At 38.8% G+C, this 57,671-nt stretch carries 50 protein-coding genes (2 of these 50 cut by a window edge); 30 read left to right on the top strand and 20 right to left on the bottom strand.

All coding sequences use genetic code 11. The features are described 5' to 3' along the window. The 3 genes from D2V08_RS16575 to D2V08_RS16565 form a co-directional block, all read right to left on the bottom strand. Positions 1–76 carry the 5' end (the start) of a DinB family protein gene (locus tag D2V08_RS16575; RefSeq protein ID WP_119609546.1) on the bottom strand. It extends 443 nt beyond the left edge of the window, so the window shows 76 of its 519 coding nt (coding positions 1–76); the start codon lies at positions 74–76; its stop codon lies beyond the left edge, outside the window. 14 nt (positions 77–90) lie between these two features. Then, on the bottom strand, positions 91–570 hold the full coding sequence (locus D2V08_RS16570) for an Lrp/AsnC family transcriptional regulator (protein WP_119609545.1): 480 nt from the start codon (positions 568–570) through the stop codon (positions 91–93). A gap of 100 nt (positions 571–670) precedes the next feature. Further along, positions 671–1,774, bottom strand: a complete 1,104-nt coding sequence (locus D2V08_RS16565; protein ID WP_119609544.1) for a M14 family metallopeptidase — start codon at positions 1,772–1,774, stop codon at positions 671–673. 282 nt (positions 1,775–2,056) lie between these two features. On the opposite strand from D2V08_RS16565, the gene D2V08_RS16560 reads away from it, so the two are divergent. From D2V08_RS16560 to D2V08_RS16550, 3 genes are read left to right on the top strand one after another with little or no spacing between them, the layout of a single operon-like run. Next, a complete protein-coding gene (locus tag D2V08_RS16560; protein WP_119609543.1) occupies positions 2,057–2,467 on the top strand; it encodes a helix-turn-helix transcriptional regulator in 411 nt (136 codons plus the stop codon). A 32-nt stretch (positions 2,468–2,499) separates the two neighbouring features. After that, complete coding sequence (locus D2V08_RS16555; protein WP_119609542.1) at positions 2,500–2,877, top strand: DNA topoisomerase IV; 378 nt, start codon at positions 2,500–2,502, stop codon at positions 2,875–2,877. 2 nt (positions 2,878–2,879) lie between these two features. Beyond that, entirely contained in the window at positions 2,880–3,698 is an 819-nt protein-coding gene (locus D2V08_RS16550) for a TerC family protein (RefSeq protein ID WP_119609541.1), read from the top strand. On the opposite strand, the gene D2V08_RS16545 is transcribed toward D2V08_RS16550, so the two are convergent. The 6 genes from D2V08_RS16545 to D2V08_RS16520 form a co-directional block, all read right to left on the bottom strand. Then, positions 3,695–4,651: a sterol desaturase family protein gene (locus D2V08_RS16545; protein WP_119609540.1), complete on the bottom strand. Its 957-nt coding sequence runs from the start codon at positions 4,649–4,651 to the stop codon at positions 3,695–3,697. The genes D2V08_RS16550 and D2V08_RS16545 overlap by 4 nt on opposite strands. A gap of 62 nt (positions 4,652–4,713) precedes the next feature. After that, positions 4,714–7,341: a DNA gyrase/topoisomerase IV subunit A gene (locus tag D2V08_RS16540; RefSeq protein ID WP_119609539.1), complete on the bottom strand. Its 2,628-nt coding sequence runs from the start codon at positions 7,339–7,341 to the stop codon at positions 4,714–4,716. A gap of 15 nt (positions 7,342–7,356) precedes the next feature. Then, positions 7,357–9,225: a DNA topoisomerase IV subunit B gene (locus D2V08_RS16535; protein WP_119609538.1), complete on the bottom strand. Its 1,869-nt coding sequence runs from the start codon at positions 9,223–9,225 to the stop codon at positions 7,357–7,359. A 102-nt stretch (positions 9,226–9,327) separates the two neighbouring features. After that, entirely contained in the window at positions 9,328–10,230 is a 903-nt protein-coding gene (locus tag D2V08_RS16530; RefSeq protein WP_119609537.1) for a DMT family transporter, read from the bottom strand. Positions 10,231–10,297: 67 nt separating this feature from the next. Beyond that, complete coding sequence (ychF, locus tag D2V08_RS16525; RefSeq protein WP_119609536.1) at positions 10,298–11,392, bottom strand: redox-regulated ATPase YchF; 1,095 nt, start codon at positions 11,390–11,392, stop codon at positions 10,298–10,300. 348 nt (positions 11,393–11,740) lie between these two features. After that, positions 11,741–12,094, bottom strand: coding sequence for a 4Fe-4S dicluster domain-containing protein (locus D2V08_RS16520; protein ID WP_119609535.1), 354 nt, complete (start codon positions 12,092–12,094; stop codon positions 11,741–11,743). Between the two features lie 85 nt (positions 12,095–12,179). Here D2V08_RS16520 and D2V08_RS16515 point away from each other — a divergent pair, with 85 nt between their 5' ends. The 7 genes from D2V08_RS16515 (at position 12,180) to D2V08_RS16480 (ending at position 19,804) form a co-directional block, all read left to right on the top strand. Next, entirely contained in the window at positions 12,180–13,226 is a 1,047-nt protein-coding gene (locus D2V08_RS16515; protein ID WP_119609534.1) for an acyl-CoA reductase, read from the top strand. A 71-nt stretch (positions 13,227–13,297) separates the two neighbouring features. After that, complete coding sequence (gene serC / locus D2V08_RS16510) at positions 13,298–14,362, top strand: 3-phosphoserine/phosphohydroxythreonine transaminase (protein ID WP_119609533.1); 1,065 nt, start codon at positions 13,298–13,300, stop codon at positions 14,360–14,362. Positions 14,363–14,367: 5 nt separating this feature from the next. Then, on the top strand, positions 14,368–15,321 hold the full coding sequence (locus D2V08_RS16505; protein WP_119609532.1) for a D-2-hydroxyacid dehydrogenase: 954 nt from the start codon (positions 14,368–14,370) through the stop codon (positions 15,319–15,321). A 76-nt stretch (positions 15,322–15,397) separates the two neighbouring features. Further along, entirely contained in the window at positions 15,398–16,039 is a 642-nt protein-coding gene (locus tag D2V08_RS16500) for a DUF937 domain-containing protein (RefSeq protein ID WP_119609531.1), read from the top strand. 69 nt (positions 16,040–16,108) lie between these two features. Beyond that, a complete protein-coding gene (locus D2V08_RS16495) occupies positions 16,109–16,567 on the top strand; it encodes a DUF6146 family protein (RefSeq protein WP_119609530.1) in 459 nt (152 codons plus the stop codon). Between the two features lie 32 nt (positions 16,568–16,599). Continuing rightward, positions 16,600–17,115, top strand: coding sequence for a DUF6787 family protein (locus tag D2V08_RS16490; RefSeq protein WP_182835582.1), 516 nt, complete (start codon positions 16,600–16,602; stop codon positions 17,113–17,115). A gap of 439 nt (positions 17,116–17,554) precedes the next feature. After that, positions 17,555–19,804: a TonB-dependent receptor gene (locus D2V08_RS16480; RefSeq protein WP_182835581.1), complete on the top strand. Its 2,250-nt coding sequence runs from the start codon at positions 17,555–17,557 to the stop codon at positions 19,802–19,804. Positions 19,805–19,834: 30 nt separating this feature from the next. Here the strand turns inward: D2V08_RS16480 and D2V08_RS16475 are convergent, their stop codons facing one another. From D2V08_RS16475 to msrA, 3 genes are read right to left on the bottom strand one after another with little or no spacing between them, the layout of a single operon-like run. Continuing rightward, a complete protein-coding gene (locus D2V08_RS16475; protein ID WP_119609528.1) occupies positions 19,835–20,131 on the bottom strand; it encodes a hypothetical protein in 297 nt (98 codons plus the stop codon). Positions 20,132–20,171: 40 nt separating this feature from the next. Continuing rightward, complete coding sequence (gene folE / locus D2V08_RS16470) at positions 20,172–20,771, bottom strand: GTP cyclohydrolase I FolE (protein WP_119609526.1); 600 nt, start codon at positions 20,769–20,771, stop codon at positions 20,172–20,174. Continuing rightward, positions 20,758–21,321, bottom strand: a complete 564-nt coding sequence (gene msrA / locus D2V08_RS16465; RefSeq protein WP_119609524.1) for a peptide-methionine (S)-S-oxide reductase MsrA — start codon at positions 21,319–21,321, stop codon at positions 20,758–20,760. Before msrA ends, folE begins: the two co-directional genes overlap by 14 nt. Before the next feature lie 230 nt (positions 21,322–21,551). On the opposite strand from msrA, the gene D2V08_RS16460 reads away from it, so the two are divergent. From D2V08_RS16460 to D2V08_RS16450, 3 genes are all read left to right on the top strand, one after another. Continuing rightward, complete coding sequence (locus D2V08_RS16460) at positions 21,552–22,220, top strand: ABC transporter ATP-binding protein (RefSeq protein ID WP_119609523.1); 669 nt, start codon at positions 21,552–21,554, stop codon at positions 22,218–22,220. A 1-nt stretch (position 22,221) separates the two neighbouring features. Beyond that, entirely contained in the window at positions 22,222–22,986 is a 765-nt protein-coding gene (locus tag D2V08_RS16455; RefSeq protein ID WP_119609521.1) for a TIGR02757 family protein, read from the top strand. Between the two features lie 93 nt (positions 22,987–23,079). Then, on the top strand, positions 23,080–24,399 hold the full coding sequence (locus D2V08_RS16450) for an ADP-ribosylglycohydrolase family protein (protein ID WP_220473413.1): 1,320 nt from the start codon (positions 23,080–23,082) through the stop codon (positions 24,397–24,399). Positions 24,400–24,407: 8 nt separating this feature from the next. Here D2V08_RS16450 and D2V08_RS16445 read toward each other — a convergent pair whose 3' ends face one another. Next, positions 24,408–25,547 carry a Gfo/Idh/MocA family protein gene (locus D2V08_RS16445; protein WP_119609519.1) on the bottom strand — a complete coding sequence of 380 codons (1,140 nt, stop codon included), beginning with the start codon at positions 25,545–25,547 and terminating at the stop codon, positions 24,408–24,410. A gap of 143 nt (positions 25,548–25,690) precedes the next feature. Between D2V08_RS16445 and D2V08_RS16440 the strand changes: the two genes are divergently transcribed. The 10 genes from D2V08_RS16440 to D2V08_RS16395 all read left to right on the top strand — a co-directional run bounded on the left by D2V08_RS16440 (position 25,691) and on the right by D2V08_RS16395 (position 36,619). Then, complete coding sequence (locus D2V08_RS16440; protein WP_119609517.1) at positions 25,691–27,175, top strand: S10 family peptidase; 1,485 nt, start codon at positions 25,691–25,693, stop codon at positions 27,173–27,175. 112 nt (positions 27,176–27,287) lie between these two features. Next, the gene (locus D2V08_RS16435; protein WP_119609515.1) at positions 27,288–27,980 is read left to right on the top strand and encodes an SGNH/GDSL hydrolase family protein; all 693 of its coding nucleotides are present in this window, start codon (positions 27,288–27,290) and stop codon (positions 27,978–27,980) included. Between the two features lie 138 nt (positions 27,981–28,118). Next, the gene (locus D2V08_RS16430) at positions 28,119–29,900 is read left to right on the top strand and encodes a tetratricopeptide repeat protein (protein ID WP_147374172.1); all 1,782 of its coding nucleotides are present in this window, start codon (positions 28,119–28,121) and stop codon (positions 29,898–29,900) included. A gap of 77 nt (positions 29,901–29,977) precedes the next feature. Continuing rightward, the gene (locus tag D2V08_RS16425; RefSeq protein WP_220473412.1) at positions 29,978–30,751 is read left to right on the top strand and encodes a sterol desaturase family protein; all 774 of its coding nucleotides are present in this window, start codon (positions 29,978–29,980) and stop codon (positions 30,749–30,751) included. A 9-nt stretch (positions 30,752–30,760) separates the two neighbouring features. Continuing rightward, positions 30,761–31,210, top strand: a complete 450-nt coding sequence (locus tag D2V08_RS16420) for a hypothetical protein (protein WP_119609511.1) — start codon at positions 30,761–30,763, stop codon at positions 31,208–31,210. Between the two features lie 32 nt (positions 31,211–31,242). Beyond that, positions 31,243–32,250, top strand: coding sequence for a glycosyltransferase (locus D2V08_RS16415; RefSeq protein WP_119609509.1), 1,008 nt, complete (start codon positions 31,243–31,245; stop codon positions 32,248–32,250). A 204-nt stretch (positions 32,251–32,454) separates the two neighbouring features. After that, on the top strand, positions 32,455–34,377 hold the full coding sequence (locus tag D2V08_RS16410) for a BatA domain-containing protein (protein ID WP_245980610.1): 1,923 nt from the start codon (positions 32,455–32,457) through the stop codon (positions 34,375–34,377). Beyond that, on the top strand, positions 34,374–35,627 hold the full coding sequence (locus D2V08_RS16405) for a dihydroorotase (RefSeq protein ID WP_119609505.1): 1,254 nt from the start codon (positions 34,374–34,376) through the stop codon (positions 35,625–35,627). Before D2V08_RS16410 ends, D2V08_RS16405 begins: the two co-directional genes overlap by 4 nt. Next, a complete protein-coding gene (locus D2V08_RS16400) occupies positions 35,624–35,950 on the top strand; it encodes a hypothetical protein (RefSeq protein WP_439108284.1) in 327 nt (108 codons plus the stop codon). Before D2V08_RS16405 ends, D2V08_RS16400 begins: the two co-directional genes overlap by 4 nt. Positions 35,951–35,959: 9 nt before the next feature. Next, positions 35,960–36,619 carry an alpha/beta hydrolase gene (locus tag D2V08_RS16395; RefSeq protein WP_119609503.1) on the top strand — a complete coding sequence of 220 codons (660 nt, stop codon included), beginning with the start codon at positions 35,960–35,962 and terminating at the stop codon, positions 36,617–36,619. An 81-nt stretch (positions 36,620–36,700) separates the two neighbouring features. Here the strand turns inward: D2V08_RS16395 and D2V08_RS16390 are convergent, their stop codons facing one another. Both D2V08_RS16390 and D2V08_RS16385 read right to left on the bottom strand, forming a co-directional pair. Then, the gene (locus D2V08_RS16390) at positions 36,701–37,198 is read right to left on the bottom strand and encodes a hydrolase (protein ID WP_119609501.1); all 498 of its coding nucleotides are present in this window, start codon (positions 37,196–37,198) and stop codon (positions 36,701–36,703) included. A gap of 5 nt (positions 37,199–37,203) precedes the next feature. Next, positions 37,204–37,968 carry an MBL fold metallo-hydrolase gene (locus D2V08_RS16385; protein WP_119609691.1) on the bottom strand — a complete coding sequence of 255 codons (765 nt, stop codon included), beginning with the start codon at positions 37,966–37,968 and terminating at the stop codon, positions 37,204–37,206. A gap of 89 nt (positions 37,969–38,057) precedes the next feature. Here D2V08_RS16385 and D2V08_RS16380 point away from each other — a divergent pair, with 89 nt between their 5' ends. Beyond that, entirely contained in the window at positions 38,058–39,509 is a 1,452-nt protein-coding gene (locus D2V08_RS16380) for a nucleotidyl transferase family protein (protein WP_119609499.1), read from the top strand. A gap of 155 nt (positions 39,510–39,664) precedes the next feature. Here the strand turns inward: D2V08_RS16380 and bcp are convergent, their stop codons facing one another. Then, entirely contained in the window at positions 39,665–40,117 is a 453-nt protein-coding gene (gene bcp, locus D2V08_RS16375) for a thioredoxin-dependent thiol peroxidase (protein WP_119609497.1), read from the bottom strand. A 55-nt stretch (positions 40,118–40,172) separates the two neighbouring features. On the opposite strand from bcp, the gene D2V08_RS16370 reads away from it, so the two are divergent. After that, positions 40,173–40,835: an endonuclease III domain-containing protein gene (locus D2V08_RS16370; RefSeq protein WP_119609495.1), complete on the top strand. Its 663-nt coding sequence runs from the start codon at positions 40,173–40,175 to the stop codon at positions 40,833–40,835. A gap of 253 nt (positions 40,836–41,088) precedes the next feature. Here D2V08_RS16370 and D2V08_RS16365 read toward each other — a convergent pair whose 3' ends face one another. Beyond that, complete coding sequence (locus D2V08_RS16365) at positions 41,089–41,673, bottom strand: RNA polymerase sigma factor (RefSeq protein WP_119609493.1); 585 nt, start codon at positions 41,671–41,673, stop codon at positions 41,089–41,091. Between the two features lie 250 nt (positions 41,674–41,923). Here D2V08_RS16365 and uvrA point away from each other — a divergent pair, with 250 nt between their 5' ends. From uvrA to D2V08_RS16340, 5 genes are all read left to right on the top strand, one after another. Beyond that, positions 41,924–44,701 (top strand): excinuclease ABC subunit UvrA, encoded by a 2,778-nt coding sequence (gene uvrA / locus D2V08_RS16360; protein ID WP_119609491.1) that lies wholly within the window; start codon positions 41,924–41,926, stop codon positions 44,699–44,701. A gap of 388 nt (positions 44,702–45,089) precedes the next feature. Next, on the top strand, positions 45,090–49,199 hold the full coding sequence (locus tag D2V08_RS16355; RefSeq protein WP_119609489.1) for a T9SS type B sorting domain-containing protein: 4,110 nt from the start codon (positions 45,090–45,092) through the stop codon (positions 49,197–49,199). Positions 49,200–49,246: 47 nt separating this feature from the next. After that, on the top strand, positions 49,247–50,203 hold the full coding sequence (locus tag D2V08_RS16350; RefSeq protein WP_119609487.1) for a PorP/SprF family type IX secretion system membrane protein: 957 nt from the start codon (positions 49,247–49,249) through the stop codon (positions 50,201–50,203). Positions 50,204–50,215: 12 nt separating this feature from the next. Beyond that, the gene (locus D2V08_RS16345; RefSeq protein ID WP_119609485.1) at positions 50,216–52,144 is read left to right on the top strand and encodes an OmpA family protein; all 1,929 of its coding nucleotides are present in this window, start codon (positions 50,216–50,218) and stop codon (positions 52,142–52,144) included. A gap of 116 nt (positions 52,145–52,260) precedes the next feature. Then, the gene (locus D2V08_RS16340) at positions 52,261–53,475 is read left to right on the top strand and encodes a hypothetical protein (RefSeq protein ID WP_119609484.1); all 1,215 of its coding nucleotides are present in this window, start codon (positions 52,261–52,263) and stop codon (positions 53,473–53,475) included. Between the two features lie 51 nt (positions 53,476–53,526). Here D2V08_RS16340 and D2V08_RS16335 read toward each other — a convergent pair whose 3' ends face one another. The 3 genes in view from D2V08_RS16335 to D2V08_RS16325 are tightly spaced (each overlapping or abutting the next) and all read right to left on the bottom strand, a layout consistent with a single transcriptional unit that may run on beyond the window. Then, on the bottom strand, positions 53,527–54,987 hold the full coding sequence (locus D2V08_RS16335; RefSeq protein ID WP_119609482.1) for an oligosaccharide flippase family protein: 1,461 nt from the start codon (positions 54,985–54,987) through the stop codon (positions 53,527–53,529). Beyond that, complete coding sequence (locus tag D2V08_RS16330) at positions 54,987–56,255, bottom strand: glycosyltransferase family 4 protein (protein ID WP_119609480.1); 1,269 nt, start codon at positions 56,253–56,255, stop codon at positions 54,987–54,989. The genes D2V08_RS16335 and D2V08_RS16330 overlap by 1 nt, the downstream gene beginning before the upstream one ends. Continuing rightward, positions 56,255–57,671 carry the 3' portion of a YfhO family protein gene (locus D2V08_RS16325; protein ID WP_119609478.1) on the bottom strand. Its footprint extends 1,016 nt past the window's final position, so 1,417 of the gene's 2,433 nt are visible here — the last part of the coding sequence; its start codon lies off the right edge, out of view; its stop codon occupies positions 56,255–56,257. Before D2V08_RS16325 ends, D2V08_RS16330 begins: the two co-directional genes overlap by 1 nt.

The following is a 57,671-nucleotide window of genomic DNA, read 5'->3' as shown; positions in this document are numbered from 1 at the left end:
CAACATTACCTAGAGCCATAACATAGGTCTGGTAAAATGGATTATATTCAGAGGAAGGCAGTTCTGAAACTAACATATATGTAAAAGGGATTATAGCTCGTTGAAGATGGTATGCATCAAACGCCTTTTATCGTTGATGCTCTCCTCTAAGGAAATCATGGTTTCGGTCCTGCTGATACCTTCAATATCATCTATTTTAAAAATGATGTTTTTTGCATGCGTTGTATCCTTGGCCCTTATTTTACAGAAAATATTGAACTTTCCGGTCGTAATGTGAGCCACGGTTACATATGGTATCTGACTAAGTCTTTCGAGTACAAACTTGGTTTGGTGTGTTTTCTCCAAAAATATTCCAACATATGCAATAAAAGAGTACCCCAGTTTTACATAATCTAAAGTAAGGGAAGAACCTTTTATGATTCCGGACTCTTCCATTTTTTTGACTCTTACATGGACCGTACCTGCTGAAATCAGCAACTTCTTTGCAATATCCGTAAAAGGTGTACGGGTATTATCAATTAACATGTCCAATATCTGGTGATCTATCTCGTCTAGCTTAACTTTGTTCATTACATTGAATTTTGCAGCAAAAGTAGTTAAAAAAGAAAATTTACGTAATTAAAATGGTTCTTTTTTAAATAAAATGCAAGAACACACGATAATTTGACTTTTATTTCTTGGTTTTTAACAATAAATCGAGAATCTCCTTTTCAGAGGAAGCAAAGCCAAAATCCTTGGTATCAATACATTCTATTGTTTGGTGTCCGTAAAACCCCTCAAGCAATCCAATTTCTGCGATTTCGGGCTTAAAAATAATTTTATCCACGTCCAAAACTTCTTTATATCTGATTCCGACCTTTTGGCCTGGTTCAATTTCAGGGTTGACCAATTCTGGATTTCTGATTATTACATCAAAAAATAACTTCTGATTCCCTGGAATTGAAAAATAATCTCCTGTCTTATAGGTGTCAATCTCGTTGTTGGTAATGATTTTTAGTGCCTCAATTATTGAAAGAAAAATAAGTTCTCTGGTTTTTTCTCTTTCATAATCTTTTGGATAGTGCCCAGATTCAAACAAAATAGTTGGAACGTTAAGCATCTGAAATGTATCGCCAATGCAGTTGTCATTAAAACCATCATCGTATCTTCCTACCTGGCTGGGGATATGTTTTTGTAGCATTGCATTCATACCTACGATCAATTTCATAGCTACTTCCCTGGTCGGTGTTATATGCCGCTCTTGGTTACTTGCAGGCGACAAAAATGATACTGTCGCCGATTTGTTTGCTTTTCCGGCACTAAAAAGTGTTCGTTGATCATGAAGATTAAAACAAAAATCTGGATGGAACGATTCAAATAAGTTTCTTAATGCTATGCTTTCAGGTTGCGTTAAATCCTTTGCATCCCTGTTTAAATCCACTTTATTAAAATTCTCACGTGTATAGATACGGGCTCCATCTGGGTTTAGCATAGGGACAATCATTAAACTACATTCCCTTAAAATGTTTTGGGCCAAAGAGTCATCCGATTGTAAAAAATTGACCAGGTCCCAAACTGCTTTTGTTGTAGTGGATTCGTTCCCATGCATTTGGGACCACATAAGCACCTTTTTTCCACCCTTACCTAATCTAAAAGCATTTATACCAATACCTTCAACTGAATACCCAATGTGAGTAATCGGGCAAGAAACTTTAGAGAAACAAGGCTGTATAGCCTCCATATTAATATATCTACCTTGAATAGATTTCTCCTTATATAATGAATGGTCAACCATGAAGTGATTAATTAAAGTTTACAAAAGTAACCAAGCTTTAATTTACATTTGTAACCTGTTTCATTATCATAGAATATACATTTGTAACCAGTATTAGGTGCTGAACTATACATTTGTCAACAATATAAATTGTATCAAATTATAATACTTTATAATTCAGTATTTCAATTATATATATGTGTTTATTTCGTCTTTTACTAAAACTAAAATATAGTAGTATTACAAGTTTTTTATTATTTCTGCTCTTATTCTACTATCTTAGATAGATATAAATTTACATTTGTGAACAAAGAAATTGTAACTCGAATACAGACCGTCATTGATCATTTGGAATTATCTGTTTCCACTTTTGCTGATGAGATTGGCGTACAGCGCTCAAGCATATCCCATTTATTGAATGGGAGAAATAAGCCGAGTTTGGATTTTGTTATGAAATTGGTAAACACCTACCCCGAAGTAGATTTATATTGGTTGTTGAAGGGAGAAGGTGGCTTTCCAAGGGAGGCGCGCACAGAAATTAGAAAAGAGACCCCGGAAATCTCAAAGGCAATTGAAAAGCAAACAGAGGAGGGTCTTCAAATAAATAGTCTGCCAGAGATTGGAAAAAAAGGTAATGTATCTATGGAACCCTTTAAAATAGTATTGTTCTATGAGGACGGCACTTTTAAAACATTCAATCCTAAAAAGGATTGACCCTTTCGTGTACTTTCCGTTACTTTGTGGTTATGACAAAAAACCTTCTTTCTTTCGCGATTATTCTATTCTTTTTTGCTTGCGGCCAACCTCCACAACGGAATTGTGAAGACTTTAAAACTGGTGCATTTTCCTTTAAGGCCACAATTAACGGCGAGGAAAAAGAAACCATATTCCGCAGAACTTTGGATATAGAAGTTGATAAGTACGAAGGAAAAGTAGATTCTTCATCTATTCGGTGGATCAATGATTGCGAGTATGTGCTTAAAAATTTAAATCCCAAGAACAAGGCGGAGGAGAAACCTATTCACATAAAAATTTTGACCACAACAGATTCTTCCTATACTTTTGAATACAATGTTGTTGGGGAGAATAAGAAATTTAAAGGAACTGCCCATAAAATAGACTGACCATGTTTGATATTTTCGCAAGTCCAGATGCCTGGATGGCATTGCTTACCCTTACTTTTTTGGAAATCGTATTGGGTATAGACAATATTATCTTTATTTCCATTGCAGCAGGTAAATTAGAAAAAAAAGATAGAAGAAAGGCGACAAACATTGGACTTGTATTGGCAATGTTGCTTCGGATTGTTTTACTGTTCGGACTCACCTGGCTCACCAAAATGAAGAAACCGTTTTTAGTCTTCAATGAGTCATGGTTGACTGGCGGTATAAGTTGGCAGGCTCTAATATTATTTGCTGGAGGTCTTTTTTTGCTCTATAAAAGCACCAGAGAAATACACGAAAAAATAGAAGACCGTGGCCATGATGAACGAGAAGTGACAAAGTCGCGCTCATCATCTTTGATGAATGCTATTGTTCAAATAACCGTAATCAATATTGTTTTTTCCTTTGATTCTATCCTTACTGCTATAGGTATGACCAATGGAATCTCCCCTAACCCAACAGATGCCTTGGTTTTAATGGTAACCGCAGTTGTGATATCCGTATTGATAATGATGTTGTTTGCAAATCCCGTAGGCGAATTTGTCAATCGCCACCCTTCTATTCAGGTTTTGGGATTATCCTTTTTGATTTTGATCGGTTTTATGCTGATTGCAGAATCGGCACACTTATCTCATTTGGAAGTGTTTGGCAACGAAGTTGGGGCTATTCCAAAAGGATACCTTTATTTCGCAATTGCTTTCTCCTTAATGGTGGAATTCCTTAACCTTAGAATGCAAAAAAACACTCAAGAGGAAAAAGGTCATTCCCTAGATGAGCATTAATTGGGTCTTTGGTAGGCCAATTCTGGAGTGGACTCCTTTTGCTTTTTAAATAATCGCTGTTGTTGCTTCACCGTTAATGTGCTTCCGTCATGGCTCCAACCGGGAGGTCCAAATATGTACATTAGTTTATGGGAAAGCTTTTTAGACTTTTTTACATCGTTCCAAATATCCTTGAATTCGTGTGTAAGTATAACCACGGGGTTGTACGATTCAGGAGCATGGATAACGCCGTATTTTACATCGATGTTATCATCTAGTTCTTTCCAAGTTCCAAACATCTTATCGAAAATGTTTAAGAAACCACCATGGTTCTTGTCCAAATACTCCACATTTTGGGCGTGGTGTACTTGGTGCATGGTGTGGGTGTTCATAAACTTTTCTATAAAGCCAAGTTTAGGAACATAAACGGTGTGCAATTGAAACTGCCATAGTGCCTCTATGCCCAAGCATACCAACACCATTTCTGGCGGGAAACCAATGGCTGGCATCCATATATAAAAGAAAGGTTTGTATAAAATAGTGAACCATCCGTTTCTGATGGCGGTACCTAAATTAAAATTGTCCGAGGAGTGATGTACTATGTGGGCAGCCCACAAGATGCGTACCTCGTGGTTAGCTCTATGGAACCAATAATAAGTGAAATCATCAGCCAATTGACAAATAATCCAAACATACCAAGCATATCCAAAGGATTCGTAACCCAAAAAGTTGGTTCTAACCCCGTCTACTACAGGATTAAAAAGTTCATAAGTTCCTTCAAAAAGAAGTATGGCAAAGGCTACCTTAAACAGGGGGCCCAATATTGCAGATCCGATACCCATAAAACTGCTCGCGGCCAAATCTTTCCAATTATAAAGTTGGTCGTCGTCGTGAGTTTTACTGTACGCTAATTCTAACAAGATAAAGGCGATAAATACTGGCACGCCATATACCAGGGGGTTTGTAAAATCCATAAAGAAAATTTAAGTAGTAGGCTTTAGGTATGTGTCGTGGCGAAAATTAGACATAAAAAGCATTAAAACAAAGTAGTTTGGTCAGAACTATCATTCTTTGTTCCTATATCATTATCATCACTTTCTATTTGCTCCTCGTCCACTACTTCGATGTCCTCTGCTTTTTGTTCTTCGGGCTCCTCGTAGGGTAAGGAATCTAAAACATTGATATTTTTAACTTTTTCCGGAGTAAGCTGATTCCCAAGAGCTTTTATTCCTTTTACAGCAATAAATTCTTCTACATCTACTTCTTGATTGGGTTTGGGGTCCTTGCCCCGCGGCTTAACGAATTCTATTTCTAATCTAGGCCGCCAATCTGTGGATACTAGTTCCAAATAGGATTTTGTGTCGTCTGCAATAACAACCTCTTCTTTATTTGGATTCTCTATCAAGAATCTTTTTAGGTAGAAACGCTCTTTATCACCAACATAATGTACTACAGAAATTGGTTTCTCAGGATTCCACTTTTCAAGCACGACCATGTCATCATTAAATCGAGTAAGCAAATCTGGCGGAATAGTTTTTACGATACCCTTCTGGTCTATTACCAGAAGTAAATCATCGCCTTTAAATTCTCCCAGCAGCTCCCCTCTACCATCAACGTTTAATCTACTTACCACATCATCAAACCAAATTTTCCTGGGCTTTAAAGTGGACACACCTTTCTCTTTCAGTTCGATTCGTTTTACAGCATATTTGGTTACTAAATTTCCTTTGGAACCTCTCCCCTTTATTAGAACATCGGAAAAATCCAAGTCCCATTTCAGTTTTTTAATGCTTCCCGATTGACGCAACATCACCGTGACGACTTCGGCCTCACCATTTGGATTGGCAGAAAAGTACAACACTTCTGAAGAAGCTTTGTCTCCGGCTAGTTGATATATCTTATCCCGGGTCATACTGGTCACATTGAATCTCTTAACGTAGCTGGGCCCACCTTTCATAAGTTTGTAAATCATATTATAGGTGGTGCGCTTGTCCTTCTTTTTAAAGACAGCCACGTGTATAATGTTTTTGCCCACAAAAACCTTGGAATCCACCTTGGTCACCATCATCTCCCCTTTTTGGGTAAAGACAATAATATCGTCAATGTCACTGCAGTCAGTGACATATTCATCTCGTTTAAGGGATGTTCCAATAAATCCTTCTTCGCGGTTTACATAGAGTTTAGTATTTCGGATAACGACTTTAGTCGCTTCGATGTCATCAAAAATTCTTATTTCTGATTTTCGCTCCCGACCAGCACCATATTTCTTTTTAAGTTCCTTGAAATAAGCGATGGCATAATCCACCAAATGCTCCAAATGATGCTTTGTTTCCGCAATCCTATCTTCTAAACTTTCAATAAGTTGTTGCGCCTTGTCTAAATCAAACTTTGAAATACGCTTAATTCGGATTTCGGTCAACCGAATGATATCTTCTCTGGTCACCTCTCTTTTTAGATGAGAAATATGAGGCTTCAGACCTTTATCGATAGCATCGATTACACCTTCCCAAGTTTCCTCTTCCTCAATTTCACGGTAAATCCTGTTCTCTATAAAAATACGTTCCAAAGAAGAGAAATGCCATTGTTCCTCTAGTTCTTCCAATTGTATTTCAAGTTCTGCTTTAAGTAGCTCTACGGTATTATCTGTGGACCTTTCAAGCATCTCTTTGACACCAATAAATAATGGCTTATTATCTTCAATCACGCATCCTAATGGGGATATAGAAGATTCGCAAGCTGTAAAGGCATAAAGTGCGTCAATGGTTTTGTCAGGAGAAATTCCGTTGGGCAAATGCACTAAAATCTCTACTTCGGCAGCTGTGTTGTCCTCTATCTTTTTTACTTTGATTTTCCCCTTATCGTTAGCCTTTAAGATGGAGTCAATTAAAGAGGAGGTGTTGGTGCCGTATGGTATTTCGTTAATGACCAGAGTGTTCTTGTCCAAAGTGGATATTTTGGCCCTTACCCTGATTTTTCCACCGCGCATACCATCGTTGTAATTGGTCACATCAATGATACCTGCAGTTGGAAAGTCTGGATAAATGGTAAATCGCTTTCCTTTTAAATGTTTTATGGAAGCGTCTATCAACTCATTAAAATTGTGAGGAAGAATTTTAGTAGAGAGCCCTACTGCAATTCCCTCCGCCCCTTGCGCAAGTAATAACGGAAATTTTACGGGTAGATTTACAGGCTCTTTTTTTCTACCATCATACGAAAGTTGCCATTCCGTAATTTTTGGGCTGTATACAACCTCAAGGGCAAACTTGGATAGCCGCGCTTCGATATATCGTGAGGCCGCTGCTCCGTCCCCCGTTAAAATATTTCCCCAGTTACCCTGGGTATCAATAAGAAGGTCTTTTTGTCCAATTTGCACCATGGCATCAGCAATACTGGCATCACCGTGAGGGTGATATTGCATGGTGTGCCCCACTACATTGGCCACTTTGTTGTAACGCCCATCATCAAGTTCTTTTAACGAGTGCATAATTCTGCGCTGCACAGGCTTAAAGCCATCTTCGATGGCGGGTACGGCACGCTCCAAAATTACATAGGAAGCGTAATCCAAAAACCAATCCTTGTACATCCCGGTTACTTTTACCAGGCTATCTTGGGACTCATCTTGGTTATCTAAACTTTCATCGTTCAGTTCTTCGTTCTCTTCCATTTAGAAAGGTAGCATTTATTTGGGTTGCAGTTGGTTTTCTTCTACTAGGTCAAGCTCTACTTTAAGGTTTTTGATAATGAATTCCTGCCTATCCGGCGTATTTTTCCCCATATAAAACTTTAAAAGGGCATCAATGCTCATGGCCTTGTCCAGCATCACAGGTTCAAGACGAATATCATCACCAATAAAATGTTTGAATTCATCCGGAGAAATTTCACCCAATCCCTTAAATCGGGTTATTTCTGGTTTTCCGGTAAGTTTTTGAATGGCATTTCTTCGTTCTTCGTCACTATAACAATAAATAGTTTCCTTTTTATTGCGCACCCTAAACAACGGAGTTTGAAGAATATATAAATGGTTCTCTTTGATCAATTCCGGGAAAAATTGCAAAAAGAAGGTAATTAACAATAAACGAATATGCATTCCATCCACATCGGCATCGGTTGCTATTACAATATTGTTGTACCTAAGGTCTTCCATGGAATCCTCAATGTTGAGTGCTGCCTGCAAAAGATTGAATTCTTCGTTCTCGTACACAATCTTTTTGGACATGCCGTAGGAGTTCAACGGTTTACCTCGAAGGCTAAATACCGCTTGTGTATTCACATCCCTGGATTTGGTTATGGAACCAGATGCAGAATCTCCCTCCGTAATAAAAAGTGTAGTTTCCAGTCTTCGGTCCTTCTTCATATCCTGTAAATGTACACGGCAGTCACGAAGTTTTTTATTGTGGAGACTTGCTTTTTTTGCACGTTCCCGAGCCAGTTTTCGAATTCCTGAAAGCTCTTTACGTTCTTTCTCTGCTTGTACAATTTTCTTTTGAAGTGCTTCTGCTGTCTGCGGATTTTTATGCAGATAGTTATCTAAATATGTACCTATAAAATCGTTTATATACGTACGAACGGTTGGCAATTTACCACCCATATCGGTTGAGCCCAACTTGGTTTTGGTCTGGCTTTCAAAAACAGGCTCCATTACTTTGATGGAAACCGCAGATATGATTGACTTTCGAATATCTGATGCATCATAATTTTTTCCGTAAAAATCACGGACAGTTTTCACGATGGCTTCCCTAAATGCAGATTGGTGCGTACCACCCTGCGTGGTATGTTGTCCATTTACGAAAGAATGATATTCCTCGCTGTATTGAGTTTTGCTGTGGGTCATGGCAACCTCAATATCATCACCTTTTAGGTGGATGATGGGATAAAGAAAATCTTCTTGGTTGTTGTTGTCTTCCAATAAGTCCTTTAATCCATTTTCGGAATGGAACTTTTCTCCATTGAAAACGATAGTTAAGCCTGGATTTAGGTAGACATAGTTTTTGAGCATTCGTTCCACATACTCGCTACGGTATTTATATTTTTTGAAGATGGACTCATCCGGTATAAAACTAACCTTGGTCCCTTTTCTTCTGGATGATTCTTCCAAAAGTTCTTCGTTTACCAAGTTCCCTGTTTCAAATTCAGCAGACTTGGATTGCCCATCCCGATTGGATTCAACCCTAAAATAAGTAGAAAGCGCATTAACGGCCTTGGTGCCCACCCCGTTCAATCCAACAGATTTTTTAAAGGCCCGGGTATCGTACTTACCACCGGTATTCATTTTGGAAACAACGTCCACCACTTTTCCCAATGGAATGCCACGACCATAATCGCGAACATGTACCTTATTTTCCTTGATGTTGATTTCGATGGTCTTCCCTGCTCCCATCACAAATTCATCGATACAGTTATCGATTACTTCTTTTAGGAGAATATAGATGCCATCATCTGCAGAGGAACCGTCGCCCAATTTTCCAATGTACATCCCAGGACGCATACGAATATGCTCCTTCCAATCCAGCGAACGAATATTATCTTCAGTATATTGGGTGTCTGCCATTAGTTAAGGGTTAATCATTGCAATATAAAATTTAGGAGCAAAAATAAAAGGGTGTACGGTAGAAAGTAATCAACAATAGAAAACAATAATTGTTAATATATATCAGCCTTTAGCTCGCTTTTTGCCTTGGATTGACAGATAAGTCACTCCAAAAATAACAACCAGCATTCCAACAAGCTGCCAATATGTAAGTTTTTCGTCCAAAAACACAAAGGCGAGCAAAATAGTGGAAATGGGTCCCAAGCTTCCCAAAATTGAAAAATTGCTAGCTCCCAGCCTTTCGATTGCTGCTGAAACCAAAAAGGATGGAATCAATGTGGCAAAGATAGCCATAGCCAAACCGTACGCATAGACGGGCCAAGGATAATTCGCATAGTCCCAGTTGCCCGCTACCAAATAATGCATCACAATACAGCTAGTGGACGCAATCATCGCGTAGCAGGTAAATCGAAGTACTCCGAATTTGGGAATCAGCCAACCACTACCTACCAAATAGGAGGCATAGGTGATGGCACTCAACAATACCAAGAATCCTCCCAGCAATACTTTATTTCCGGCAACGTCCAATTCGTCCCAAAAAGTAATCAGTACCCCCACGTAGGTTACAAGAATGGCAATAAACTGCACTTGGGTAATCTTTTTCCTGAAAATCAACCAGGTAAGAAATACGACAATAGTAGGGTACACAAAAAGTATGATTCGCTCTAATCCCGCTTTAATATAATTCAATCCTAAAAAATCGAAATAACTGGCTAAATAGTAGCCCACAAATCCAAACAGGAACAGCCAAGCGTAATCTGTTGGGGCAATTTTTGCCTTAGCTGTCTTTTTCCGAATTAAAAAGAGGATGAAAATATAGAACGGTAGGGAGAATAACATCCGAAACAATAGTAAATCTAGTGTGTCCACATCGTAACGGTAAGCTAATTTCACCATCACAGCTTTTGAGGAGAATAGTACCACTCCCAAAACTCCGTATAAAATCCCCAAACTTTTACTGGACATATAGCAAAGCTATTTTATGTCCAGAAATTGGAAAACCACAAATAGTATGGATTACAATGCCCAGTGATTATACATTGAACCTAAAGTGCATCACATCACCGTCCTTAACAATGTATTCTTTACCCTCTACACGCATACGACCAGCCTCTTTTACCTTGGCTTCACTGCCGTATTTTACGTAATCGTCATAAGCAATGACTTCGGCTCGGATAAAGCCTTTTTCAAAATCGGTATGGATAACGCCTGCGGCTTGCGGAGCAGTTGCACCAACAGGAATGGTCCAAGCACGAACTTCCTTGACACCAGCAGTAAAATAGGTTTCCAAGTCAAGTAATTTATATGCGCCACGAATCAATTTGGCGGAACCTGGTTCTGAAAGTCCAATGTCTTCCAAGAACATTTGGCGCTCTTCATAGGATTCCAGTTCGGTAATATCAGCTTCAGTACCCACTGCCAAAAAGATAACCTCGGCATTTTCGTTTGCAACAGCCTCTTTTACTTTTTCCACGTATGCATTCCCATCAACAGCAGCTCCTTCGTCCACATTGCAAACGTACATTACGGGTTTATCCGTAATCAATTGTAGTGGTTTCACGAATTCTTCACGGCCATCTTCACTAACTTCAATAGCTCTAACGGATTTTCCGGCTTCCAAACCTTCTTTAAGTGCGGATAATACCGCCTCTTCTTTCTGTGCTTCCTTATTACCTGTTTTGGCAGCACGTTTTACCTTATCGAGCTTTTTCTCAACGCTCTCTAAATCTTTTAGCTGCAATTCCATATCAATAGTTTCCTTGTCCCTGATTGGGTCCACAGAACCATCAACGTGCACTACGTTATCATTATCAAAACAGCGAAGTACGTGGAGAATAGCATCGGTTTCTCGGATATTTCCCAGAAACTGGTTACCAAGTCCCTCACCTTTACTGGCACCTTTTACCAAACCGGCAATATCAACAATCTCTACAGTAGCTGGAAGAACACGCTCCGGATTTACCAATTCCTCCAATTTCTCCAAACGTTGGTCAGGTACGTTCACCACACCAATATTGGGTTCAATGGTACAAAAAGGGAAGTTGGCACTTTGTGCCTTTGCATTGGACAAACAGTTAAAAAGGGTTGATTTTCCTACGTTGGGTAATCCTACAATACCGGCTTTCATTCGCTAGCTATTAGATATTAGATTTCAGATTTTAGACATCAGAATTCAAGTGTTTTGTACTCCTTCACCCTCAACAATTTTGGTTTCACCCTAAATCATTTATTGGATTTTGATTATTGAAAACTGATTTAAGGCTGCAAATATAAGTTGAAGTTTTGGTACTGGGACTAAAAGCCTTGAATCAATAAATAAAGGCCTATAATAACCAAAGCAATGATGCCGAAAATGGCTATCAGGGACAATATGCATCCCGCCTGTTTCCAAATACCGTTGTATGCTTTCTCTTTTTCTCGCATAAAAAAACCCGAACCATTTAAGATTCGGGCTAAATTAAATGTTTTTTATTGCTTAACCATCAGGGTGCATAAACTTTTGCTTGCCCAATAGTTCGTCTTCAGTTTCTTCGTGATCTTCATCGGGAACACAACAATCAACAGGGCATACGGCCGCACATTGGGGTTCTTCGTGAAATCCTTGACACTCCGTGCATTTGTCTGGAACAATATAATAAAGCTCATCGCTAACAGGTTCTTGAACTTCATCTGCATTTACCTCCTTGCCGTTAGGCAAAACCACATTGCCGTTCAGCGAAGTTCCATCACTATATCTCCATTCATCTGCACCTTCATAAATTGCTGTGTTAGGGCATTCTGGCTCGCAAGCACCACAATTTATGCACTCATCAGTTATAATAATTGCCATAATTTTCTTTTCCTTTTGGGCTGATTCTTATCAGCATGCTTACTTTTGACAAAAATAAACCCTAGTAAATTAGTGTACAAATTTAATGGCACCAGATACAAATACCATAGATGCTTTTGTTAAACTTGGAAAATACCTAACGGATTTTTGTGATAAATGTTATTCCGAGAACGTTGAAGTGGATTCCGGTTTGAAGGAAATTATTGCGCGGGCAGGACACCACAACGGCTGGTTTACCGAGGATAACATTTTATTTTCTCTTCAGCAATGGGGCGATTTGCTCACAGAAGAAAATCTCAAGGAATGGTTGTCCAACTATACCTTTAATAAGGATATTGAGCCAAAAACGGTAGGTATTGTAATGGCAGGAAATATCCCATTGGTTGGGTTTCATGACTTTCTATGCGTATTGCTTTCAGGAAACAAGGTGCTGGCCAAGTTATCTTCCAACGACAAGGTTCTTTTGCCCTTTCTATCAAAATATTTGATTCAGCAGGAGCCTTCACTCGCTGATAAAATCGAATTTATAGATGGAAAAATGGAGAATTTCGATGCTGTTATCGCAACGGGAAGCAACAATACAAGTCGCTATTTTGAATACTATTTTGGCAATAAACCCAACATCATTCGAAAAAACAGAAATTCGGTTGCCGTGCTTACCGGAAATGAAGCCGAAGAAGAACTAAAAGCACTCGGTGAGGATATATTTAGGTATTATGGTTTAGGTTGCCGCAATGTATCCAAAATCTATGTGCCAAAAGACTATGATTTTGATACATTGTTCAAAGCATTGTATGATTACAATGACATTATTCATCAGCATAAATACGCCAACAACTACGATTACAACAAAGCAGTTTATTTGATGAGTGAATTCAAAATTTTGGATAATGGGTTCTTGGTGTTAAAGGAAGACGAAGCCCTCACCTCCCCTATCTCTGCATTGTTTTATTCACATTATGATGATGAATCAAGTTTGAGAAAAGAATTGGAAGCACTTGAAGAACAAATTCAATGTATCGTCTCTAGCGGAACAATAGAAAACAAAGTCAATTTTGGAGAAACCCAAAAGCCTAGTTTAAAAGACTACGCAGATGGAATTGACACTATGGAATTCCTGTTGAAACTTTAAGAAAAACCTAACCTTCGTAATGGTTTATAGATCCAACAATTTTTAAGACCTTTACCCCTTAAACCAAGGAAATGAAAAAGCATAATTTTAGCGCAGGCCCATGCATTTTACCCGCAGAGGTAATGCTAAAGGCCTCCGAGGCCGTTCAGGAACTGGATGGTATTGGTCTTTCACTTATAGAAATATCCCACCGCAGCAAAGAGTTTGTCGCCATTATGGAAAAAGCTCGCTCGTTGGCCCTAGAGCTTTTGGGACTTGAGGGTAAAGGGTATCAAGCTTTGTTCCTCCAGGGTGGTGCGAGCATGCAATTTTTAATGACGGCCTTTAACCTGTTGGATAAAAAAGCGGGGTATGTGAACACGGGAACATGGAGTCAAAAAGCCATTAAGGAAGCTCGCTTGTTTGGTGATATTGTGGAAGTAGCTTCCTCTCAGGAAGATAACTTTAAGTATATCCCAAAAGGTTTTGAAATCCCTTCGGATTTGGATTATCTACACCTTACCTCCAACAATACTATTTACGGAACACAGTTCAAGGAATTTCCTAAAACCGATGTGCCTTTGGTCTGTGATATGAGTTCAGATATCTTTTCCCGCCAATTGGATTTTTCACAATTTGATTTAATCTATGCAGGCGCACAAAAGAACATGGGACCCGCAGGAACGACCCTTGTGGTGGTTAAGGAAGATATACTAGGTAAAGTTTCTAGAAAAATTCCATCCATGATGGATTATTCCGTTCACATTGCTAAGGACAGCATGTTCAATACCCCTCCTGTTTTTGCAGTATACGTTTCCATGCTGACGATGCAATGGTTGAAGGATTTAGGCGGAATTGCAGCTATCGAAGAAATCAACGAGCGCAAAGCGAACTTAATTTATTCTGAAATTGAACTCAATCCTATTTTCTCTGGTTTTGCTGCCAAAGAAGATCGCTCCAATATGAATGCCACTTTTAACATCACCGATGATGAATTAAAAGATGTATTTGACGAAATGTGCAAAGAGGCAGGAATTAATGGCATAAACGGGCATAGATCCGTTGGGGGTTATCGGGCTTCCATGTACAATGCACTTCCTTTGGAAAGTGTGGGGGTTTTGGTGGACATTATGAGCGAATTGGAAAAGAAAGGATAATTTTCATGGCAAAGATTTTAGCGAATGATGGCTTAGCACAATCAGGAATAGAGTTGCTCGAAACGCAAGGTTTCAAGGTCATAAATACAAGGGTTGCCCAAGAGCAATTGGCAAACTATATCAATAAAAATAAGATAGAAGGGCTTTTGGTGCGTAGCGCTACCAAAGTTGACAAAAAGTTAATTGATGACTGCCCAAACTTAAAATTGATTGGACGCGGTGGTGTTGGTTTGGACAATATTGATGTAAAATATGCCGAATCCAAAGGAATCGATGTATTCAATACCCCCGAAGCATCTTCAGAATCAGTAGCGGAACTTGTTTTCGCACACTTGCTCAACGGCGCTCGGTTTCTGCACGACTCAAATCGAAATATGCCATTGGAAGGTGACGCCCAGTTTAAACAACTTAAGAAGAGCTATGCTGGGGGTGTTGAACTTCGTGGAAAAACTTTGGGAATTGTTGGTTTTGGAAGAATTGGTCAAGCAACAGCTAAAATGGCACTCGCCTTAGGTATGGAAGTCATGTTCACCGATCATCATGCAAAAGAGGCTACTTTGACGCTTTCCTTTTTTGATGGACAATCCATTGATTTTAAATTACAAAGTAGCAATTTAAAGGAAGTACTAGTTAATTCAGATTTTGTGAGTCTGCATGTACCATCCCAAGAGAAATATATAATCGGTAAAAAAGAACTCGGACTAATGAAGCCAGGAGCTGGTATCATCAACACATCGCGAGGTGGAGTTTTGGATGAAGTGGCCTTGGTCGATGCTTTGGATACAGATCATCTATCCTTTGCTGGCCTGGATGTCTATGAATCAGAACCCAATCCAGAAATCAAAATATTGATGAATCCCAAAATTTCACTAAGCCCTCATGTGGGTGGTTCAACCATCGAAGCACAAGAGCGCATTGGAGTAGAATTGGCCCAGAAGGTTATCAAATCACTAAAGTGATGGGTATTCTTAATGTAAACAATCATTCAAAACCTACTTTTTCGTACATTGTCCTTTTAACCTTAACACTAACACAATGTCAGGATTATTAGATTTGATCAACAGCCCAATGGGAAAACAGTTGGTCAGTGGTGTCGCTGGACAAACAGGACAGCCAGAAAATAAAACAGCAGAAGTTTTAAGCATGGCCATGCCCTTATTAATGGGGGCCATGAAAAAAAATGCATCCACTCCGGGAGGGGCACAGGGTCTAATGGACGCCCTATCTTCCAAACACGATGGAGGAATCTTGGATGATTTAGGTGGCCTTTTTGGAGGAGGCGTAGACCAAAATGTAATGCAGGACGGAGCAGGAATACTTAGTCATGTACTAGGAGCTAAACAACCCCAAGTTGAAAATGCGTTAAGTTCCAAATCGGGAATCGACGCAGGTTCAATTGCTCAAATATTAAAAATTGCGGCCCCAATCCTTTTAGGCTATTTGGGAAAACAAACAAGACAACAAAACGTGAGCAGCCCAGATGGACTTAACGGCTTGTTAGGTGGGCTAATGGGCGGCAATAAAGCAGCAGCCAAACAACAATCCTTAGTTGAAAACTTTTTGGATAGTGATGGCGATGGTAGTGTTATTGATGATTTGGCCGGAATGGTATTAAATGGCGGAGGTCAGAAAAAGAGTGGCCTGGGCGGAATGCTAGGCGGACTTTTCGGAAAATAAATTATCAAACTAACCATATTTAACAGAGCCACTTGAGTATACAAGTGGCTTTTTTTGTATTTTAATATTATGAAAAAGAAACTATTTAATCCAGTCTTGTTTTGCCTAACACTTTGTGTTGTCCTAATTTCTTGCACTTCACAAAAAACGACCTTGGACGTAACCAACGAAGAAAAGGAAGTGTTCCAATCAAACGATGATGAACCCGTAGAAATTTCGGATGATGAAACCGAATATGAAATTATCATCATTGAACCTGGTTTTTATACCTGGTTAAATTCCATTGCAAGACCGGAAGGATACTATTCACAATCATTCCTGGAAAATAGAAATATTATTATGGTCACTACTTGGAACCAGAGAGTATTACAGCCTAACAGATTCAATCCCAATTTATACGAAATGCAAATCAATTATGACCCCAGTATTGATTATGGTTATGAGGTCAATTATAAACTCTACAATTACTTCATTTACTTTCAAAGAAAATACAATCAACGCTTAGGTCCTTTTATCCCAAGGATTTAATATGTTATTTTTGCATCGATTAAAGTTGAACAATGCAAAAACTAAAACAGCGCTGGGAAATCCAAAAAAACTGGCAAATCATCTTTCCTATTTTGGGTGCACTATTGGTTTTATTTACTTCCTACGCCATATCTAGAAGCTTTTTACACTTTTTTGACCTCAACAATACCATATTTGAATGGATTTTCACCATTGGTGGTACGGTCGCACTATATTTTTTATTGATAAAATTTTTTATTTGGTGTTTCAAAAAAGTGGAAGACAAATGGAAAGTGGATTACAAATGGGAAATGATCGCCATTTTTATTGTTTTTGCCATAACTGGAAGTGCTGCTGGAAAGTTGGCCGGTCCACTGGTGCATTGGATTGGACTGGACAATGAAAATGTTCCAGGTTATGTCTATTGGACCCTCCGGATTCTATTGATTTTTCCCATCTATCAAATCCTACTTGTTTTTATAGGCTGGTTGTTCGGGCAATATGAATTCTTCTGGAATTTTGAGAAAAAAATGCTGAAACGTTTAGGGTTGGGCGCATTCTTTTCATAGTTTATAGTTTTTTTAACACAATAAGACCAAGTACCTTGGTTAATTTTGTGAAATATGATTACCAACCTCCACAAACGTATTTTAATATTGGCTTCCCTTTTGATGGCAGTGGCAATTTTGGCCCCTTCCATAATAAAGTTGGGACATGCTTTATATGAGCACAGCCAAGAGGAACAATGCATTGCGTATGGTACGAATCATATACACGACGGCAATCTAGATTGTGACTTTCATGATTTTACCCTCGCTAACAAAGTACTTTTCAATTCTTCTTTTACTTACATTCCGGTTGAAATACCAGAGATAAGGTATACAACTTCCATCTACACATTTATTTATAAACCCAAAGAAGTTTCTTTTCGAGCTTTACGGGGTCCCCCATCTGTTTCATAGCAATTACCGATTGATTTAAGCTTTTTTAAACCATTTATTTTTTACAATGAAACAATTTTATATTTCAATGCTTTTGGCATTGATTCCCTTTTTAACATATTCTCAGAATACATTATCAGGTAAGATTATAGACGCTGAAAGCAGTGAACCGTTAGATCAAGTCTCCGTATATATCCCACAATTGGAAAATGGTGCGGTAACTGACGAAAATGGAAACTATACACTGAAAAACTTGCCAGAAGGCACCTATAAACTTGTCATCTCTTATATTGGGTTTGAAACGTACTCCACTTCGTTAGAAATCAATTTAGGCAGCAATAAATTTGATTATCAAATGACTCCTTCTGCCATAGAGATGGACGAGGTGGTTCTTTCAACCCCCTTCCACAAATTACAGCGAGAGAACGTAATGAAGGTGGAACAAAAATCCATGGAAGAACTAAAACAACAAGGAGGCATTACACTGTCCGAAGGAATAACGAACATACCCGGTGTTTCTTCGGTCTCAACAGGAGTTGGGATTGGAAAGCCAGTTATCCGTGGTTTGAGCTTTAACCGTGTCTTGGTGTATACACAAGGTGTTCGTTTGGAGAACCAACAATATGGCGGCGAACATGGATTGGGACTCAACGATGCCGGTATTTCAAGTGTTGAAGTTATAAAAGGACCTGCCTCGTTATTGTACGGTTCCGATGCGTTAGGAGGTGTTTTGTACCTTAATCCAGAAAAATTTGAACAATCTGGCGAAACATCAGGTGATGTGAATATGAGGTATTTCACCAATACCCTAGGTTATAATGCCAATGCCGGCTTTAAGACCTCTGGAGATAAATTAAAATTTTTGGTGCGTGGCGCCTACGCCTCCAATGCAGATTATGAAACTGGAGACGGAACTAGCGTTACCAATTCCAGGTTCAACGAGGCCGATTTAAAAACAGGGTTAGCGTACCAAGCTTCTAAATTTAAAACGGAGCTTCGGTATAACTACAATGCTTCAGAGCTTGGAATTCCTGAAGAGATTGGGGTTCAGAACAATGATCGTAATCCTTTGGAGCCCTATCAAGAGCTTTCCACCCATATTTTGAGTTCTAAAAACAACCTCTTTCTTAAAAAATCCAGTATAGAGGCCACTTTTGGTTATACGGTTAACAATAGAAAAGAGTTTGAAGAACATCACCACGATGAACATGAAGGCGAAGAGCATATGGAAGAGGAAGAAGGAGCTGCATTGGACATGCGATTGAGCACCTTCAATTATAACCTTCAATTTAACCCTCAATGGGGGAAAATGACCACCATATTTGGTATACAGGGTATGCATCAAAAAAATGAAAACTTTGGTGAAGAAATATTGGTTCCCGACGCCATTACCAATGATTTTGGAATTTTGGCCACTTCGCATATACATTTTGACAAGAGTGACCTTCAAATTGGTTTACGTTACGATTTAAGATCTATAAATGGAGAAGAAAGTGGTATCCAAGGAGACGAAGAATATATCCCTACTTTGAGTAAAGACTTTAATAGTTTTAACGCTGCGGTAGGATATCGAATGGACCTAACGCAAAACATTATGGGCCGTTTAAACCTTGCAACAGGTTTTAGAGCACCAAATTTATCTGAATTGACCTCGAATGGATTGCACAGTGGTGCCAACCGAGTGGAAATTGGAAACCCTGATTTGGATAGTGAGCAAAACTTCCAGATAGATTTGGCTTTAGAGTATGGAAACAAGCACATTGAAGCTTATGTCAATACTTTCTACAATATTGTAAATGACTATATCTATTTGGAACCAACTGGAGAATTCCGGGAATTGGATCCAATTTATGACTTCCAACAGCAAAATGCGATTTTGTATGGAGGTGAATTTGGATTCCACTTACATCCCCATCCCATAGATTGGCTCCATTTGGAAAGTAGTTACGACATTGTTTTTGGTGAGCTGGAGGATAATTCTAACCTACCATTGATTCCGGCCAACCGTTGGACCAATACTTTTCGTGTAGAGTGGAATAAAAGAAACCAAGATTATAGATGCTATGCATTTTTAACGCTTCAAACCTTTTTTGATCAAAACAAAGTGGCCGATTTTGAAACAAAGACCCCTAGATATAACCTTTTTAACGTAGGTGTAGGTGGTGATATGAAAATCTTTAATCAAAAAGTTGGGTACTCCATTACTGGAAATAACCTTTTTGACAAGAATTATATCTCCCACTTATCCAGATTAAAAGCGGATGGCATAGCCAACATAGGAAGAAATATTTCTTTCAATTTGAGTGTGCCTTTATAAAGAATTGGGAGTTCAATAAAAAAGTAGAGGTCAATCTAATGCAGATTGACCTTTTTTCTTGTGCAAAAGATAGGTATAAATCCAAGTAAGGGTAAACGTAGGAATTACATCCAGACCAGGGACCAATTCCTCTGTAAAAGTAATGAGACCGGCAGCCTGCCCTACCCTACCTTTATAAAGTCTGGTCATGAGCCATCCCGCAAGAGGTGCCCAGATTACATCGGAAAACTCGCCTATGCCCGGAATAACAAAGGATAACATCCCAATGGCATCAAACAGTAAACCCAAAAAAAGGTTACGATATTTATTGTCTTTTTCTTCTGCCATATGGGAAAAATAGCAATTCCCGCTTAATTGGAAAAGTGGTTTACGACAAATCAGCGCTGATAAGCTTTAAAAACTCGTTTCGGGTCTCGATTTTCTCAAACTGTCCTCTAAAGCCTGAGGTTGTGGTAACAGAGTTTTGTTTTTGTACACCGCGCATCATCATGCACATGTGAGAGGCCTCTATTACAACAGCAACACCTTTGGGTTTCAATGTTCTATTGATACATTCCAAAATATCATGAGTCAATCGTTCTTGTACCTGTAATCTACGGGCAAATACGTCCACTACACGTGGAATTTTGCTCAAACCTACAATATGTCCGTTTGGAATATACGCCACGTGTGCTTTTCCGAAAAAGGGAAGCATATGATGCTCACAAAGAGAATACAGTTCAATATCTTTAATAATGACCATGTCATCATAACTTTCTTCGAACATAGCCCCTTTAAGAATTTCTTCGGCATCCTGTTTATAGCCTTGGGTAAGAAAAAGCATAGCTTTTGCAGCACGTTCTGGAGTTTTCAGCAATCCCTCTCGAGTCACATCTTCACCGATGTCATCGACAATTTTTGAAAAATGATCTTTTACCTCATTGGTAATTTCAATATTGTACTCTTCGAGGTTTCTATAGGGAGCCATGCTTTAGCTTTTTTGAAAAATAGTTGTTTAGTTTTTTGATCTTAGGATCAATTATGATTTGACAATACGGTTGTTGCCTGTGTTCGTTGTAATAATCGTGATGCTCTTCCTCGGCCACATAAAATGGCTTGGCTTCGGAAACGGCAGTTACAATGGGAGATTCAAATATATTCTCTTTCTCTAAAAGTTTAATGAAATCCTCAGCTAATTGTTTTTGATCAGAAGAGCTATAAAATATCTCACTTCGGTATTGTGTACCCACATCGTTACCCTGTCGGTTCAATGTTGTAGGGTCGTGCGTGGCAAAAAACACTTCCAATAATTCGGCATACGATATTTTGGTGGTATCAAAAGTAATTTTAATACCCTCAGCATGTCCCGTACGTCCGGTACATATTTCTCTGTAAGCCGGGTTTTTTATATTTCCGCCAGTATAGCCGGAAACTACTTCCTCTACCCCATTTAGCCGTTGAAATACAGCTTCTGTGCACCAAAAACAACCTCCGGCAAAAATTGCCGTTTCCAATTCCGAATTATTTTGTTTATTCATTTCAATTCAAAGTTAAACAATATTTGATTAGGAAAACTATTTCTAACAAATATTTATAGGTAGCTTGGTCGAAATTACAGCATCAAACTTATTTATACTTATTCCTGAGATTCTTCATTTTGCACAAAATGACACATGGATACTTAGTGAAAATTTGTGGAATTCGTGTCAAAACCCCCATCTTTGCGATACAACTGTAATGATTATCTTCGACCAGCGAAGTTGTATTTATGATAAAGGCCACAAATATTCAAAAAAGTTACGGAGACCTCAAGGTTTTACAAGGAGTTGATCTAGAAATAAAAAAAGGCGAAGTGGTTTCCATTGTTGGTGCCTCAGGCGCAGGAAAAACCACTTTGTTGCAGATTCTAGGAACCTTGGATACCCCAACCAATAAAGGCGAAAGCACACTTATAATCAATGATACCGATGTAAACCAGCTCAACGATAAGAGTTTGGCGCAGTTCCGAAACGAACATATCGGATTTATATTCCAGTTTCATCAATTGTTGCCAGAGTTTACGGCTTTGGAGAATGTATGTATTCCTGCATTCATCAAAAAAACTCCGAAAGCTGAGGCTGAAAAGCGTGCCAAGGAATTGTTGGACTTTTTAGGGTTGAAAGACCGTTACGATCATAAACCCAATGCCCTCTCTGGAGGTGAACAGCAACGTGTTGCCGTAGCCCGTTCCTTAATGAACAATCCTTCTGTGGTTTTGGCGGATGAGCCGAGCGGAAACTTGGATTCCGAAAGTGCGGACAATTTACACAAACTGTTTTTTCAACTGCGTGATGAATTTGGGCAGACCTTTGTTTTGGTGACACACAACCTTGAATTGGCCGATATGGCTGACCGTAAGCTGACTATGGTGGATGGTTTGATCGTTTCCAAAGACTGATATGACCAAAGCAGAACTCAAAGAATTTTTGGACGCCAAAGTATTGGAGTATAACCACCCCAAATTTTTGGAGGATGACCCCATACAGATTCCTCACCAATTTACCCAGAAAGAAGATATCGAAATCAGTGCATTTTTAACGGCCACCATTGCTTGGGGGAATCGCAAGAGCATTATCAACAATTCAAGAAAATTGATGAGTTTGATGGGCGATACACCTTACGATTTTGTAATGCACCACACCGAGGACAATCTGGAAAAACTCTCCACTTTTGTGCACCGTACCTTTAATGGGATTGATCTTGGTTACTTTGTAACCAGTTTGCAGAACATATATAAAAATCATGGTGGTTTGGAAGCTGTTTTTACCAAGTACCAAGCCAAGGATTCCATGCAACTTGCCATTTCCAAATTCAAAGAAGTATTTTTTGAACTACCGCATCAAACCCGCACCCAAAAACACGTTTCCGACCCCAACAAAGGTTCTGCTGCCAAGCGGATTAATATGTTTTTACGTTGGATGGTTCGCGACAACACGACAGGAGTGGATTTTGGACTTTGGAAAAACATTGAACCTGCCAAACTCTCCTGCCCGTTGGATGTACACTCAGGAAACGTAGCTCGTAAACTAAAGTTGCTCAAACGCAAACAAAATGATGCCAAGGCGTTAAAAGAACTGGACAAAAACCTCCGAAAACTGGATGCCACCGACCCCGTAAAATATGATTTTGCACTATTTGGGCTGGGAGTTTTTGAAAGGTTTTAGTTCAAACTCTTACCTTTTTTCATTTTAATGAAGGGGAAATCCGCTATCTTGGTTAAACAATTAATTTATTCATCACTAATGAAAATTTATCTTATGCTATTTTGCCTGCTTGCCTTAATCGGTTGCAGGACGGATGCCAATAAGAAAGACACAAAAGAAATCTCCAACCAAGAAGGAGTTACTCACATTAACATATCTCGGGATGATTACCATAACCAATTATATGGTTTTTGGTTGGGACAATGTATTGCCAATTGGACAGGGTTGGTGACGGAAATGGATAAAATTGGGAATATCGGGGAAATTAAAACTGGAGATTTTTATACTCGCGAAGATTGGGGCCAACCCGATCAGCCTAGCATTTGGGGTGAAGGAGTTCCAAGTGATCTTTCCCCTACCATTGATTTTGTATTTAGAGATTCAACGGAGATTTGGGGCTCAGACGATGATACGGATATCGAATATATCTACCAGCATCTTCTTTTTACCAACAAAACCAGTATGCTATCGCCAAAACAGATACGTGATGGATGGTTAAAACACATCAAATCTGAAGAAGAAAACTTCTTGTGGGTATCCAACCAAAAAGCATTTGATTTGATGAAAGAGGGATTTTTGCCTCCAGAGACAGGAAACCCCAAAAACAATGAGCATTTTGAAATGATTGATGCTCAACTAACAACCGAAATATTTGGCTTGTATGCCCCTGCCAGACCGGACATAGCGCTGAAAATGGCCACTTTGCCCATTAAAACTACTGCTAGGGAAGAGTCTGAAGATATATCAAAGTTTTATGTTGCTATGCACTCCTTGGCTTCTTTCGTGGATAAAGAGAAAACAATGGAGGAGCAAATCCATTGGATGGCCAACCAAGCAAGAGAGGTGCTTCCAAACGATTCCTACCCGGCCAAAATGTTTGATTATACCAAAAAACTGTACAATTCTGGTATTCCTTGGGAGCAAACACGGGATTCCATTTATGTAAGATATCAGGTGAACCAAATGGATGGTTACGATATAACTTCCAAAGGTTTGTATTGCAATGGTTGTTTTGCGGCAGGCATCAATTATGCAGCAAGTTTGGTAAGCTTGTTTTATGGTAAAGGAGACATCAAACAAACCATAAAAATTGGAACTTTAACAGGCTGGGATTCTGATAATCCAACTGCGACCTGGGGTGGTTTGTTGGGTTTTATGATAGGGAAAAATGGCGTGGAGGAAGCTTTTGGAAGGAATTTTTCCAATACATACAACATTCACAGAACCAGACAAAATTTCCCTGAAGACGGTATCGACACTTTTGAAAATATGGTAGAAAAAGGACTGACCATTATCGATCGTGTGATTACCGAAGAAATGGGAGGAACCGTTGATTTGAATAAAAATATCTGGACAATTCCTCTAAAACCTTGATTTGATAATTACCCTCCAAACCCATAACCAGGTTCAAAATCCAAGGCAATGGTCTCACCTCCGTTCGCAATTGATTTGTAGATGGCTTCCACAATCATCATATCACGTTTGCCCATTTCACCAGGGGCTAAATTGGGCTCATTAAACAATACATGCTTTGCAAAATCGTCCATTTGTAGTTTTTGTTGGCTCTCGTGCGGGAATTTAATGGTATCTCCTCTTGAGGTTTCACCACTCAACGGGCCATAATTATTAGCGGGTTGCAATTGAAACCATCCCGAAGACCCCGAAACATACATCGCATTCGCATTAAAATTATGTGAGGTGGAAATATTCCCCACTGCCCCACTTGGGAATTTAAATTGGGCCGTAATGGTTTCGTCTGTGTCCTTAAAATAATCTGGTCGAGTGCTAAATTCCTGCGCAGAAACAGAAATTGGATTTTCCCCTGTACCATAAATGGTACTTTGCACGGCATATACACCCATATTCATTAAGGCACCACCACCAGATAGCTTCTTGTTCAATCGCCATTGGTCCGGGTTGCCCGTAGAACGATAAGCAGCATCGGCAGATACGAATAAGATATCACCAAATGTTTTTTCTTTCACATATTCCTTAACCTGCTGCGTATAAGGTTCGGAATGCAAACGATAGCCCATACCGAGTTTTACCCCAGCTTCTTTGCACGCATTAATAATGGCGTCGCACTCGGCCACACTAATGCCCATGGGTTTTTCACAGATTACATGCTTGCCCGCTTTTGCCGCTCGAACACAAAACTCCGCATGCATACTGTTGGGTAGCACCACATATACCACATCAATATCCTCGTTGTTGGCGATATCATCAAAATTTTGATAATTGTAGATGTTCTTTTCAGGGATTCCATATTTATCCGCCCAAGCCTTCTCCTTTTGAGGGGTTCCAGTCACAATTCCAGCCAAATAGCAATGTTGGGTATCTTGCAAAGCAGGAGCCAACTGGTACGTGCTATAACTTCCCAGTCCCACTAAGGCAATGCCTAATTTCTTTTTACCCTGATTGCCCCCCATGGCACAGGCAAATGGTGATGACGATAATAAGGCGGCTCCTCCTATTCCTTTTGCGGTTAGGCTATTAAAATTTCTTCGGGTAAGACTTTTCATGAGATATAGATTTAGTGAGTGCTTTTAAAAATAAGAATTATACCTGAATCTAGTCTCGATTATAGGATTTACAATTCTTTTAACAAGGTAAGAACTTTCAAAATATGTATTTTTATAGACTAGACTAATTCAACCAAATAAAAATGAAAAAACTCTTACTGTTAGGCATTGCGCTATGCTCTACTCTGGCCTTTGCTCAAAAACGTAAATTACCTGTTGACACTACAATTACAACCCAACATGCAGTGACCATCAATGGCTCACGAATTGATTACACCGCAACTACCGGAACACAACCCGTTTGGGACGAATTGGGAGAACCGATTGCATCCTTGCATTATACGTACTATACCAAGAACGGTGTAAAAGATAGGTCATCCAGACCTTTATTGATTTCCTTTAACGGTGGTCCAGGTTCTGGTTCCGTTTGGATGCACTTGGCCTACACAGGCCCAAGAATCCTTAAAATTGATGATGAGGGGTATCCCGTACAGCCTTACGGCGTTAAGGAAAATCCATATTCTGTGTTGGACGTAACTGATATTGTGTACGTAAACCCAGTAAATACAGGTTATTCGCGCACTATTCCCGAAACAGGAAAAGAAGTGGACCGTAAAAAATTCTTCGGTATCAATGCCGACACCAAATATTTGGCCGAATGGCTAAACACTTTCGTTTCTAGAAACAACCGCTGGAACTCCCCTAAATATATTGTTGGTGAAAGCTATGGAGGTACCCGCGTAATGGGGCTTTCGTTAGCGCTTCAAAATCAACAATGGATGTATTTGAACGGTGTGATCATGGTTTCTCCTGCCGATTACAAGGTATTCCGTGACAATGACCCTGTTTCCAGTGCCTTGAACATGCCTTATTATGCAGCAGCTGCATGGCACCACAAAGCTTTACCATCAGATTTGCAAAGCAAGGACCTATTGGAAGTTTTACCAGAAGTTGAAGAATTCACGATTAATGAATTGTTACCAGCCATTGCCAAAGGTGGTTTTATACCTGAATCTGAACGTAAAGCGATTGCGGATAAAATGGCCCGTTATTCAGGCTTGAAATCAAAAGATATCATTGACCATAACCTGGATGTGCCTACGCAATTCTTTTGGAAAGCGCTTCTAAGAGAAAAAGGGGGATACACTATCGGACGTTTAGATAGCCGTTATTTGGGAATTGACAAAACCTTGGCGGGTACCCGACCAGATTATTCCCCTGAGCTAACCTCTTGGTTGCACAGTTTTACTCCTGCGATAAACTATTATTTGCAAGAGGAGCTTGATTTTAAAACGGATATCAAGTATAACATGTTCGGCCCTGTTCGCCCATGGGACGACAGCGATGATAATGTTAGGGACAATCTACGTCAAGCTATGGCGCAAAATCCATACTTGAATGTTTTGGTACAATCCGGTTATTATGATGGTGCTTGCACCTATTTTGCGGCCAAGTACACCATGTCACAAGTAGACCCAAGCGGTAGAATGAAAGACCGTTTCGAGTTTAAGGGATACCGTTCTGGTCACATGATGTATTTGAGAAATGAAGACTTAAAATCAGCCAATGAAGATATTAGAGCGTTTATTTTAAGAACCCAAGCCAAAGGGAAGAGCGCGAAATACTAATTGATTCATCAAACAACAAATCATTAAGCGGTATGTTTCTTTTGATTCATACCGCTTTTTTTATTGAAGTCATTTTGATTGAAATTCCCTATTTTTAGCTAAACTGCACATAATGAAAAAACAAACCATACTCTGTCTTATGCTTTCGTTCTTAGGATTGACGATTACTTCCAAAATTAAAGCCCAAGATTGGCCCAATTTGGAAAAATATAAAAATGCCAATGCTGAACTCCCCGCCCCTTCGGAAGAAGAAAATCGGGTCGTTTTTATGGGCAATTCCATTACCGAAATGTGGATAGGAACCCACCCAGAGTTTTTTAAAGAACATCCTTATGTGAATCGCGGAATCGGAGGACAGACCACACCACAGATGTTACTACGTTTCCGTCAAGACGTGATTAATCTAAATCCAAAAGTGGTGGTTATTTTAGCTGGAACCAACGATATTGCAGGTAATACAGGTCCAATGACGCTTGAGCAAATACATGATAATATCCTTTCTATGGTAGAATTGGCAAAAGCAAATGGTATTAAACCGATTGTTTGTTCAGTACTCCCCGCCTACGATTACCCTTGGAGACCAGGTTTGCAACCCAATATCAAAATTCCAAAGCTTAACAGCCTGCTCAAGAATATGACAGAAGCCCAAGGAGTAATGTACTTGGATTATTTCTCTGAAATGACCGATGATAGAAACGGACTTCCATCTGAATTGACCACGGACGAAGTACATGTCACCAAAAAAGGATACGAGGTCATGGAAAAAATGGTGGTTGAAAGCATAGGCAAAGCGCTAAATCAATAATGCTTACATTATATTTTAAATAGGTAACTTCATTTTATAGTTTATTAAGGCATCTTGCACATATATTTTATGATTTGATACATCGAGTCTGAGCATCGTTGGTATCTTTTGTATATTGGTCTCATCAATCAAACCAAAGTGAATCTTACTGACAATAGGGAGACTACAATTGCTGTTTTACCCTTTCAAATTATTGGTCGAACGGAAAATATAAGCCCAATAATTAGAGGGTTTACGGATGACCTTATTGTAAATTTTTCAAAATTCATTGGCCTATCCGTCATCTCACAATACTCTAGTCTTGGCATTAAAGATATTTATGATGCTAAATCGATTGCTCAATTAGGTGCGGATTATCTTATCACCGGAAGTTTTAGATCTACAGAAACCGGTTTCAGAATCAATGTACAATTAATAAGGACCAAGGACAACAAAGTGATTTTTGCAGGAAACCATGATGAAACCTTGGAAACCCTCCTAAATACTCAAGATACCATTACCCAACAAATTGTGAGCGTGCTACAAATTCAAATTCAGCACGACCTCCTCTCCTATTCCTACAAAAAGGAATCTGTGGAACTGGCCGCTTACGAAAATTGGCTCATGGGAATGGAAGAAGTTAAAAAAGGTACTATCGCAAGTGATTTAAGGGCCCGTGAATATTTCGAATCAGCTTTAAAAATTAACCCTTCATTTGCCAGAGCATATACCGGAATCTCGCTTACGTATTTTAATGAGTGGAGTTGTCAGTTGTGGGATCGTTGGGAACTCAGTCAAAAAGGAGCACATGATTATGCATTAAAAGCAATTGAACTGGATGAAAACGATTACGTTTCACTGTCCGTTTTGGGGCGGTCGTTTCTGTACTTGGGCGATTATCAAAAATCTGAGCATGTCCTTCGAAAATCACTTCGGATGAATCCTAGTGATGCTGATAATCTAATTCTGATATCCAATTGTTTTGTGTATTTAGAATATTTGGAAGAAGCAGAGCAATTTTACGATAAGGCCAGAAACCTTAATCCTTTACAACCAGAAGCCTATTTATTATCCGGTTTACTTATTTATTTTGAAAAAGGAGATTATGAAAAAGCGCTGGAATTAGGTGAAAAAATTTCCAACCTTGGTATATGGGTAGATTTAACAGCATTTCTCGCCGCCACCTGCTATCATTTAGGTGAGTATGATAAAATGCGTGATTATTGGAAAAAGTACGTATCAATTTTCAAAGTAAACATCAATAAAGGAAAAGAGCCCACAGACTTGGAAGCCGTAGAATGGCATAAAGTTATAAATCCGTATAAAGGCCATACAAAACTGGAGCCTTTTTGGAATTTTATGTTGGACAATCAAGGGGGAAAAATCAAACCCTTAAAACAAAGTGCTAATTCAGTTTCAAAAGGGGCATTCATAAATCAAGGTGAATTTTGGGAGTTAAAATACAAGAGCAAAAACATCACTATTAAAGATTCGAAGGGCTTGCACGACATTTATAAATTGTTGCAAAAACCCGAAGAGGAATTCCACTGCACGGAACTTATGGGTGCTGTTTTGTTGGCAGGAGGCACTGATATGATTGACCACAAGGCCAAATCAGAATACAAACAAAAAATTCAGGCATTGCAAATTGAAATTAGTGATGCGGAAGAAATGGGGTTAAATGAAAAAGCGCAACAGCACAGGGAAGAATTGGAGGCTTTAGTAAATCAACTATCTCAAACTGTTGGTATAGCCAATAAAACAAGAAAGACCGGTTCGTCCATAGAAAAATCGAGGGCTGCTGTTACTTGGCGTATTAGAAATATCATTAAAAAAATTGAAAAAGTACATCCACAGTTGGGCAAACATTTATCCAACTCCATAAGAACTGGGAGCTATTGTAGCTACAAACCCGAAGTTTGTCACGATTGGACTTTTTAGAAAAACTTATGGGGCAACTTACATTGTAAGGTAAAAACTTCTGCATAAAGGTTAAGCAATCTAAAAACATTAAACAAATGCTAGAGATTTTAAAAAGTTTACCTAACCCATGGGATGTGTTAATAGATCCCGTTTCATTAATTATTTTAGGTATGTATGCCTTATTGATTTTATGGGAAACATTTTTTCCCGCAAGAGAGCTCCCTAAAGTTAAGAACTGGAAACTTCGAGGGCTTGCATCCTTCGCCGTATTCTTTTACTTGTCCACTTATTTTCCTTTAGTATGGGATACGTATTTGGTAGATTACCAAATTTTTGACCTTACTGCTCTGGGTACTTTTGGAGGTGCGTTTGTAGCGGTTATGATTTATGAGTTTGGCCTGTATATATGGCATTACGCCATGCATAAAAATGATACACTCTGGAAAATTTTCCACCAAATGCATCATAGTGCGGAACGCATGGATAGTTACGGAGCGTTTTATTTTAGTCCAATGGATATGATTGGTTTCAGCTTATTGGGAAGCCTTTGTTTAGTTGTTGTAGCAGGATTTACGGCACAAGCAGCAACGCTTTTTATATTGATTACTACTTTTTTAGCTATTTTTCAGCATGCCAACATCAGCACACCCACATGGATAGGATACATTGTGCAACGTCCCGAAGCGCATACTGTGCACCATGCCAAAGGAATTCATGCTTACAATTATTCCGATATTTCTTTGTTCGATATTATTTTTGGAACATTTAATAACCCAAAAAGGTACGAGCATGAAACTGGATTTTATAACGGAGCATCCAAAAGAGTATGGGATATGTTAACTTTTAAGGACATCAATAAAAATCAATAAAATAAGCACATGTCCTGTACTAGACCCAATTTGGAAATGCAACGTCCCCATCATCATTCGCAATACACTGACAAGGAATTTATACATGCTTTTGAAAGTAGAGGTTTTCCCCCGAACCTCTTTACCCACGAGGCCCATCTTCGTTTGGCATGGATTTATTTAATACAATACGATGAGTCATTAGCTATTGATAAAACGTGTCAAGGCATTCAAAACTTTGACCAGTTCCATGGCGATGGCACTAAATATCATGTCACTCTTACCGTAGCTTCCGTAAAAGTGGTGCATCATTTTAGGCAAAAATCAACTGCTACCACCTTTGAAGAATTTATAATTGAATATCCCAGACTGATTACCTCCTTCAAAGAATTGCTGTCTCTACATTATGGCAAAGAAGTAATTTCTGACCCAAAAGCAAAAACAATCTATTTGGAGCCCGATTTGCTTCCATTTACTTAAAATTACTTCTCATGAATTAGTTACCTTGCAGCATGCAAAACGGTAAGGTTAGCATCATAATCCCTTTTAAAAACACTGCACATTTTCTTCCCGAATGTTTGGATTCCATTGTGAATCAAACCTATGGTCATTGGGAAGTCTTGGCCGTGAACGACCATTCTTCCGATGAAAGTTATGAGCTTCTTTCCTCCTATTCCCAAAAAGATGAACGTATAAAAGTCTTTCCAAATAAGGGCTCGGGTATTATTACTGCACTTCAAACCGGTTATGCAAATAGCAATGGTGACTTTGTCACACGAATGGATTCAGACGATATCATGAAGCCAAATCGATTAGAGGTCATGATAAATTCATTAAATGAAAACGGGAAGGGGCATGTTGCCGTTGGACAAGTGAAATATTTCTCCAACCGCGGCATCAGTAACGGTTATGAGCGGTATGAGCAATGGTTGAACCGATTGACGTCCTCTGGACATAATTTTGATGAAATTTACAAGGAATGTGTCATCCCTTCCCCTTGCTGGATGGTCCATCGTGAAAATTTTGAGGATTGTGAAGGTTTTGAACCCCAACGCTATCCCGAAGATTATGATCTTACTTTTAGATTTTATGAGCATGGGTTTCAAATTATCCCTTGCGATCAAGTGTTGCACCTTTGGCGGGATTATGATACCCGCACATCGCGCACCCACGAACATTATGCCCAAAATTATTTTTTGGACATTAAGCTCCATTATTTTTTAAAGTTAAATCACGATACAAACCGACCATTAGTGATTTGGGGTGCTGGATTTAAGGGAAAGAAGATTGCAAAAGGGTTAAAAAAACAAGGATTGGATTTTGTTTGGCTTTGTGACAATCCTAAAAAAATTGGCAAAAGTATCTATGGCAAAGAACTTGTCCATTTTGAAGCCTTGCAGAATCTGGACGACCCACAAAGTATTATCACTGTGGCCAATGAAGATGCGCAAAAAGAAATCAGGGCATATTTTTCCGAATTACGGCAGTCACCAATGGAGGACTACTTCTTTTTTTGCTAGGTTTTGACTATGTTTTCAGAAAGGGGATTCTTCGTTTTGCTAAGAATGACAAATAATAATATTCGGGACACTTGTGAAATTCTGGTTAAAAAAGATTCTTCGCGTTGCTCAGAATGACAAAGGTTGATTGCTCATTAACAATTGATAAATGAAGTTTGAAATCAGAATGTTTTAATGCCTATCTTTGATCAAGCAATATTGGGAATGCAGTTTAAACATCCAGAAATTCTTTGGGCACTTTTTCTTCTAATCATTCCTATTCTTATTCATTTATTTCAACTACGCCGTTTCAAGAAAACTCCGTTTACCAATGTGGCCATGCTACAAAAGGTTGTTTCGGAATCCAGAAAAAGTAATTCTCTTAAAAAATGGCTGCTTTTGTTTACGCGACTTTTACTCCTAGCTGCCATCATCACTGCCTTTGCACAACCCTTCACTTCTGCCACTACGGCGCTTCAGGAAAAGGAAACTGTGGTCTATTTGGACGATTCCTTCAGTATGCAAGCCAAGAATAACGGTATTTCACTTTTGGAAAAAGCAGTTCAGGATTTCATTAAGAATATTGATGTTGAAACTAAATTTAGTCTGTTCACAAATGAGAAAACATTTTCTAATGTTAGAATTGAAGATATTCAAAATTCGTTGCTCTCGCTCCCCTACTCCTATAAGCAACTTAATTTGAACGAAATTGGCTTAAAGGCGAATAGCTTGTTTTCTCAAAATAATAGCACGGTTAAAAACCTAATTGTGGTTTCGGACTTTCAAGAAAGATTAGCTTCTGGTAACAATTCGATGGACTCCACGTTGTCCGCCCACTTTGTTCCGATGCAGCCAAGAGAAATTCTAAATGTATCCATTGATTCCGTTTTTGTGGAAGATGGATTGAATGAACAGGCAACACTTCAAGTATTTCTGTCCGGCGGAAATGAGGATGAAGCATTACCCATTTCATTATATAACGATGATCAATTGATTGCCAAAACAGCAGCAAAATTTAAATCAAACGGGAATGCGGAAGTCAAATTTACCATTCCCGCAAATGAGCAACTGAATGGACGATTGAGTATTATCGATAATGCCTTGGGGTATGACAATAAGTTCTATTTCAACATCAATTCCAAAGAGAAGATAAAGATTTTAGCGGTCAGTGAGTCGGACAGTGATTATTTGAACCGATTGTTCCGTGGTGATGAGTTTGAATTTCAGAAATATGCCCTAAATCAACTGGATTACAGTAATTTGGGCAATCAAAATGTGGTGATTCTGGATAATTTAACTACAATTCCAAACAGCTTACAAAATATACTGCGCACTTTTAAAAAAGATGGAGGAACTTTAATTATAGTTCCCGCCATCAATAGTGATATCTCATCATACAATACGTTATTATCTAGTATATCGGCCACCGATTTTTTAGAAAAAATCGCATTGAATGTACAATTAACCAATATAACATTCGACCATCCGTTGTACCGCAACGTTTTTGAGCAGGAAGTGACCAATTTTCAATATCCATCAGTAAAAGAACATTTTAGAATACAGACCAATCTGCCAACGGCATTGTCCATGGATGGTGGCGACTCCTTTTTATCCGGTGATGATGGGCTATACGTTTTTACGGTTCCATTGACATTGGAAAATTCCAACTTCATAAACTCTCCATTGATTGTGCCGACATTCTATAATATGGTTCAATCCAGTTTGCAGATACCGAAGCCCCATCAAACCCTGGGTGAGGCAACCACTGTGGATATTTCCGCTCAAATTGGCAATGATGATATTTTAAAGGTGTCCAAAGAAGGATATGAGTTTATTCCACTTCAGCAGACTTTTCCAAATCGGTTAAGGGTAGCTTTTGACCAAAACCCGACTGAAGACGGTATTTATTCGATTCTGCAGAACGAACAAGCTTTACAAAATATCAGTTTTAATTACCCTAGAACGGAAAGTCAACTCAAATATCTGGATATCGGAGCATTGGAAAATATAAACACTATGGATTCCATTCCGGAGCTGTTCGAATATCTGAAAGCGGAGAGCAACATAACCGCTTTTTGGAAATGGTTTGTTATTTTAGCGTTGCTTCTGGCGCTTATAGAGGTTATCATTCAAAAATTTGTTACATGAACATTCTGCTGAAGTCTGCAAAAATTATATGCCCAGAGAACAAGGAACTTCACTTGAAAAAGCGTGATATCCTTATCAAAAAAGGAATTATTGAAAAAATTGGCGCCGCTGTGGAAGCTCCTTCCAACATAAAAGTGCTGGACAAAAAAAACTTGCACGTTTCTCTCGGATGGTTCGATAGCAGCGTAAGTTTTGGTGAACCCGGTTTTGAAGAACGAGAAACCATTGCCAACGGATTGTTTACAGCTGGCAAAAGTGGATTTACCGATATTATACTCAATCCTAATACTAATCCTGTACCTGATACAAGTTCCGATGTGGTATTTTTAAAAGAGCGTGGACTAGGTAAAGTAACGAAAATTTATCCTCTAGGTACATTGACCAAGAATGCAGATGGTGTTGACCTTGCGGAGCTTTTTGATATGAAAAATGCAGGAGCCGTAGCATTCTTCGATTTCAAAAAACAGATTTCCAATCCAAATCTGCTAAAAATAGCCTTGCTATACGCCCAAAATTTTGATGGACTGGTCTATTCTTTTCCACAGGATGGTAACATTAAAGGAAATGGGGTTGCACATGAAGGAGAAGTGTCAACAAAATTGGGACTCAAGGGAATTCCTGCACTTTCAGAGGAATTGCAAATAGCACGCGATCTTTTTATTTTGGAATATACGGGTGGTAAACTACATATACCTACCATTTCTTCTGCTGGTTCGGTAAAGCTTATCGCCGAGGCCAAGAAAAAAGAATTGGATGTTACCTGTAGTGTTGCGGTTCATAATCTCTTTTTTTCGGATGAAACCCTTAAGGATTTTGACACCTATTTTAAGGTATCTCCTCCGCTACGGACAAAATCCGATAGTAAGGCATTGATCAAAGGATTGAAAAATGGAACCATAGATTTTGTAACCTCGGACCATATACCCATGGATATTGAGCACAAACGTGTGGAATTCGACAATGCAAAAAGTGGTAGCATTGGTTTGGAGTCGGCTTTTGGAGCATTGAATACTATTTTTGAGCTGGAAGAGACCGTCTCTTTTTTGACAAAAGGTCGTTCTCGATACCAAGTTGAAACCCCTGAACTTAAAGAAGGTTCCAAAGCATGTTTAACCCTTTTCAATCCTGATGGAGAGTACACCTTTGAGACAACGGATATACTTTCTACATCAAAAAATAGTATGTTCCTAGGCTCCGAATTAAAAGGAAAAGTATATGGAATCATAAACAATGACCAAAGCACACTATGATGAGTAATTCCAACCCCGGAAAAACCACCGCAATTGTAGCATACATTACCATTATAGGCTGTTTGATAGCCATCACCATGAATATTGAACCCAAGAACGCCTTTGCCCGTTTTCATATTCGGCAAGCTTTCGGAATCCATATTCTTTTTCATGCGTTGGCTATTTTATTAACGTACACTGGTTTTGTTTACCTATCAGTTCCAATCTACATTTTTTACCTTATTATTTGGGTGTATGGTTTTCTGCAAGTTTTAAATGAAGCGACCAAACCATTACCTGTTTTGGGTAAATACTTTCAGAAATGGTTCACATTCATATCATAAATTAAAATAATGCCCCTAAAACCTTTATCCTTAACATATTTACTACGACCATCCTCAATAAAATCTGGTAAAACCCCTGCACTTTTTATGTTCCATGGTTATGGTAGCAATGAGGAGGACCTTTTTTCCTTTGCACCGGAACTACCGGAAGAATTAATGGTTTTTTCCGTAAAAGCAACTTATGACCTTGAACCTTTTGGACATGCTTGGTATGCCATAAATTTTGATGCAGAACAAGGGAAATGGAGCGACGATGAACAGGCGAAAGAGTCTAGGGATAAAATTATCGCCTTTATTGATGAGGCGATTGATGCGTACGATCTGGACAAGGACAATATCACCCTTTTAGGTTTTAGCCAAGGTACCATTCTAAGCTATGCGGTTGCGTTATCCTACCCTAATAAAATAAAGAATGTAATTGCGCTGAGCGGATACATCAATGAAAATATTTTGCAGGAAGATTATACGGAAAAAGACCACAGTTGTTTAAATTTCTATGCGTCACACGGGCAAGTGGACCAGGTAATTCCTTTGGAATGGGCCCAAAGAGCTCCTGAGTTCCTAAAAAAATTGGACATTCCGACTACGTATCAAGAATTCCCTGTTGGGCATGGCGTTTCCCAACAAAACTTCTTTTCCTTTAAAAAGTGGTTGGAGGAGCATATTTGATTTTTGTTTGTCATTCCGTGCTTGACACGGAATCTCATCCAACAATCTGAGACCCTGAAACGAGTTCAGGGTGACGTAAAACTAATAATCCTGAGGAGCATACAGCAAATGTTCGGCCAAGGTGAAATCCACACTTAAATCATCTTTGAGCTCATATTTTATAATGAGGTCTCCCCAATATTTTCCATCGGAGAAATCCGCTAAAATCCATTTATGGTTAAGCACCTTGATTTTATTAATTTTGAAATCACTTTCCATCCCTTCGTAAGGAATCAAAGGGTTGTCTCCTTTTTGTTCATTGGTTTCCAATAACTTATCTTGAATGTAGAGTGATGGGTTTTCTAAATTCAAATGCTCATAATATGCTAGAGCATCATCGTTATTTTCCAAAGTAAAATACTGCATATCCAATACTTTAAGATGCATCGTTTGTAAGGAATCCTTGAGTTCTTCCACCTCAGTTTGCAATTGATTTACGTCTGTGGTCAATGCTTTTTGCATATTGTTCCCTGTTACAAATTGAAAAAGAGCCAATAGCGCTGCAAAAACAAATAGGTATAGAAAAATTCTACTCTTCATGGAGTTTATATTTTTAATTGTAGGTTATCGTAGGCCAAATGTATGTTTTTGGGAAGACTTTTTTCCACTTCTTCATGAAATCCCAACAAAGCACTAATATGGGTGAAATAGGTCTGCTCTGCCCCTACTTCTTCAGCAAACTCTAAAGCTTCTTCCAAATTAAAATGGGAATGGTGTGGTTCTATCCGTAGCGCATTAACTACCAAGACCTTGGCACCTTTCATTTTTTTTATTTCGTCTTTATCTACCCTTTTTACATCCGTCATATACACAAACTCACCAAATCGATATCCAAAAACTTGTAGTCGATTGTGAAATGCTTCAATAGGAACCACGTCCAAATCTCCAAGAGTAATATTCTGACCCTTTACAAGTTCAAAAACCTGTACGGCAGGTGCTCCAGGATAACGGTCTTCATCAGCAAAAATATAGTCAAAACGCCTTTTAAGGGAATCAAGAACCCTTGGGTGCGCATAAATGGGAATATCTCCTTGCCTAAAGAAAAACGGGCGAATATCATCAATTCCTGCTGTGTGATCCGCATGCTCGTGTGTAAATAAAATACCATCCAACTTATCAATGGGATTCGTAAGCATTTGTTGTCTAAAATCAGGGCCACAATCAATTACGTAGTTGTAATTCTTCCATGAAATCAATACGGAAACACGTAGTCTTTTGTCTTTTGGATCTTTGCTCAGACAAACGGGGTGGTTACTTCCAATTACTGGTATTCCCTGCGAAGTTCCCGTACCCAAAAAAGTAATGGTCATCTTATCATCCATTATATCCAAAATTATAACTTATTTATTTAATAGATTGATTGAAGAGTGTAACTTTGCTGTACTTTAAAAATTAGGATATGCCTAGCGTACCAAGCAAAGAAAATGCTTTTGAAAATATTCCTTCCATAAAGGCGAAAACCCTTAGGATCAATTTGAACCAAGATATTTATGGAACCTTTGCCGAGATTGGCGCAGGACAAGAAACTGCCAGACACTTTTTTAGGGCTGGTGGTGCTTCTGGTACCATTGCAAAGGCGATGAGTGCTTACGATAAATCTTTTAGTGATGCCATTTATGGTATTGAGGAAGATGGGCGCTATGTTACCCAATCCCGATTAAAAAAGATGTTGGACCACGAAATGCGGTTGGTCGAAGAGCGAATCAGTAGGGATAGTAATCCTGATTATTTGTTCTTTAGTTATGCCAATACCGTGGCCACCATAGATTTTTCCAAACGATACAAGGGACATGGTTGGGTTGGTCTTCGTTTTCAATTGGATCCCGACCAGAAGGAATACGATGAAATTGTACTTCATATTCGTTTTAAACAAAATGAAGCCAGATTACAGCAAGAAACTTTAGGAATTCTTGGGGTAAACTTGATTTATGGTGCATTTTTCAAGTTCCATAAGCCAAGAAAACTTTTAAAATATCTGTACGATCATATCGACCAAGATACTTTAGAGATTGATATGATCAATTTTACGGGACCTAATTTTGCGGATGTAGATAATCGTTTGATGAGTCTTCAGCTTATTAAAAACGACATGACAGATGCTGTAATGTTCGGTCCTGACGGAAACAACTTGCTTCCTGCTGCAGTACTTTATAAAAAGAGTATTTTGGCGCTTCGGGGTAGTTTTAGGCCAGTTACCAAGGTAAATATGGACATGTTCCAAAAGTCCTACGATATATTTGTTCGGGAACAGACGGTCGAATACGAGAATACCATTGTAGTTTTTGAGATAACACTGTCCAACCTTAAGGCTTCTGGCGAAATTGATGAGCAGGACTTTATGGACCGAGCTGAATTGTTGTGTTCATTGGGCCACACGGTACTGATATCCAAGTTCCAAGAGTATTATAAATTGGTAGAATACTTTCACAATTACACCAAGGCTAAGATTGGCTTGACCATGGGTGTCAATAACTTGGTAGACGTATTTGATGAAAAATACTATCGTCACCTAAGTGGTGGTATTCTGGAGGCATTCGGAAAACTATTCTTTAAAGATTTGAAGGTTTATCTATACCCGATGAAAGACACAGAAACCGGACAAATACTTACCAGTAATAACGTTAAGGTGCACCCTAGAATGAAGGAATTGTACAAATTCTTTAAGTACAATGGTAAGGTAATGGATATTATTGACTACGATCCGGAAGTACTTCATATTTTCTCGAGAAATGTGCTCAAGAAAATCATTAATAAAGATGAAGGGTGGGAAAACGAACTGCCAGAAGGTATTGCAGAGATTATAAAAGAGAAGAACTTGTTCACTAAAAAGGTTCTGGAGAAAAAAGAATAATAAAAAAGGCGCTAAATCAGCGCCTTTTTTATTATTAAATTATACTACTCCCGATTGTGTCGTTCTGAGCATAGCGAAGAATCTAATCTGCACGTTAAAATGGGAAAATAGATTCTTCAGCTGCATTGCTCCTTCAGAATGACAACATAATAGTTTTACGCCAATATTTGAGCGGCGTGGTCTTTGGTTTTTACTTTTTCGATTACATTTTCTACAACCCCATCTCCATCAATCACAAAAGTGGTTCGGTGAATTCCATCGTATTCCTTCCCCATGAATTTTTTGGGCCCCCAAACACCAAAGGTGTTGATTACCGTATGGTCTTCATCCGCCAATAACGGAAAAGGAAACTCGTATTTGTTCTTAAAATTGGATTGCTTCTTTTCTGAATCGGCACTTATACCCAAAAGTTCAAAGCCTTGGTCCTGCAATTCCTTGTAATTATCTCTCAAATTACAGGCCTCCGCTGTGCAACCTGGTGTATTTGCTTTTGGATAGAAAAAGACTACTAGTTTTTTTCCTTTATAATCGCTTAGATTAATTGTGTTGCCGTCTTGGTCTTTTGCTGAAAAATCAGGTACTTTATCTCCTACTTTTAACATATTCATGTGCGTTGCTCTTGAATTAATTGTTTAATATTTACATTAACAAAGTTAAACAAATATGACCAAACAAGAAAAGGTTGATTTCACCATCAAAACCTTGGATAAACTATATCCTACAATACCCATCCCCTTGGATCACAAAGACCCTTATACATTATTAATAGCGGTATTGTTGTCTGCCCAAAGTACGGATGTTCGTGTAAACCAGATTACCCCGTTGTTATTTGATAAAGCGGATAATCCCTATGATATGGTGAAGCTTTCGGAGGAAGAGATTCGGGAAATTATTAAACCCGTGGGCCTCTCCCCTATGAAATCGAAGGGAATTTATGGACTTTCAAAAATTTTGATTGAGAAGTATAATGGTGAAGTACCTAGAGACATTGCACTACTTGAAGAATTACCGGCAGTTGGGCATAAAACTGCTAGTGTAGTGGTTTCACAGGCTTTTGGAATTCCTGCTTTTCCAGTTGATACACACATTCATAGACTAATGTATAGATGGGGTTTCAGCAATGGAAAAAATGTGGTACAGACGGAACGTGATGCCAAACGATTGTTCCCAAAAGAAATTTGGAATCGATTACATCTTCAAATTATTTGGTATGGTCGAGAGTACTCGCCAGCAAGGGGTTGGGACCTAGAAAAAGATATTATAACCAAGACTATTGGAAGAAAATCAGTGATCAACGAATACTATAAAAACAAAAAGAGCCGCTAATTGCGGCTCTTTTCGTCAGTTTGATCCTTAAATTAATTCAATGTTACTTCAAACTGGTGTTTTTTGTAGTCAACTACATGAATCGATTTTGAAAAGCTAAGTAAGAAATCAACTGTTTTCTGACTCGCTTTTACCGTTTTTACGGATTTTTGTTCTTCAGAGTAAATGTTTTCCATATTCTAGCGTAAGTAATTGTTTCCATAGTATAACGGCGCTAGATTGGAAATATTGCAGGTTTCGACGTAATGCTCGATTAATTCGTTAAAACGATATTTTTACGCTCAACTATTTTTCTAAGGTTTATAAGGGCATATCGCATCCTTCCCAAGGCTGTATTGATGCTAACATCCGTATTTTCGGATATTTCCTTAAAGCTCATATCCTTGTATATGCGCATGATCAACACTTCTTTTTGATCATCTGGCAATTCATCAATTAAGAGCGTTAAGTCGCTTTCTATTTGATCTTTAATAATTTGCTTTTCAGCATTCAACTTTTCGTCTTTAATTACAGAAAAGATGTTGAAGTCATCACTACCCTCAAATTTGGGCATTCTTTTGTTTTTGCGAAAATGGTCTATCACCAAGTTGTGAGCAATTCGCATCACCCAAGGTAAAAATTTACCCTCTTCGCTATACTTTCCTTTTTTCAAGGTTTTGATTACCTTGATAAAAGTGTCTTGGAAGATGTCCTCTGCAACATCTCTGTCCAAAACTTTGCTGTAAATAAAGCTGGTGATTCTTTGGTTGTGCCTGTTGATAAGAATTTCAAGAGCCTTTTCGTCTCCGTCAATGTAGTTCTTTACTAAAATCGAGTCTTTAATCTGTAGTTGTTCCATACAAATTACTTTTTTTGGGTTAAAATCAAAGCCCTCCCTTTCTAAGAAAGACTTTAGTTATTCAGTTTTTAATCTTTAAAAAGTAATTATTCTGTATAGGCCTATCAGGATTTTAATTACACTTCAAATATAGATAAATAGGGAGGCGACCTAAAATCTATGTTGTGAGTTGACGATTTTTATATGTTAACTGTTACAATATACGTATTAAGTGTGGTGTATCGTATCTTTGAGACCCTAATTTTAACAAATGGCAATCAATATAAACGTAGACCCCAAGCAGAATATTATTATTAAAGGTGCCAAACTGCATAACCTTAAAAATATTGATGTTGTTATCCCAAGAAATAAACTGGTGGTAATCACTGGATTATCGGGTTCTGGAAAGTCTAGCTTAGCTTTTGACACTTTATACGCGGAAGGACAGCGCAGATACGTGGAGAGCCTCTCTTCTTATGCCCGACAGTTTTTAGGGAAACTGGACAAACCCAAAGTGGATTATATAAAAGGTATAGCCCCTGCGATTGCCATAGAACAAAAAGTAAACTCTACCAATCCTCGTTCCACGGTGGGGACCACTACCGAAATATATGACTACCTAAAGTTGTTGTATGCGAGAATTGGAAAGACCCTATCCCCTATTTCCGGTAAAGAAGTAAAGAAGCATACCGTAACCGATGTCATTAATTATATAAAAGGACTTAATGAAAGGGATAAACTCTTGTTATTGGCTCCTATCACTATTACCGAAGAACGAGAACCTTTAAAATCTTTGGAGCTTTTTTCCAAACAAGGTTATGCTCGTATAAAATATAAAGGTGAGGTTATCCGAATTGATCAAGCTCCTGAAGATATCGGAAGGGAGTTTGATTTGGTCGTAGATCGTATCATTGTAAAGGATGATGAGGATTTTTATAATCGTTTGGCCAATGCAGTTGACAATGCCTTTTTTGAAGGAAAGGGTCAATGTACCATCGAAAATCTTCAAACCGGGGATATCAAAACTTTTAGCAACCAGTTTGAACTGGATGGAATGAAATTTTTGGAGCCCAACGTGCATCTTTTCAGTTTCAACAACCCTTACGGTGCCTGTCCCAAATGTGAAGGTTACGGAGATGTTATCGGTATTGATGAAGACTTGGTGATTCCCAACACCGCATTATCCGTCTATGAAAATGCTATTTTTCCGTGGCGCGGTGAAAGTATGGGGTGGTACAGAGATCAATTGGTGAACTCTGCATACAAATTCGATTTCCCAATTCACAAACCTTGGTTTGAACTTTCAGAAGAACAAAAACAATTGGTATGGGAAGGGAACGAACATTTTATCGGTATCCATAAGTTTTTTGAACAACTGGAAGAAAAGAGTTATAAAATCCAGAACAGGGTTATGCTGTCCCGTTATCGTGGAAAAACAAGATGTTCCATATGTAAAGGAAAACGTCTACGTAAAGAAGCAGATTATGTAAAGGTAGGAGGAAAATCCATTTCCGATTTGATTGAATTGCCAATCAATCAATTAATGCCATTTTTTGAGGCACTTCAACTTTCCGAACACGACTCTGCAGTTTCAAAAAGATTACTAAAGGAAATTACTACGCGTTTGGACTTTTTGGACAAGGTTGGTTTGAGCTACCTCACCTTAAATAGAAAATCCAACACCCTTTCTGGAGGGGAAAGTCAACGAATCAATTTGGCAACATCCTTGGGAAGTAGTTTGGTGGGGTCTATGTATATTTTGGATGAACCCAGTATTGGATTACACCCCAGAGATACCGAGAATCTGATTGAGGTGCTGAAATCACTTCGTGATTTGGGCAATACAGTAATTGTAGTGGAACATGATGAAGATATCATGAAAGCCGCTGATGAAATCATCGATATTGGTCCCGAAGCAGGAACCCTTGGTGGTAATGTTGTGGCCGCCGGAGATTGGGAAGCCATCCTCAAATCAGACTCCTTAACAGCTTCCTATCTTAATGGTACTATGGAAATTCCTGTTCCCAACGAACGTAGAAATTCCAAACATTACATACAAATAAAAGGAGCAAGAGAAAACAATCTTAAAAATATTGATGTCACTTTCCCACTAAATGTACTTACTGTGGTTACAGGCGTGTCAGGAAGTGGAAAAAGTACTTTGGTCAGGAAAATACTTTACCCCACCATATTAAAAGAAACGGGAGGGTATGGAGAAAAGGCCGGTCAGTTCTCGGCGATGGAAGGAAAATATGCCCACATCAAACATGTGGAATTCGTGGATCAAAACCCCATTGGTCGTTCTTCACGATCCAACCCCGTGACCTATATAAAAGCATACGATGATATTCGTAGTCTGTTTGCATCTCAAAAATTGAGTAAGCTAAGAGGATATAAAGCCAAGCATTTTTCTTTTAATGTAGATGGTGGGCGTTGCGAAAAATGTAAAGGCGAAGGTGAAATTACGGTAGAAATGCAATTTATGGCCGATGTACATTTGGAATGCGATGCCTGTGGTGGCAAACGATTCAAAAAAGAAATTTTGGAGGTCCAATTTGAAGGAAAGAACATTGACGACATCCTTAATATGACCATTGATGATGCCATCGAGCACTTTTCAGCCCACAAACAAGATAAAATTGTTACCAAGCTAAAACCCTTGCAAGATGTTGGCCTGGGATACGTGGCTCTGGGTCAGTCCTCCTCTACCCTTTCTGGCGGTGAAGCACAACGTATAAAATTGGCTTCGTTCTTGGTTAAAGGACATACCAAAGAAAAAGCCCTGTTCATCTTTGATGAACCTACCACGGGTCTTCACTTCCATGATATTAAAAAATTGCTTAAGTCTTTTGATGAGCTAATTGACAAAGGACATTCCGTAATTGTGATAGAGCACAACATGGAACTCGTAAAATGTGCCGATTACATCATAGACCTTGGTCCGGAAGGTGGTGAAAAAGGGGGTAATTTGGTGGTTGAAGGAACTCCCGAAGAGATTATCCAAAATAAGGAATCCTATACTGCAAAATACTTGAAGGGCACTCTTTAAATTATCATCAAAAGAAAAAAGCCAAAAATGAATTAACTCATAGTTGATTCTAATTTAATTACACTTATCTCTTAAGAATAGGTGTATATTTTCCTACCTATACTTCAAACAAAAGTCAAAAACCTTACTTTTTTTCTTTCCCGATAAAATCATTCGTGAATTAATATCTACTCTACGTCAATTCTACCTGCCCTTTCATCAATTCACTCCATTATAAACTGCCATTTAGGTAGATATTTGGACCCAAAATACAATTTATATTACCAACATAAAATACTGGCTCACAGAATATTTTAATGTTGTTCATATATATTTTCAAGGATTATTTGTGTAAAAATCCTATAAACCTACAATCATTTTTCATGCAATTGGACCTAAAAAAATTAACATGAATAAAACTACCCTTTCAAACTTAATCAAGAAATCAATTTTGGGCGTCATTATGCCCATTTTTGTCTTATGTACTTTTTATCATGGCTTAGCAAGTAGCTCTGAAGACATTTTGAGTTCTGACAACAAAATTGTATCAAATAATGAGAAAGTCATTTTTTTTGAAAACAATCTGTTTGCACCAGGCATAGCGCTTATAAAAATAGGAACAGTAAGTCCAGATTGTAGTACTATCAGGTTCAACTTTCAAATAGTGAATCAGAGTACCAGTGGAGAGATTTTGGAAAATGTAGTTTTAACAGATCCAGCTTTGGGAGGTATCATAGCTGAATCCATTTCTGGAGATGTTAACAATAATTCATTATTGGAAATCGGAGAAACATGGGAGATTACATACCAATATAATATTCAGCAAATAGACATCGATAATGGTCAATTTGTGAATCAAGCCAATGTAGAAGCTGATGTGCAAGGCCAACCCGGAGTTACGGTAAGTGATCTATCCGATAACGACAGTTTCTTCGAAGATGAACCAACAGTAACCGATTTAACCTCTTGCCAAGGTGGCATTTCCTTAATTAAAACTGGCGTTGCTATTGCAGGTATCGATGCTGGACCTGGATGTAACTTGGTTTTATATTCATTTGAGGTAGCCAACCAAGGATCAACAATATTAGAGAATGTCGAACTGGATGATCCATTATTGGGTAATAATCTACCTGGACCCAACTCTGGTGATATCAACAATAATACTTTTCTAGATCCCAACGAGACTTGGTTGTATACGGCAGTTTATGTTATAACCAATACGGATATTACAAATGGTCAAGTCGTCAACCAAGCAACGGTAACTGCTGATATCCAAGGACAGCCTGGAGCAACTGTTCAAGATCTATCTGATGACGACAGTGTTTTGGAAAATGATGAAACCGTAATAGATTTATCGAGCTGTCAACCTAGAATTGCAGTGGTCAAAACCGGTGTAGCTCTTGAAGATATAGAAGCAGGTCCAGGATGTAACCTTATCCTTTACGAGTTTACGGTAACCAATGAAGGGCCAGAAATTCTAGAGAATGTGGTTCTTAACGACCCATTGCTTGGTGGCGATATTGCGGGGCCAATTTCAGGAGATGCTAACAATGATGGGTTCCTAGATCTAAATGAAGCATGGATTTATTCCGCAGCATATAATACTACACAAGATGATATCAATGCTGGACAATTTATAAACCAAGCAACCGTAACCGCAAATGTTCAAGGACTGCCAGGTGAAACCGTACAAGATCTATCGGACAATAACAGTACCTTGGAAGATGACCCAACGGTTGTAGATTTATCCTTCTGTTTGGGTGCTGACATTGGTCTAATCAAAGTAGGTGAAGTTGTTGATATTGATGGGGATGGATGCGTTGAGAGTATTCTATACAACTTTACGCTTACCAATTCGGGAACGGTGGATATTGACGAAATTGTACTGGAGGATGAACTCCTTGGCGGGGAAGTTCCAGGACCCGTAGAGGGAACCGACACTAACAATGACGGCATACTTTCCGTAGGAGAGACATGGACTTACGAAGCTATATATGCAATCACTCAAGAAGATATTGATAATGCCACAGTTATTAATCAGGCTATAGTAAACGGAAAAATAGTAGGTTCCGAAACTGCTGTGTTCGACCTTTCCCATGATGCCAATCTCGATGAAGATGGCCCCACTAGGACCCCGGTTCCAAATGATGCATGCACAGAAGGTTCGGCCGATATAGGGTTGATCAAAGTCGGTAATGTAATTGATATTGACGGTGACGGGTGCATCGATAGTATCCTATATACATTTACCCTTACCAATACTGGCGGGGCGGATATAGATGAAATAACCTTGGAGGATAATCTCTTGGGGGGTGAGGTGCCAGGTCCCATAGATGGCTCAGATATCAATAATGATGGTATCTTATCTACTGGTGAAACTTGGACCTATGAAGCTATATATGCCATAACACAACAAGATATCGATAATGCTGCTGTAATTAATCAAGCAGAAGTAAATGGCGAAATCGTTAATACTGGAATTGTGATTTCCGACCTTTCACATGATGCCAATTTAGCTGAGGATGGTCCTACACGGACACCTGTTCCAAATGATGCCTGTACTGAAGGTTCAGCTACCATGGGACTCATCAAGCAAGGCATTGTGGTAGATATAGATGGCGATGGTTGTATGGATAGTATCCTATATTCATTTACCCTTACAAATACAGGAGATGTGGATATTGATGAGATAACTTTGGAGGACGAGTTGCTCGGAGGAGAAGTACCTGGTCCTCTTGATGGTACGGATATCAACAACGATGGTATTCTATCCGTTGGAGAAACTTGGACCTATGAAGCAATTTATGCAATTACCCAAGTAGATATCGATAATGCTGCTGTTGTCAATCAAGCTAAAGTAAATGGGGAAATTGTGGATACTGAAATTTCCGTATCTGACCTTTCACACGATGCCAATTTAGATGAGGACGGTCCGACCAGAACGCCGGTACCCGATGATGCCTGTACCGATGGATCTGCAGATATGGGACTGATAAAAGTGGGCGAAGTTGTTGACATTGACGGGGATGGTTGCATCGAGAGCATACTTTATACGTTTACCCTTACAAATACAGGAGGTGTTGACATTGACGAAATTACCCTGGAGGATCAACTGCTCGATGGAGCAGTACCTGGCCCCTTGGATGGCACCGATAACGGCAACGATGGAATCCTATCCGTAGGAGAAACATGGACCTATCAAGCGATTTATGCCATAACACAGGAGGATATTGACAATACCATTGTAGTTAATCAAGCAATAGTAAACGGAGAAATAGTGAATACTGGAATTTCCGTATCAGACCTTTCACATGATATAAATCTAAATGAAGATGGTCCAACCAGAACAGAAGTGCCTAATGATGCTTGTACCGAAGGTTCTGCAAGTATAGGGTTGATCAAAGAGGGAATAGCTGTAGATGTGAATGGTGATGGCTGTATTGAGAGTATCCGATACACCTTTACCCTAACCAATCTAGGCGATACAGATTTTGATCAGGTATCTCTTGAAGACGATTTATTGGGTGGAAATATTCCAGGGCCTGCATCCGAAAGTATGGAGGAGAATGGCATCTTACAAATTGGTGAGGTCTGGACGTTCATTGCGCTCTACCCCATTACCGAACAGGATATTATCAATGGTTCTGTAATTAACCAAGCAACGGTATTCGCAGAACCTGTTGGTACAGATAATCAAGTGGCTGATTTCTCTGATAATGACAACAACTTAGAAAACGATCCTACAAGAACGCCGGTACCCAATGATGCATGTCCAGGAGATGGAGGCAACGGAACACTCTTATTTGGAATTGCAGTTATAAAAACTGGGGTAAGTATAGATAATGATTTTGATGGCTGCGATGATAGCATCGACTATAACTTTAGTGTAACCAATACAGGAAGTATTAATCTGGACAATGTAATCCTGAATGACGAACTCCTCGGGGGGGCAATAAATGGACCAGTGGAAAGTATTGAAACCGTGGATAATATTCTACAGCCAGGAGAAGAATGGATCTATACAGCAACGTACAATCTTACACAGGAAGATATTGACGGAATATTTGTAGATAACCAAGCTACAGTAACCGCAGATTTGGAGGATTCTGCAGACGCTGTTTTCGATAATTCTGATGATAATAGCTATCTAGAAAATGATATAACATCAATAAATGTATCCAGTTTATGTGAATTTTCTGGTGGAGATATTGGCTTTGAAATTTTCAATGGAATTACTCCAAATGGGGATGGTATTAATGATTTTTTCCGTATTGAGGGTATTGAAAACTACCCGGATAATAATGTTAAAATTTTAAATCGCTGGGGGGTTCAAGTCTACAGCATCAACAATTATGGCCAAGGAGGCAATCTATTCTATGGTATTTCCGAAGGAAGAGCTACACTACAAAAAGAAAGAGAACTTCCTAGCGGGACCTATTTCTACATATTAACCTTTACTGGGGAAGATAATCCTGGTAAAGAAAGTTATTCTGGATACCTCTATATCAATAGAGACTAATTCAACCAAACAGTAAACTAATCAAGAACCAAGAATTTAAAACAAAGATGATAAATCTTAAAACATATAGAAACTGTTGCCTATTCGCATTAGTGTTTCTATCCGTCATATGTACAATATCGGCACAACAGGATTCACAGTACACACAATATATGTACAATACCCAAGTCGTAAACCCCGCCTACGCTGGCAATAGGGAAGTATTAAGCTTTGGTCTATTAGGTAGAAAACAGTGGGTAAACTTGGAAGGATCACCAGAAACAGGAACTTTTACCGTAAACTCCCCTATTGGACTATATGATAATATGGGTCTTGGCCTTTCCATTGTTTATGACAAAATTGGTCCAGCAACGGAATCCAATGTAGTGGTGGACTATTCGTATTCCGTGAATCTCTCCTATTCCAAAAAACTATCCATGGGATTAAAGGCTGGTTTGGATATGTTGGATGTAGATTACAACAAATTGAACATTTTTAATCCAAATGACCCCAATTTCCAAAACAACATAGACAATAAACTACAACCCCAAATTGGCGCAGGACTATACCTTAATACTAATAAATTCTATGCCGGTATATCCGTTCCAAATTTTTTAAATACAAAACATTTTGATGAAAGCTCATTGAATAATCAAAATACCGAGAGTATTGCCATAGAGCGTTTGCATTATTACTTTATCACGGGTTATGTGTTTGATTTGAATGAACATTTGAAATTCAAACCTGCTACCTTGTTGAAATATGTTAGTGGTTCTCCCTTACAATGGGACCTTTCCGCCAACTTCTTAATCAATGAAAAATTTACCCTTGGTGCATCTTATCGTTGGAGCGCCTCCATTAGCGCCTTGGCAGGATTCCAAATATCACCAAACTTTTTTGCAGGTTTCGCCTATGATTATCAATCCACCGACATCGAAAAATATAGCGATGGCTCTTACGAAGTATTTCTTCGCTTTGACATTTTCAATAAATCGGACAGGATAGTAACCCCAAGATTCTTTTAAAAAAAAATCATCATGAAGAGAAGAATATTTATAAGTATATTTTCCGTCTTTTTATTGGTCGGAAGTATATATGCACAAGAAAATAAAGTCAAAAAAGCCAACGAGGAATTCGATAGCTACGATTATATAGATGCACGAAAAATATATTTGAGTGTAGTCAAAGATGGCTATGAATCCGCTCAAGTATTCGAGAAATTGGGAGACACCTACTATTTTAACAGTGAATATACCGAAGCGAACAAGTGGTATGAAAAACTCGTAAACAACTATCCTAATCAGGTAAAACCAGAATATTATTTCCGTTCAGCACAAACGCTTAAGAGTGTTGGTCAATATGAAAAATCCAAGGCTATGATGGAGAAATTTAAGGCATCTTCTCCTTCCAATCTAGCAAACAACCAACTTAGCAACTGGCAATCATTTGAAGACCTTACCAACTCCCAAAACGAAAAATTCAAGGTAACCAATATTACATCTGAGATGTCAGGGTCCGATTTTGGACCATCCTTTTATGGAGATAAAATCGTATTTGCCTCTTCATCCATAAATACTGAGGGCAGTAAGGTTCATGATTGGAACGGTCTCCCCTATTTAGATCTTTTTGAAGCTGAGATTGGCGAAGACGGAAATTTATCCAATGTAAAATCCTTAAAGGGCGACATCAATTCCCCCTACCATGAATCTTCCGCAGTATTTACTAAAGATGGACAAACCGTTTACTTTACTCGAAACAATTATATAGATGGCAAAAAGAAAAGAGGTAAAAAAAGATTGGTCAGTTTAAAAATATACAAAGCCACAAAAAACGATGATGGAACCTGGAATAATGTACAGGAACTGCCTTTCAACGATGATTCCTATTCTGTTGCACATCCCGCTTTGAATCAAGAGGAAACACGTTTGTATTTCTCTTCAAATATGGAAGGTACCATTGGCCTATCAGATATTTGGTATGTAGACATTCATAAAAATGGCTCCTATGGAACACCTATAAACATGGGCAGCGAAATCAATACCGAGGAGCGAGAAACTTTTCCTTTCATAAGCGATAATAACACTTTGTTCTTTTCAAGTGATGGCCACGTGGGTCTCGGTGGATTGGATATATTTAAAGTTTCGGACAATGATTTGGATCATAAGGAAATAATTAATCTGGGACTGCCAATCAATTCAAATCAAGATGATTTTGGGTTTATTGTAAAAGAGCAAGAAAAAATAGGATACTTATCCTCCAATAGAGATGGTAATAATGGTAGTAGCTCGGATGATATCTATCTAATAACTGAAAACTGTAACCTTGTTATCTATGGTGCTATTACCGACTCTAATACAGGGAATCCTTTGGATGGCTCACTTGTATATTTAATAGATGAAAACAACGAAGTAATTTCTCAACAAGTCACAAATGCCAATGGTAATTATGAGTTTGAGAAAAATATTAATTGTGAAAACCAATATATAGTAAGGGCATCCAATGATGAGAAAGAGTATGAACCGCAAGAACAATTGGTGATGACTCCAGAAGGTTCTATGATGCTACAGGTAGACCTTGCCCTTACTCCACCCGATTGTCCTGTAAACGATTTGGGCTGTAGATTGGACCTTCAACCTATATACTTTGATTTTGATAAACACAACATCCGACCTGATGCAGAAGTGGAATTGGCCAAAATATTACAGGCAATGAAGCAATATCCACAATTGAACATCCATATAGAATCCCATACCGATTCCAGAGGTAATGACGAGTACAATATGCAACTATCCGAAAGAAGGGCCAAGTCAACACTTGAATGGCTGGTGGATAAGGGTATTGACCGAAAAAGATTATCCTCCAAAGGATATGGAGAATCGCAGCTCATCAATAACTGTTCTAATGGTGTAAATTGTTCAGAAGAAGCACACCAATTAAACCGAAGATCCATGTTTATCATTAAATAAACATTTCTTTTTAGTTTTTTTATACTAATAATCAGCGTGTTATATTTTTTGGCACGCTGATTGCTTATTACAGGGTGGATGTAAATAGTTGCATCTAGAACTTAAAACCTTGTAGTATGAAAAAGTTAGTACTCATTATAGCAGCCGTTCTTTTTGGAATACCGAGTATCCAAGCAGAAACAACCAGCACAGTGGCTACAGCCACCAATTACCGATATGGAAATTCTTTCATTTTTGTGGAAGATGGAGTAACCTTCTCGGTTTATCCAGATGGTGAGTTCGATTTCTACATAGACAACAGGGTAAATGTAGGCGTTGGAGCCAGAATAGGAAACGTTGGAATCACCTTTAACTCAGGATATAATTACAATCCATTTGTTCAGTACGATGATTATGGTGCTGTGATTCAAGTAGAGAACACTCCTATTTATTATGATTACTACGGACGTGTTTCACAAATTGGAAACGTAGATGTCTGGTATAACAATGGTAGAGTTCGTAGAGTCGGAGGATTGAACATTTACTATAATGGAGGTGTTTTCAGTCACTACACGGGATATATCAATATTTACAATAGAAGATATGTGTACAGACCTTTCCATAGATATTTTGCAAGACCTGCAGTAGGATTCTGTAATGTGTATGCAAGACCATATAGAAGGTATTATAGACCTATTAGATACACGTACTATGCACCCTACCGTTATAACACAAGACGTGCTTATGCAAGATTAGGTAGAGTTTATAGAGATGATAATAGATATAGAAGAGACAAAATCTATAGAAATGACAGAAGAGTTGCTGTACGTAACACTAATAACAGAAGAGCGGATTATGGCAGAAGCAATAAAAGAATAGCACAAAATTCTTCTAGAAAAGGAAGAGCTGTATCAAACCGCTCGGGTAATAATGTGAGCAGACAGAAAGTAGCTTCAAGAGATTCAAGAAGTAATAATTATAGGAAGTCAAATAATGTATCAAGATCTGGAAGAACAATGGCTTCCAACAACAAAGGAAATCGTGCGGTTACCAGTAGAAGCACGAATTCCAGAAAAGTAACCTCTAGTACAAACGGAAGAACCGTAAAACGTTCGGCTAAAAGTACATACAGAAAACCGAAGACCACATCGAGAACACCAAGTAGGTCTGTGGTAAGTAGAGGAAACTCTTCTTCAAGGAAAGCCGTTTCCAGAAGCTCTAGACCAAGTGTTAAAAAAAGTTCTGTGAGTAGAAAAACTACTTCTAGGCCAAGTGTGAGCAGAAGCTCTGGCAACAGAAAGAGTAGTGCTAGAACAAGCAGCTCAAGAGGTGCTTCCAGAAGAAATAATTAAATAGTTTTTTTTAGGTTGGTTAGTTGTTTACCCCGTAGTTGAATTTATTCGCTACGGGGTATTTTTTTTGAGCCATTTAGACAAGAAGCCAGTCACATCCTCAGAAATATTGAAGCGGTACAGAATCCCCACGTACATGACAACGATGAGCAATGACTTTAAGCCAATATTGATGATGGGATGAAATTGAAACTGCAACAAATCAAACAGTACGGCCAACATTATTAGCGTAGCAAATACCTTAAAAGTAGCCGAAGAAAAAGGTAAAATCCCAAACTTCATCCTAACAAAAATCAGCTTCACCAGATTGAAAATGAAAATAGAAACAAAACTAGCCAAAGCAGCCCCTTCCAACCCTAATTTCGGAATCAATAAATAATTAAGGAGAATTGTCAGTGCAGCCAAACAAACTCCAAATACCAATACGGTTCGGTAATACTTTGAATTGTATAAAATGGAATTGATGTTCCCCAACAGCGAATCCATCACCTTGGCCAAACCAATCAAGAATACTATGGTAAAACCATTTCTATAATTTTCGGGAAGCATCAAATACAAATCGTTTAGATTAAGGATAATGAGCACAAACAATATTCCCGAGGCAATAAATAACGTCAAAGAAGTCTTTTTGTACAATTTATACAGGCCAGCATCATTATTGGTGTTCAACAGTTCCGCAGTTAATGGATAGGTAATCTGATGCATTGCACGGGACGGTACAATAATTACTGTAGCAATATAGACCGACACCCCATAATAAGCCACGTTCTCAATACTGATAAACTGATTCAACATCACCTTGTCTATTTCCAATAAAATAAGGGCTGCGGAGCCTCCTAAAATGATGAGGAAGGAATAGGAAAGGATTTCTTTAGTATGAGGCGGAAAGTTAAAATCGAATTTGGGCATCCTTAGACTGAATGCATAAATTTTTATGATAACGGTCCGCAACAGATATAGCCCTACCAAACATTTAAAGAAAATGTCCAACGTAATTACATCAAAATAAAAAAGTAAAAGTAGAATAGAAACCCCTATCCTCGCAAAAACTTCTTTCATAAAATTCCCAAAAACGGACTTTAAATGAATCTTGGTCCAAGAATAGAATACTTCAAAATAGCCCATCGCCAAGCCCACAAAAAATACATACCAGAGGTAATCCTTCACCATAGGATTTACTTGGGACACCCAATCGCCGATGGGGTTATACCAAATCAGTCCCACTAATGTCATGGGTAGTATTCCCAGCAATGGAATCAATAGCATTAGCGTGAAAAATCCATCTTTTTCAGAATCTTGATGGTTACTATAATATTTCACCATAGTGTTGTGAACTCCAAAGGCCATCAAAGGCATTAGAATAGCCCCCGAAGCCAATATAAAAGTAACAAGACCATAATATTGATCAGGAAGAATCTTGGTGTAAAGAAACAATGTATTGATTGCTCCAAAAAAGAAACCCAAATACGTTACCGCTGTATTTTGTATGGATTGTTTAAGAACAACGCCCATTAGATAAATTTAGCCAAAGATTCTGTTAATGCTTTTCTGTGGTACTGCTTCACCCCTTCGGAATTACAAACCAAGGTGCCTTTTTCATAGTGATGAAACGCTTCCAAAAGTACATTTTTTAATGCCGGAATATTATCATGCAAACAGGTATTTCCTGCTTTGTGCTGCTCCACCATCGCTCCCGCTTCCCATCCTTTGGGTCCAATCGCCAAAATGGGACGCTTGGCATTCAAGTATTCAAATAATTTACCGGGGATAATGCCTTTTGTCTCTTCGGAATCAATCTCCAACAACAAAAGCAACTGAGATTTCTGTTGGATTTCCAAAACTCTATCGTGGGACAGATAGCCCAACTGCTTTACATAATCCGTAAGTCCATAGTCTTTGATTGATTGCAGCACCTCTTCCCCTACTACACCAGCCAATTGGATTTTAATCGCATTCTTAAAAGCGTGGTTTTCAGAAATCAATTCTTGCAAAGCCTGCCAAAATCCTAAAGGATTCCTTCCTGTCAGCAACGAGCCAATATGAGAAATCGTAAACTTAGAATCCAATTTAACAGTTGGTAAATCATCATCAAAACCATTGGTAATCACCTTTATTGGTTTTGGAGTGATGGCTTCAAACTCTGTTTTGGTGGTATTGCTGGTAACTACAATCTTATCCGCCCTAAGAAGCACTCCTTTTTCCAAAGCTTTGTGTTTTAGTCTGGCATATTCGGTCAACCTTAGCTTTTTGTGGTAACCTATGGATGTCCAAGGATCCCGGAAATCGGCAATCCAATCAATGTTGTATTTCTTTTTAAGGCCGAGACCTATCAAATGTAAACTGTGGGGTGGCCCTGTGGTGATGATGGTTTCGATACCCTCGTCTGCAATCACCTTTGCCAAATACGAAATGGAAGGTTTAACCCATAGTTTTCGGGCATCGGGGATAAATAGGTTTCCACGAATCCACAACAGCACTTTTTCTATAAATGATGGGTCTTTCTCCTTGATAATCCCCGAACTAATGGTTTTGGTTTTCTTTTTGGAAAGCAGCGAAGCCCAGCCATAAGGTTCTCTAATCGGTTGCTTTACTATTTTGATGGAATCCGGTACTTCCCGAACAAATTTTTCATCTACAATAGGATAGCTCGGATTTTCAGGAACATACACAATGGGTTCAATACCAAATTCAGGGAGATATTTTACAAACTTGAGCCAACGCTGTACCCCTGGTCCCCCTGCTGGAGGCCAATAGTACGCTATGACCAAGATTTTTCGCATTAGGATGTTTCCTTTTTTCTAGAGAACAGGGTGAAGCCCAATCCACCAATAATCATTAACCCTAAGAGAATATTGGCAGCCAAGGTTATTTGGCTTCCTGTTTCCACCACTTCGGGCTCAAACTTGAACTCAATTTCATGTTGTCCAGCAGGAACCTTCATACCACGCAAAGCATAGTCCACTTTGTAATGTTCTTGTGGTTCGCCATCGATAAAAACATTCCAACCGGATGGATAGTGCATTTCGGAGAACACCGCAAAACCATCATTGGGGTTTTGGGAGCTGTATTTTAAATAATCGGGACGGTAATCCACTAAATCAATGCTCGCCACGGAATCCACCGAATACCGAAGCTTGGTCAATTCGGGATATTCTTGGGTATTCACCACCGCCTGTGTTTTTGAATTAAAGTCTTTTAATTTCAGGATTTCCTCATTGGCTGAAGAAACTGGCAACAATTGATTTACAAACCAAGCGTTCCCATTGGCATCAGGATTTACCCCAGGGAAACTGTTCCCTTCCTCATCTTGTTGAATAATGTACTTTACATTCAACATGTTCAACACCTGCAGGTTGTTCCGATACAAATGGTATTCGAATAAATTTTGAAGCGCTCTAGGCTTAGCGGCATGGTACCCACCAATGGATTTATGGAAGTACGAAGTCCGTGCCCCGTTTATTCCCTCTTGAGGGGCAAAAACTCGGTATATGGAATCGTCCTGCATAATCATTTGGTCAAGCTGATTGGCTTGAAATGGTTGATTTACCTGACGCTGACGAACAAAATCATTCTCGTTCACATACCTGAGGTCCACGCCTACCAAATCAAAGAGGATAAGCGCGCCCAAGGCAAAGACCAAAATATTCTTATTGATTTTATCTTTGATAAAGAACCATAATGCCGCAGCCGCCAAAGCCACATAAATTAACGAACGAATGGTGTCGCTGATGTAAACTGCTTCACGGTCACGTTGGATCATGGTCATCAGTTCATCGCCAAAATACCCGCGATAGGTTTCATCCCGGAGGCCTTCAAAATCAAAGAACCCTTTCAGCAAGAAAATAAAGATGCCAAGTCCTACGGAAACAAAGAAGCTTAGCTTTAACGCTTTGAGCTTTTCTTTTTGTTCTACAGATGACTTAAACAATTCGCGTATTCCTAAAATTCCAAGCACCGGTAAACAGAGCTCCAAAACCACTTGAATGGAGGATACGGCCCTGAATTTGTTGTACATCGGAAAGTAATCAATCATAAAATTGGTGAGCAGCGGAAAGTTTTTGCCCCACGAAAGCAAGAGCGATAAAACAGCGCCTGACAACAACCACCATTTCTTTTTGCCATCGATCAGAAATGCACCTAGCAGAAACAAAAAGAAAACAATAGCACCTACGTAGGCAGGAGCCGCCACAATCGGC

It is taken from the genome of Flagellimonas lutimaris, from assembly GCF_003581615.1.
Lineage (GTDB): Bacteria > Bacteroidota > Bacteroidia > Flavobacteriales > Flavobacteriaceae > Flagellimonas > Flagellimonas lutimaris.
Note: the sequence above shows the minus strand (reverse complement) of the source record. Positions and strands in the feature narration are given on the sequence as shown.

Excerpts from the sequence above, each read along its gene's own strand:
- D2V08_RS16550 (WP_119609541.1), top strand. The coding sequence starts at position 2,880 with ATGTTTGATATTTTCGCAAGTCCAGATGCCTGGATGGCATTGCTTACC.
- uvrA (WP_119609491.1), top strand. The coding sequence starts at position 41,924 with ATGGCAATCAATATAAACGTAGACCCCAAGCAGAATATTATTATTAAA.
- D2V08_RS16555 (WP_119609542.1), top strand. The coding sequence starts at position 2,500 with ATGACAAAAAACCTTCTTTCTTTCGCGATTATTCTATTCTTTTTTGCT.
- D2V08_RS16490 (WP_182835582.1), top strand. The coding sequence starts at position 16,600 with ATGCAAAAACTAAAACAGCGCTGGGAAATCCAAAAAAACTGGCAAATC.
- D2V08_RS16365 (WP_119609493.1), bottom strand. The coding sequence starts at position 41,673 with ATGGAACAACTACAGATTAAAGACTCGATTTTAGTAAAGAACTACATT.
- D2V08_RS16475 (WP_119609528.1), bottom strand. The coding sequence starts at position 20,131 with ATGGCAGAAGAAAAAGACAATAAATATCGTAACCTTTTTTTGGGTTTA.
- D2V08_RS16440 (WP_119609517.1), top strand. The coding sequence starts at position 25,691 with ATGAAAAAACTCTTACTGTTAGGCATTGCGCTATGCTCTACTCTGGCC.
- bcp (WP_119609497.1), bottom strand. The coding sequence starts at position 40,117 with ATGAATATGTTAAAAGTAGGAGATAAAGTACCTGATTTTTCAGCAAAA.
- D2V08_RS16435 (WP_119609515.1), top strand. The coding sequence starts at position 27,288 with ATGAAAAAACAAACCATACTCTGTCTTATGCTTTCGTTCTTAGGATTG.
- D2V08_RS16520 (WP_119609535.1), bottom strand. The coding sequence starts at position 12,094 with ATGGCAATTATTATAACTGATGAGTGCATAAATTGTGGTGCTTGCGAG.
- D2V08_RS16530 (WP_119609537.1), bottom strand. The coding sequence starts at position 10,230 with ATGTCCAGTAAAAGTTTGGGGATTTTATACGGAGTTTTGGGAGTGGTA.
- D2V08_RS16405 (WP_119609505.1), top strand. The coding sequence starts at position 34,374 with ATGAACATTCTGCTGAAGTCTGCAAAAATTATATGCCCAGAGAACAAG.
- D2V08_RS16390 (WP_119609501.1), bottom strand. The coding sequence starts at position 37,198 with ATGAAGAGTAGAATTTTTCTATACCTATTTGTTTTTGCAGCGCTATTG.
- D2V08_RS16425 (WP_220473412.1), top strand. The coding sequence starts at position 29,978 with ATGCTAGAGATTTTAAAAAGTTTACCTAACCCATGGGATGTGTTAATA.
- D2V08_RS16345 (WP_119609485.1), top strand. The coding sequence starts at position 50,216 with ATGAAGAGAAGAATATTTATAAGTATATTTTCCGTCTTTTTATTGGTC.
- D2V08_RS16335 (WP_119609482.1), bottom strand. The coding sequence starts at position 54,987 with ATGGGCGTTGTTCTTAAACAATCCATACAAAATACAGCGGTAACGTAT.
- msrA (WP_119609524.1), bottom strand. The coding sequence starts at position 21,321 with ATGAATAAACAAAATAATTCGGAATTGGAAACGGCAATTTTTGCCGGA.
- D2V08_RS16515 (WP_119609534.1), top strand. The coding sequence starts at position 12,180 with ATGGCACCAGATACAAATACCATAGATGCTTTTGTTAAACTTGGAAAA.
- ychF (WP_119609536.1), bottom strand. The coding sequence starts at position 11,392 with ATGAAAGCCGGTATTGTAGGATTACCCAACGTAGGAAAATCAACCCTT.
- D2V08_RS16415 (WP_119609509.1), top strand. The coding sequence starts at position 31,243 with ATGCAAAACGGTAAGGTTAGCATCATAATCCCTTTTAAAAACACTGCA.
- folE (WP_119609526.1), bottom strand. The coding sequence starts at position 20,771 with ATGGCTCCCTATAGAAACCTCGAAGAGTACAATATTGAAATTACCAAT.
- D2V08_RS16455 (WP_119609521.1), top strand. The coding sequence starts at position 22,222 with ATGACCAAAGCAGAACTCAAAGAATTTTTGGACGCCAAAGTATTGGAG.
- D2V08_RS16350 (WP_119609487.1), top strand. The coding sequence starts at position 49,247 with ATGATAAATCTTAAAACATATAGAAACTGTTGCCTATTCGCATTAGTG.
- D2V08_RS16505 (WP_119609532.1), top strand. The coding sequence starts at position 14,368 with ATGGCAAAGATTTTAGCGAATGATGGCTTAGCACAATCAGGAATAGAG.
- D2V08_RS16480 (WP_182835581.1), top strand. The coding sequence starts at position 17,555 with ATGAAACAATTTTATATTTCAATGCTTTTGGCATTGATTCCCTTTTTA.
- D2V08_RS16385 (WP_119609691.1), bottom strand. The coding sequence starts at position 37,968 with ATGACCATTACTTTTTTGGGTACGGGAACTTCGCAGGGAATACCAGTA.
- D2V08_RS16380 (WP_119609499.1), top strand. The coding sequence starts at position 38,058 with ATGCCTAGCGTACCAAGCAAAGAAAATGCTTTTGAAAATATTCCTTCC.
- D2V08_RS16340 (WP_119609484.1), top strand. The coding sequence starts at position 52,261 with ATGAAAAAGTTAGTACTCATTATAGCAGCCGTTCTTTTTGGAATACCG.
- D2V08_RS16570 (WP_119609545.1), bottom strand. The coding sequence starts at position 570 with ATGAACAAAGTTAAGCTAGACGAGATAGATCACCAGATATTGGACATG.
- D2V08_RS16535 (WP_119609538.1), bottom strand. The coding sequence starts at position 9,225 with ATGGCAGACACCCAATATACTGAAGATAATATTCGTTCGCTGGATTGG.
- serC (WP_119609533.1), top strand. The coding sequence starts at position 13,298 with ATGAAAAAGCATAATTTTAGCGCAGGCCCATGCATTTTACCCGCAGAG.
- D2V08_RS16565 (WP_119609544.1), bottom strand. The coding sequence starts at position 1,774 with ATGGTTGACCATTCATTATATAAGGAGAAATCTATTCAAGGTAGATAT.
- D2V08_RS16395 (WP_119609503.1), top strand. The coding sequence starts at position 35,960 with ATGCCCCTAAAACCTTTATCCTTAACATATTTACTACGACCATCCTCA.
- D2V08_RS16370 (WP_119609495.1), top strand. The coding sequence starts at position 40,173 with ATGACCAAACAAGAAAAGGTTGATTTCACCATCAAAACCTTGGATAAA.
- D2V08_RS16460 (WP_119609523.1), top strand. The coding sequence starts at position 21,552 with ATGATAAAGGCCACAAATATTCAAAAAAGTTACGGAGACCTCAAGGTT.
- D2V08_RS16400 (WP_439108284.1), top strand. The coding sequence starts at position 35,624 with ATGATGAGTAATTCCAACCCCGGAAAAACCACCGCAATTGTAGCATAC.
- D2V08_RS16500 (WP_119609531.1), top strand. The coding sequence starts at position 15,398 with ATGTCAGGATTATTAGATTTGATCAACAGCCCAATGGGAAAACAGTTG.
- D2V08_RS16450 (WP_220473413.1), top strand. The coding sequence starts at position 23,080 with ATGCTATTTTGCCTGCTTGCCTTAATCGGTTGCAGGACGGATGCCAAT.
- D2V08_RS16410 (WP_245980610.1), top strand. The coding sequence starts at position 32,455 with ATGCAGTTTAAACATCCAGAAATTCTTTGGGCACTTTTTCTTCTAATC.
- D2V08_RS16545 (WP_119609540.1), bottom strand. The coding sequence starts at position 4,651 with ATGGATTTTACAAACCCCCTGGTATATGGCGTGCCAGTATTTATCGCC.
- D2V08_RS16420 (WP_119609511.1), top strand. The coding sequence starts at position 30,761 with ATGTCCTGTACTAGACCCAATTTGGAAATGCAACGTCCCCATCATCAT.
- D2V08_RS16445 (WP_119609519.1), bottom strand. The coding sequence starts at position 25,547 with ATGAAAAGTCTTACCCGAAGAAATTTTAATAGCCTAACCGCAAAAGGA.
- D2V08_RS16540 (WP_119609539.1), bottom strand. The coding sequence starts at position 7,341 with ATGGAAGAGAACGAAGAACTGAACGATGAAAGTTTAGATAACCAAGAT.
- D2V08_RS16330 (WP_119609480.1), bottom strand. The coding sequence starts at position 56,255 with ATGCGAAAAATCTTGGTCATAGCGTACTATTGGCCTCCAGCAGGGGGA.
- D2V08_RS16355 (WP_119609489.1), top strand. The coding sequence starts at position 45,090 with ATGAATAAAACTACCCTTTCAAACTTAATCAAGAAATCAATTTTGGGC.
- D2V08_RS16495 (WP_119609530.1), top strand. The coding sequence starts at position 16,109 with ATGAAAAAGAAACTATTTAATCCAGTCTTGTTTTGCCTAACACTTTGT.